We start from the raw sequence: 55652 nt of genomic DNA on the forward strand, positions 1-55652 counted from the left end.
AACACACCCCAACCCCACCCACCGCCACCAGCCACACACCCACCGCAACCACCCGCCACCCCGCCACCCACGCCCTGGCGTCCCACCGCACACCACACCAACCACTCCACGCCATGGCAATGTCGCGTCGGGTGAACGCCTCCCGGCTGCCAGCCCAGCGGCAACAGAGCGATCCTCATGCCCTGGCCATCCTCGACTCCGGCCGCCACGCACCCCGAACCGCCCACCCTCTTGATCGATCTTCCAGTCGAGCCCTGGGTCGGCTCCGCCCGGAAGGAGTGATGCGCAAACCCGTCCCAGTGCCGCGGATCCGCCCGCCACAAGGCGGCCGCCCGCCCAAACGCGGCGGCGAGCTCGTCTCCGGCCACCCCGAGACCAGCAGCGAGGCCACCGCGGTGACCGACACCGGCACCGGCCGATACGGCACCGCGCAGGCACGGCATCGACAGCACCCCCGGCTCACCCGGTGGGCTGCATAGTTCGACCATCACGGACCGTTCCCCGTCACCAAAGGCACCCCGAACCGGCTGACGGTCACGAAACAACCCAGCAGCCGAGTGCACAAGCCCGCCTGGCTGTGCGCTGGCCGGGAACGAGCGCTGGCCCCACCCGCGTCGACCTGTGCCGGCAGGCATTCCTCCACCGCTTCGAACGGGAGCACACCTTCCGGCTCCTCAAGCAGACCCCCGGCCGGACCGAGCCGAAGCTGCGGAACTCGGCGGCCGCAGACCGCCGCACCTGACTCAGCCCGGCCGCACACACTCAGCCCCGTCTCGCCCGCACACCCGCTCAGGACCTACGCCGACCATGGGAGCGGTCGGCGCAACCGAACAGGCCAACCCCTGCCCGGGACCGTCCCGGGTCCAGAAACCCGAGGGCGAAGGCGGACACACCGGCCGGTGCACCGAAAATCCCACCAAGCCCAGCCCCGGCTGTCCCCAGGGCTCGAACAACCGACGGCCCGCCATCCGCCACGACGTCCGGCGAGTGCTGCACCCGACCGCACAAATCTGAGTGCACAAGTCGGCAACCTGTCAGGCGTCCTTTCCCCTGCTCGATACCTGGAGCACCTGCCGTCGCTGGCTGACGATCTGCCACCCGGAGCCCGGGAATTCGCCACTGCTCCAGAGCACTACGACTTCTCCAGCAAGCGGTGTGTGAAGGATCTGGAGGTCCAGCACATCCGCGGCGTCGGAGCTGACGACCAGCGGATGGAGATCCGGTTCCGGCACAACTGCTGGAAGCACGACGAAGACCTGTTCATCCGCTACACAGGTGTCTCCAGCTTCGACGGCGGAAGCATCGAGGACAACGACCGGACGACCGTCGGGACGGTCATCCTCGACGAGATCCTGCCCCACCAGAACGGCTGCAGCCACGAGATCGCGTTCTGGAACGGCTCCCTCACCGTCGTCTGCCGCGACCTCGCCGCGACCTGGATCCCGGCTCCCTGCCCCGACAATCCATAAACCCGCAGGCCCCACGCTCACCGAGGCCAAACGGCAAGCTCAGCATGTCCTCATCTTCCGTCCGCGGCATGGGGCAGGGACAGACGGTTCCAGACGGCATCCGACCGGCCGACAACCCTTCGAATTTCGCTGGAACTTGTTCCCCCCATACATAGTCGTGCCGCACATCCCGCACCGGCCGGTGCACGCAGTCCCTCCACATGCCCACAGCCGCGCGGACAGCACCTGGCTGCAGACAATTCCGGGTGCCGTCAAGACGGCTGATCTCAGATAATGCACACGAAGCGAGGCCGTTGATAACGGGCTTTGTAACCGAGGTCCGACGGCTTCCGGGAGCGCCGACACGGACCCGTCCCGGCCCTCTACGCGCCACGGACCCTTCGGTACGTCCCCATGCCCGGCGTACCGACATCGACGCGATCCGGGTGAGGCGCAACCAGCAAACCGACATGCCCAACCTCGGCACGGCCGCGGGCATCCCCCTGGCCCCAGGCCGTTGCCGAACCGCCGTCTACCGGTGCTGCACGAGGTGCCACCGTTGCAGCCAGCCGCCCCCGGGACGCTGCCGATCCGGTAACGTCACACAGGGCCGCACCGCGGAAGCCCGGCAGCGCCCCGGCCGATGGCGCACCAGTGCCACCCGTGCCCGACACCATCTCCAGGCCCGCGCTGGCCGACTGCATCACCGCTCTCGGGGCCCTGCGCGCCGGCGCCGACTCGAACCCCGAGCCAACGATCGAGGTCGGGGAGGGCTGCAACCGATTCCCGCCCTCCCCTGACCTCGCCCGGTAGCTCTCCGCGCTGCTCGACCGTTTCATCCGCGACGGAACCCTCTCCGCCTATGCAGACCGCCGACCTGCAGACAGCCGAGAGGCCATGGCCGAACTCCTCAGCCGATACCTGAATATGCACCCAAGGGCTGTCCCGCAAAGCCTCAGGTGCCCCAGCTGACGCTTTGCAAGGCAGCTCGGGACATGATGGCCCCTGTGACAAACAGCCTGCAGACACCTCCGGCTCGGATCCCCGGCTATGACGGCGGTCCCTTCCGCCACCAGCCCGACCTTCTGGACGAGCACCTGTTCTGGGTGGGCCACCTGCACAACTACTACTCCGAAAGCGAGGAGGCCGAGGACCTCGTACGAGACACCGACGAGCAGGCCGCCGGAGACCTGCAGTCCCAACTGCTGGCAGGCGAAACCTGGCCCGTCTTCACGGTGCCACTGCACGGCAACCACCACCTGTACGTGGTGTATCGCGCCTTCGAGGAGGACGAAGGCATCGACTACCTACTGCACCACCCTGACTGGGATGCGGCCGAGCGTCTGGCACAGGACGAAGGCCACTTCATGGGCCCTGGCCTGTCCTGGGCCGAGCTGACCGCCGCAGCGGACAACGCCCTGCCCGGCGGCAGCACCACCGATCCCCACGCCCGGCTGCTGCTTCTGCTACCCGCATTCGGCGACGACAACGTGCCCGACGGCGCTGTTGAACGCCTGGCCGCGGCGTTGCGCGCCCGCACCCGCATCGAGGCGCCAGAACGGCTTGCCGCGGCACTCCTTGGGGATCAGGGCCCGTGCGGCCCGACGCGCTGGGCAACAGCCGAGGGCGGCTACCCGGTCAACGATGGTGGCTACTCCTTCCGCAACCCCACCAACAGTTTTGCCTGGCCGGCCTCACGTCTGGCCCGGGTTGGCAGGGCACTGGCTCCCTAGCCGCGGTCGAGGAGTGCAGAGACAATCAACACGCGTCGCAACCGGTCGTGCGTGCGTGCGTGGAATGATCAGGCTGTTGGTGGCGTGATCACGGCGTCGGAGTCGTCCTGGACAGGCACGTTCTCCCGCCTGATCCCGTAGCGGTTCGGCAAGCTTGTGACGGTGCCGCGGCACAAAGACGCGGACGCTGTCCGCCGGGGTCGTCCATGGAGCTTCCCGTTGGAGGACCGGGCGCTGCTGGTCGCGGCGTACTGGCGCACCAACCTGACGATGCAACAGCTCGCATCGCCGTTCGGGGTGTCGAAGTCAGCATCGGCCCGCATCATCGATCAACTCGGGCCGATGCTCGCGATCCGGCCCCGCAAGCGGTTCGCCAAGGACACCGTGCTCATCGTTGACGGCACCCTGGTGCCCACCCGCGACCACACCATTGCCGCACAGTCCGAGATCTACCGGTACTCCACCCACCACCAGGTCATGAGTCGGGTGCTGGTGCGGATGGAACTGTCATGCCCTGGGCTCACGCCTCCGGCTCGGCTGCCACAGTACCCGGCAGCCCAGGAAACCGCTGCCCAATGTCGGCCCGTCGCAAGCCGGCCATCCGCCTGTCGCCCCGGTCGACCTGCCAGATCAACCCAGCCTCGCGCAGTGCACGAAAGTGGTGGGTAACGGTCGCCTTGGAGACCGGTAGACCGAAAGAGCTGCACGTCCGCGCCGCGCCGTCGGGTTCGGCTTCCAGCTCATTCCCCACTCGGCACCGCAGCGGATCTGCTAGAGCGGCGAGTACCGGGCCGAACTCGATCTCTTCGACGCTCGACTGGCCTTCACCGTAAGGCATTTGAAACATCTCCCCTTAGGTACGGATTGCATCGTACCTACAAGTTCGGTAACGTCCAGAAGGTACGAGATACACCGTACCTATCAAGGAGAGAATCCTTCATGCCCCAGCCCTTCGCACTCGTCGGCACCGCCCATCCCAAGCCGGAACGCGCCGAGGAGTTGAAGCAGCTCCTACTCTCGTTCGTCGAGCCGACCCGGCAGGAGTCCGGCTGCCTCGAATATCACTTCCACGAAGATCGCAACGACCCCCGAGTCTTCGTTTTCTACGAGGCCTGGCGCTCCCAGGCCGATCTCGACGCCCACCTGGCCCTCCCTCACATGCAAGCGTTCTGGGAGCGGCGCATGGACTACTTGGAAACCGACCTCGACGTCCGGTTTCTCACCATGCACAGCCCCTACCGGTCGACCCGCCGAAGTGGAGTACAGCTTCTGGCACCCCAGTGACGCCGCGTCGACCTTGAACCTCACGACCGACCTACCCGGCTCCTCCCGCCGAACGTGGGCACAGATCGGGCCGGACGCGCCGGAAGGCCCGCTGCCCTCGCCTACCCAGCAGTGCGTCCGCAGCAGCCGTGCGCCGCGTCGAACCGCCTTGGCCCGGACATCGGTGACAAGGGCCGCCGTGCTGAGCTGTCGGCGCCACATCCTGGTCACCGGAAATCGCGTACAGAACAATCCCCATGACCTCGCCGTCCTCAGGGGGAGCGACAGCGACTCGCTCAAGGTGATCGAGGCATGCACCGTCCGGTCCCCGGACAATCCGCTGTCCCGGCTCATCCCCGAGCGACGGCGCCGGCAGGACCCGATCCTCCTCAGGGGCCCGAATCGCCGGTCAGAGCGGCCGCGGTCAAGGTGAGGTGCCGGACCAGGAGCGCGGTTGCAGTGTCGGCGTCGCGGGCCAGCGCCGCCTCCTCCAGCCTGCGGTGTTCCCCGGCGCCGTCCCGGCCGGGGTTGCGGTGCGCCGACCAACGGCGGGCCAGCTCACTCGCGGTCCACAACCGGTCGAAGGTCTCCAGCAGCGCGCTGTTGCCACACCCCTCCAGCAGGGTGCGGTGGAAGGCCCTGTGAGCCTCGGCCCAGGCGCTCGTGTAGTACTCGCTCTCCTGCGTCACGTACGCCGGAGTCCGCGCCAGACGATGGTGGGCGGCCCGCACGCGGGCCTCCCAGTCGACGTCGCCGCGTTCGATGGACATGCGCAGCACGACCGGTTCGACGGTCCGGCGGGCTTCCGCGATCTCCTGCCAGCGGCGGTCCGAGAACGACGGTCGGGGCGGCTCTCCGGCAGCCGGGTGCAGACGGCTGCCGCGTTCGTTTCCGCCCGGGCCGGCGAGTCGGCCAGGAGGAAGAGGCCCAGCACCGGTTCCGAAGGCGCGTGACCGTGAACGCTGATGTGCTCGACGCCCCCCTCGGGACGGGCACACCCCTAGACGAGAGCACGTAGATCGGATGGTAGTTCGCCGCCCTGGGCCGGTGGCTCTAAGAACTCCTAACGGAATGACCCGCTTGGCGTCTTCACGGGCCCACTGATGGGTGATGCATGTGGTTGCTACTGTCCGAGCGTGACCCTGACTGACCTCAGCAACGGTTTCCGTGACGACGAACAGAGACGGCGTGTCCGGGCGGTCGTTCATGATCGCCTGGCAGACGACCGTGACCCGCAGGAGTGTCGCTACCTCATGCGGTTCTGGTGGCAGCTGAGCATGCCGTACCAAGAGGTGTCGATGGAGGATCTGAGGCTGAACGTCCACCCGCCGAAGCTTGACGTGGTGGAGGAACTGATCAACGCCATCAGGTCGTCCCATGCGCAGATCGATGCCTGGGCTGCGGGCGCCGAGCGGGCCTTCCCGGTTGTTGAAGATCGTGGCTTTCGGGGTTCCTCAGGCAGCGAGAGCTAGGACGTCGGCAGCCTCCTCAATCGTCGCCAGCAGATGAGACTGCAGGCGAGGCTGAGGAAGGCTTCATGGATGTCGTCGCGGATCTCCCAGCGGATCCGCAGCCGGCGGAACCAGTGCAGGTGGGCGAACGCGCGTTCCACGACCCACCGCTGGGTGCCGAGGCCGGAGCCGTGCTGGGTACCGCGGCGGGCAATCAGCGGTTTCACTCCAAGGCCCCAGACCAGGCGGCGGTACTTGTCGTGATCGTAGCCACGGTCGGCCAGCACCACGTCCGGGCGGCGCCGGGGCCGGCCGCGCTTGCCCCGCACCGGCGGCACGGCCTCAAGGAGCGGAATCAGCTGGGTGACGTCGTTGCGGTTACCGCCGGTCAAAGTGGCGGCGAGCGGAATGCCGGTGGCGTCGGTGATCAGGTGATGTTTGCTGCCCGTCCTGCCCCGGTCAACAGGGCTTCGTCCTGTCTTGGAGCCCCCTTTAACGCCCGTATGTGAGAGCCGTCGACCGCCGCCAGAGAGAAGTCCAGAGCGTTCACACCGCGCAACTTGGCAAGGAGCACCTTGTGCAGCCGGGGCCACACACCGGCTTCGGTCCACTCGGCCAGGCGGCGCCAGCAGGTCATGCCCGAACCGAAGCCGAGTTCCTGCGGCAGGTGTTCCCAGGCGATCCCGGTGTGCAGAACGAACAGGATCCCCTGGAACACCAGCCGGTCAGGGTGACGCTTGCGTCCAGGATGCCGGGCCCGACGCTCGACCTTCGGCAACAGCGGCTCGACCACCGCCCACAGTTCGTCGTCGACTTCCCACGGCTTCGGCCGTACCACCCCGCACCCCCGGATCATCAGTTGCGGAGTGATCCAACCACCTTGAAGATCATTTCGTTAGGAGTTCTAAGCGCGTGTGTACGAGGCACACGACCCCTTCCTTCTGCCGTCCCACTGCGGGCATATCATGATCTTTTAGCGACCGCCGGTCCCGCGCACGCACGACCGAACTCCGGCACGTTCACTCACCGAACCCTGCTCCTGAAGGAAATCGCACATGTCTGCACTCCGTCCGCGCACCGCCCGCATATCGGGGTTACTCGTCACCACCACCGCGATTGCCGCGGGCCTCGTTCCCGCGGGCACCGCCCAGGCCGTCTCCGGCCCCGAGGCGGCGGCCGGCCTGCACGCCTCCGCTGTCAGGCTGGATATCGGCGACGATGCCAGCAGCCGCGCCTGCACCGCCGTCCTGATCAACCCGCGCTGGGTCCTGACGGCCGCCAGCTGCCTCGCTGTCAAGCCCGGCGACCACGTCCCGACGGGGAAGCCCGCTCTGAAGACCACCGCCACGCTCAGCAACGGGCGGACCCGTGAGGTCATGGAGGTCTCAGCGAGCGCCACTGACCGCGACCTGGTCCTGGCCCGCCTCGCGACCCCCGTCACCGACATCGCCCCCGTGAAGCGCGCCACCACCGCTCCCGCAGCCGGCGCCACCGTGACCGCGGTCGGCTTCGGACGGACCAAGACCGAATGGGTGCCCGACAAGCTCCACACCGGCACGTTCACCACCAACTCCGTGAGCGCCACCACCGTCAGCATCACCGGCAAGGGCACCGACGCCATCTGCAAGGGCGACACCGGCGGCCCCCTCCTCAACGCCACCGGCGAGCTCATCGGTATCAACAGCCGCTCCTGGCAAGGGGGCTGCCTCGGTGCCGACGCTGCCGAAACCCGCACCGGTGCCATCTCCGTCCGCACCGACGACCTCGGCAAGTGGATCGACGACCACACCAAGACTCCTGCGGCGGTTGGTGTGCACCGTCCGGCTGATGCGGCGTTCTACACGGCGGACCGGAGCGGGACGCTGTTGGGGAAGGCGTTCTTCGGTGTTCAGGACGACGTGCCGTTGACAGGTGACTGGAACCGGGACGGAAAGGACACGTTCGGCGTGTACCGGCCCAGCGAGCAGGCCTTCTACCTGTCCAACGACAACTCGTCGGTCGCCGTGTCGCGAAAGTTCGGCAACCCCGGTGACGTGCCGCTGGTCGGCGACTGGGACGGTGACGGCGTCGACACCATCGGCGTGTACCGCCCGTCGGACCAGGCGTTCTACCTGTCCGACGACAACGTCTCGGCCGCCCACGCTGTCAGGATGGGGATCGAGGGCGACACCCCGATGGTGGGTGACTGGAACGGCGACGGCAAGGACACGGTCGGTGTCTACCGCTCCTCGGACACGACCTTCTACCTCACCGATTCACAGACCTCCGCCCCTGTCGATCACAAGGTGACGTTCGGGAACCCGGGCGACGTCCCGATCAAGGGCGACTGGAACGGCGACGGTAGCGACAAGATCGGTATCTACCGCCCGGCGGAATCCGGCTTCTACGGCGCCGCCAAGGACTCCGACACGGTGATCTACAGCGTCCGGTTCGGCGACCCCACCGACACCCCCGTCATCGGGCGCTGGTAGCCGCCCTACGCTGTGACGCAGGCCTGGTGCGGCCAAGGCTTCCACAGTCGGCCGCACCGGGCCTGCGCTCGTGGCAGCGCGGGCAGGGCCAAGGCCGCAGCGGCTTCTCAGGAGGCGCTTGATCTAGACGAGTAAGTCCGAAGTCTTCGAGTGCATGAAACGAGGGTCTCGTTGGTTCGTTTGTGACGACAAACCTGGAGACCCTCGCGACAGCACTGTACGTGAGGATCGATGACTCTCTGGCAGGAACGCGGCGGTCGGGCCGTCCACCGAAACTGACGGATGCCGAACTGTTGACGCTTGCGGTGATGCAGGCCGTGCTCGGTTTCGTCTCCGAGGCGCGCTGGCTGCGGTTCGCCCGCTGCCACCTGGCCGCCGAGTTCCCCTACCTGCCCGGGCAGTCCGGCTACAACAAGCGGCTACGGGCCGCGAACACGCTGATCAGCCGGTTCATCCGCACGCTGGCCCGGGACACCGACCTGTGGCACGACGACGTGTGGATCGTGGACTCCACCCCCGTGGAATGCGCTCGCTCACGCCCGACGGTCAAACGCTCAGACCTGGCCGGCTGGGCCGCCTATTCCTACTGCCCCTCGCACTCCCGGTTCTTCTGGGGGCTACGTCTGCACCTGCTCTGCACACCGGGCGGGCTGCCGGTCGCCTGGGCCCTGGCCAACCCGAAAGTGGACGAACGCGAAGTGCTGGCCGACATGCTCACGGGCGACCCCGGCTTGCTGCCCGCCCACCCAGGGCAGACGGTCATCGGCGACAAGGGCTACGTCTCCAAGCACCTCGACACCTTCATGGCCGGCTACGGCTTGGCGCTGCTGCGGCCCAGCTACCGCAACCGCCGGCCACGGCCGGGCGAGCACCTGCTCAAGCCGATCCGGCAACTGATCGAGTCGGTCAACGACACCCTCAAAGGCCAGCTCGACCTCGAACGCCACGGAGCCAGGACCCCAGCCGGAGTCCTGGCCCGCGTCGGGCAACGGATCCTTGCCCTGACCGCGGCAATCTGGCACAACCGGGCCAACGGAACACCGTTGACCAGGTCACTCATCGCCTACGACCACTGACGAGCTTCGGACTTACTCGTCTAGGGCACCCATGCCCAGTGGAACTTCATCGAGCCGTACCTGTACCCGGAGTGGTTGCGGGAGCAGTTCGAGGGTGCGATCGGGCGGTTACGGTCCAGTGCCCAGCGGCGGGAGGAGTCTGCCGAGTTCGGCCCCTGGCCCACCGTCCGACGAACGCGAGCAGCCGGCAGCGGCTGTCGGCGGCGAGGTGGATCTTTGTGGTCGGTCCGCCCCGGGAGCGTCCGAGGGCATGGTCGGCCGGCCAGCCCGGGGCCATTGCCTCGGCGTCATTGCCGAGTTCCTCCTCCCGGCCGGTAAGGCGTTTCTGGGCGGCGCGGCGGAACTCGTCGGAGATGGCCACCACCAGGCGGTAGGCCATCACCGCTGTCTGCGCCGCCTCCCCGAGCACTTCGGCGAACGGCTCGGGCAGAGGCGGGTATCCGGACGTCATCAGCAGGATGGCGGCCTCCGCGCAGATGACGCGCGAGGGCCGCCAACGTTTCGGTGCGGCTAGGGTGTGAGGTGCATCGGGCCGCCGGGCTGCCCGTGATCGCCGTTGCGGAAGGCGGTCTCCAGCTCTTCGGCCGTCATGTCTCCAGGGGCGGGGGGAGCCTCATGGCGCTCGACGGTGGGGCTGGGCGGCTCGGCCATCGCTGTGGCGGCGGCGACGCCTGCCGCGACCAGGACGAACGTGGTTGCCAGGACGCGGGTCCGCTTGCTCAATGCCATGAGGGTCTCCGGTTTCGGGCGGGTCCCGGCCAGGGCCGCTCGGGCGGCCCCGGGCGGCGGCTTGTCTACCGTACGGCGTTGTAGACGGCCACAGCCTGCGATCCGTGCTCCGAAGAGAACATCCGGTTGTCCAGCCAGCCGCCGCTGTTGTTCGTGTAGCGGTGGCTGTTCACCCCGACGATCTGAGCGTTGCCCGTGAAGTTCTTCACCATGGGGCCGCCGGACGCTCCGCCGCCCATGTCGCAGTTCATCTGCAAGCGCTGATCGAGCGGGTTGAAGTTGGACGCGTCGACCGTGGGGCCGGTGCAGTACCGCATCTTGTCGTCGGCAAAGTCCGAGTCAGGCCGGTTGTAACCGTTGGCCGGATAGCCGATGGCGAAGACGAACGAGTTCTCGGGCGAGTTGCTACGGAACTCATAGCCGTACGCCCCGACGACGTTCTGGATCCTCGCGCCGTTGTCGGCCGGCTTGAGGGTGATGGCCGCCATGTCGGAGTACCGCACGTCAGTGTCCTTGATCCAGGACGTGGGCACGTACGAGGCGGCCTTCTCCCAGACACCGAACGGGATGTTCGTGCCGTCGTAGCCAGGGACGAAAACCATCTGCTTGTGGTAGCCGTTCCCGGTCTTGCCGGTGTGCACGCAGTGCGCGGCCGTCCAGAGCGTCGCCTTGTTGTTGTGGTTGATGACGGCAGCCGTGCACCGGTAGGTCCCCCCGTTGGCGTGCTCGTAGAGCAGAAATCCGGTGGCCTGCCACGGCCACTGTCCGGGGGCGGGGGACGTCAGGGATCGCGATGCGTCCGTCACCGCCGACGGCCCGAAGCCTGTCTGCCGGGCCGGTCCTACGGGGAGGGCGGAGTCGCCCGAGATGGAGACGTCCGGGCCGATCGGCTTCTTGGCGGCCTGCGGGGCGAGGTCGGCCGGCTGGGGAGCGCCCATGTCCGCGGGACGGGACATGACCTCCCGGATGCGCTTCGGAGTCCAGAACGCCTTCGCCTCGCCCGGCTTCGCGGTGGAGCGCTCCACGGCGACGCCAGGGAGGGACGGGCTTGAGGGGGCCGACGGGGATGCTTGCGCGGCGCTGCCAGCCGCGATCGTCGCGAGAGAGAACGTGAGTGCCGCAACTACCTTGATTCGCAAGGGAATTCGCATGCAGCCACTGGAACATCCGGGACTGCGTTCATCGCCGATGGCTGGTGCGGTGTGTCCTATTCCGCTCGCATCTTGTCCCGAACGGCGCCTGGACGGAGCCGCTCCGGACCCCAGGGCGGTGAGGCCGCCACGGCGGGACGGAAGCGGTCGCGGGCACCGCTTTCCGTCCCGGCGCGGCAGTGACGGGATCCCGTACCGGCCCTTCTGCGCGTTCCTCCCTTTGCACGCGGAGCGCTTGCGCCGGCGGCTGCCACGGGGTGTTGGATATGGCCGACATGGTGGCGCACCCTGCGTGCCCGGGTACCAGCCTCGGCTGATCGGCCCCGAACCGCGTGGCTACAGCACGCCGCCCGCAGTTCCGCCCCGGCCCTCAACAGATCAGCCACCACGCCATCCCGCAGGCGATGGCGTGCCGACTGATCCTGGCGGCCTCAGGCGTCGGCCAGTCTGTCCTGCGGGTGGAACTCCCTGACCCTGGCCGCGCCGGGATCCGGGGCGCCTTCTCCGCACCTGCCGCCTTCCCTGGGGTGGCGGCAGGTGGTTCGCCTGAGTTTCTGGGAACTCCTGCCCCTCCAGATATCTGAGCATCGAACCGCCAGGGCATCGAATGAGCACGGATCATTCCTTGCAAAGAACAGACCGTTTCCCCGAGAGGGGACTCCTGAACGGATTCCCCGCCTCCCTGCACGTCCGCGATCCGGGCCGCCCCGCCCCCTCGCTACAGGGGATTGAGCTTCTCCTCGATGCACTTCACCGCGCGAAGACGCCAGGAAGGTGACGTCGGCCGAGCCCATCGCAACGAGCGCGGTCGCGTCGAGGTGACGGGTGACTACGAAGGCGAGGAGGGCACCGAGCGTCCCGGACAGGACGGCGATGAGGATCACGATCGCCATGGCCTTGACGGTCTTCGCCGGTCCGTCCGGGGTGGGTCCGCAGTGCTCTCCCGGACCCGGCACCCACACACCAGGCATACACGGCACGACCCGCGCACCCCATAAAGCGGTGCGCCCTTGTCCCGGTTGCCTAAGGGCTGTCCCGTAAAGGCTGGTTGAGTCACGTAGCCGAGACTCCGGATATCGGCGGGACTCCGGACGGGCAGCTGTGGCAGCCTGCGGACATGTCAGAGTTGCGAGAGCACGCGGGCCGTCACTACGCCATCCGGTCCCTCTACGCCGGGCCCGACGACGCCTGGACCATAGAGCTGAGCGAGGCCGTACCCGCGCCGGCCGCGTGGGCCGAGATCCCGAACACCATGAGTCACCGACCCGGGGTGGCCTTCCTCGCGGCGTTCGTCCCCGACGAGGATCCGACACTGGAGCCGACCGTCCACATCCACAGCCATGACGAGCACGTCATCCCCTACGAGATCATGCGCTGGTTCATGGAGCAGGTCACCGAGCAGGTAGAACGCTGCCGGGCTGCCTACGCGCAGCAGAAGCTTGAAGCAGTGGAATGATCTTGGCATGGCTGGTGTGATCACGGCGTCGGAGCCTTCCTGGATAGCCCCGTTCACCGGTCTGCGCGTGCGGGACTTCCGAAATCTGGTGACGGCCATGCGCCGCGAGGGCGCCGACACGGTGCGGCCGGGCCGGCCGTGGAGCCTGCCGCTGGAGGACCGGGTGCTTCTGGTCGCTGCCTACTGGCGAACCAACCTGACGCTACGGCAGCTCGCCCCGCTGTTCGGTGTGTACAAGTCGGCGGCCGACCGGATCATCGACCACATCGGCCCGCTGCTCGCGCTCAGGCCCCGCCGTCGGTTTCGTAAGGACGCTGTGCTGATCGTGGACGGCACTCTGGTCCCCACCCGCGACCACACCATCGCCGCGCAGTCCAAGAACTACAGGTACTCCACCAACCACCAGGTCGTCATCGATGCCCACACCCGCCTGGTCGTCGCGGTCGGCAAACCCGTCCCGGGCAACCGCAACGACTGCAAAGCATGGGCCGAGTCGGGCGCCGCAGCCGCCGTCGGGAAGACCACCACGATCGCTGACGGCGGCTACCCGGGCACCGGCCTGGTGATGCCGCATCGGCGACCCAAGGGCGGCGACCTCACCGAGTGGCAGGCCGAGCACAACCGCGAGCACAAGCGGGTTCGCGCCCGCGTCGAGCATGTCTTCGCCCGGATGAAGACCTGGAAGATCCTTCGCGACTGCCGCCTAAAGGGCGACGGCGTCCACCACGCCATGCTCGGCGTCGCCCGCCTGCACAACCTCTTCCAGGCAGCGTAGCCGAGCGCAACCGGCGATCATCCGACCCTGCCCCCAACGCTCAAAGATCGATTACGGGACAGCCCTTAGCCGATGAGAGCCTCAGTGATCTGACGGGTGGTCTGCGCGGCGACCCGGGGGTTGACGGCGGCGTAGTAGGTGTAGGCGTTCAGGGCGGTCGCCAGAGCCCAGCCGCGGCCCCGGACCCAGGTGGCGTCGTCAACGCCGAGCGCGGCGCGGAAAGCGGCCCGGCTCCCGGCCGACATCAGGGTGAAGGCGATCATCAGGTCACAGGCAGGGTCGCCGATGCCAAGCCCGCCGAAGTCGATGACCGCGCTAAGGCGGCCATCGACGGTCAGCAAGTTGCCGTTGTGGAAGTCGCCGTGGAACCAGACCGGCGGGCCGTCCCAATCGGGGGCTCTCAGCGCCGCCTCCCACAGCTCGGTCATGGCCGCAGCGTCGAACGCACCGTCAACCTCTGCGATGGCAGCCCGCGTCGCCCGGTCCCGTGCGACCAGCGGCCGGACGGTGAGGTCCCCGCGGGCGCCCTGGGCCGGGATCTCCCCGGGCTCGAACCCTTGGAGAGCGGTCAGGAACCCGGCCAATTCGACGGCGGCCTCGGACGAATCGGCCAATGCCTCGACCGTCGCCACCTCGCCATCCAGCCAGCGCGAGACCGCCCATGGCCACGGATAACCGAAGTCGGGCTCCCCCACCCCCACTGGCACGGGGACGGCCAGTGGCAGGTGCGGAGCGAGCCGCGGTAGCCACTCGGCCTCCTTCCGGGCCTGCCCGATGGCGTCGGCATGGCGGGGCAGCCGGACGGACAGCGCCTCGCCCAACCGGTAGATCACGTGGTCCGAGCCAGCCGGGTCGAGCAACTCCAGGGGCAACTCGGCCCACTGCGGGAACTGCGTATCGACCAGGCGCCTGACCAGCGCGGCATCAATCGCGGGACGGACGTCTGCGATTCTCTCGGTTGGCAAGAGCAGCTCCTGGAGTCGGCCCGCGCCGTGCGGCAGGCAGTTGAGGCCATCACAGTGCGTCGCAGGTCGCCTGTCGACCGGATTTCCCACCGGCGCGACCGCTCATGCCCTGGGTTTTATGAACTGGCCGACTGGGGCATCGCAGCCCCTGAAGGAAGACGAATGGCTTCGTCGGGAGCAAGGCGGGCGAGCAGGCAGTGATGCAGCTGCCCCAGCATGCGGTTGAACAGGTGCCGTAGAGCCTGCACACACCCGTCCCCTCCGGCCCGGCGGCGCCGGCAGTGGGTGTCTGCGCCCAATGAACGTGAGAGAGGCGAAGGCCCACAGGTGGCCGACGTGGCGCCGGTTCCCCTTGACGAACCGGCGCCCGACGTTAGCGGCGTCTACCGAGGCCCTCGTGATCGGAGCCGAGCCGACGTACGCCTTCAATCCTTCGGCCGTGGCGAACCGGCTCCTGCCATAACTCGGCGGAGTCCGCAGCGGGCGGCCGCTGAGACTTCACAGAGCGCCGATAACGCAAGAAGTGCCGCAGCACGGGGTCAGCCACGATGCTTCTTGCGATCGGAACGCGGTCGCCCCCGTCGTGCACCAGTTCCAAAACACGAACCACCCCCGCACTCCAACTGACCTGCACAGGGCCGACATCCGATAAGCTGCACACTGAACACGTTCAAGAAATAACGGCCGGGGGGCACGTGAGTACGTCGGAGAAGCGTCTGCTGGTGCCGCTGCGCACCCGAGCCTTCAGGGTGGCGGAGAACGCCGTCCTGGTCTTCGTGGGGGGACTCTTCCTGTGGGTCGCGTGGCTGTCCCTGCCCATCGTCTGGGCCGTCGGAGGGGTATTCCTGGCTGTGTTCCAGGATGACTACGGGGTGCCCTGCAAGGACGCCTTCGCCTACCTGCCGGCGCGAATCCCCGATGGAGCGACGCACCTGCGGTGCCGGTCGCAGGGAATAATGGACGCAAATTTCCAGGCCACCTTCCGCATGCCCCAGGCCGACCTCGACTCCTGGGTGGCCGAGTCCTTCCCCGACCGGAGACCGCCGGACAAGAATCCCTTCCTCCTCGGCCCCTGCGAAGCCGACCTCTGCGTGGGCGTGATGCGAGACCGCATGGACCGCTCCAACAGGGGCGCCACGGACATCGCCCTGACAGCACGTCAGAGAGGTGACGGCACTACGCAGGTCTACTTCGACGCCGGCTAAGGACTCGGGAGTGCGGCTCACTGGATCAGGTCGGTGTGCGGGTGTTCCGGGGATGCTGGGCAGACGTAGATCTGCATGTTGTCCGTGCTGCCGACTTCGACACCGGCCGGCTGGGTCCACTCCGAGGCCTGGTCTTCGCACGGGACCCAGCCGCACGTGCCGTTGCCCCATCCGTAGGGGGCGATAGCCAGCAGGGGGACCATCCGGGTTTCACAGATGGCGCAGGACCGGGGGTACGGGTCGGAGCGACCCCGCGGGGGCCGGCCGCCGGCCTTCCAGTCACGGGCGCTGGCCGGCACCGCGCCGCCGAAGCCCCGCGGGCGGTACGCGCATCCGGCGTCCAGGCCGACGCCGGCCGCTCGCCATCTGCCGGCGTCGCGCACCGCCAGTCGGAGCTCCGGGCCGAGGCCGAGGCCGTCGGGGTACTCGGCGATCGCTTCCGGGACCGGCAGGCACTGCCCCGGCATCTATCCCCCCGGTCCCCCTCGAACGGTTCCGGGGGCACGGCAAGGACGTCACGGACCTCGGACCCGGTGCCCCGGAACAGCGCAGTCGACGGCCTGGGGCTCGGGGCATCTCCGGGCACCGGCCGTTCACCCGCCGCGCCATCGGAGGTCCGCTTCGACGGGATCCGCTTTCAGGCCGACCACGCGAGCTCTGGACAGTATGTCCAGACTGGACGTACAGTACAGCCATGAGTGGAACAGAAGCGGTCCGCGACCCTCGTCTTCGGATGTGGGGACCGGTGTGCAAGGCCGTCGCCCTGCTGCTCGGCCCGTACGCCGAGGTGGTCCTGCACGATCCGGAAACCGACCGGGTACTGGGGATCTGGAACCCGATGACCACCCGCCGCCCGGGAGATCCCTCGCTGCTCGGCGAGCTGGACGTGCTCGCCCAGTCGGCTCAGGACGTGTACGGACCGTACGAGAAGATGCTGGTGGACGGCCGTCGCCTGTCTTCGGTCAGCGCGGTTCTGCGCGATGCTCAAGACCGGCCTTCGGTGGTCCTGTGCATCAATCTCGACCGCACTCCGCTGGAACAGGCCGCGGCGGTCCTGTCCGCCTTCGGCGCGCCGGTCGTGCAGCGCCCCGAGCCGCTGTTCGAAGAGGACTGGTCCGAGCGCATCCAGCACGTGATCGGCTCCTACGTCCGGGAGACGGGCCGCCCCGTCGAACGCATGACCCGCCAGGACCGCCTGGCCGTCCTCGGCCGCCTCGACGAGGCCCGGGTGTTCGCGGTGCGCCGCGCAGCCCCGGTCGTCGCCGGGGCGCTGCGGGTGTCCCGGTCCACCGTCTACGGCCTGCTGGCCGAGCTCAGAGCACCCAGCGCAAAGGACTGATGCACCATGACCCGTCTGCCCGATTTCCGCCTGGAGACGTACTTCTCGCGGTGGGAGTTCACCGCCCGCCATCACCTGACCGCCTCCGACGTGCAGACGATGACGCTCGGCGAGCTCCTCGCCCTGGCCGATGACAAGGACCGGGACGCCTTCGAGAACCTGTCCCTGGGTTACACCGAGACGTTCGGCGACCCGGCACTGCGGGAAGTGATCGCGCAGACGTACGAGCGCGCCAGTGCCGACGATGTCATCTGTTTCGCGGGTGCCGAGGAAGCCCTCTACCTGGCGATGAACGTCCTGCTCGGCGCGGGCGACCATGCGGTGGTGGTGACCCCGAACTACCAGGCCGCCGAGACTGTGCCGCTGGCGCTGTGCGAGGTGACCGGGGTGGCCCTGGACCCGGACCGGGACTGGGCCCTGGATCTCGACGAGGTGGCGGCGGCGATACGGCCGAACACCCGGGTCGTCTCGGTGAACTTCCCCAACAATCCCACCGGCAAGGTCATCGATGCGGACGACTTCGCCGTGCTGGCCCGGATGTGCGACGAGCGGGACATCCACCTGTTCAGCGACGAGGTCTACCGAGGTCTCGAGCACGACCCGGCCCGTATCCTGCCGCAGGCCGCCGACCTCTCCGAACGCGCCCTCTCCCTGAACGTGACCTCCAAGTCCCTGGGGCTGCCCGGACTCCGGATCGGCTGGATCACCTGCCGCGACCGCGGGCTGCGCTCACGTCTGGAACGCGCCAAGCACTACACGACCATCTGCAACTCCGCGCCCAGCGAGGTCCTGGCCCGCATCGCGCTGAAGGCCCGCACCACGCTCCTGGACCGCAACCGGGGACGGATCGCGGCCAACCTGCCCGCGTTCGAGGCGTTCTTCGCCGAGTTCGCGGACGACTTCGAGTGGCGGGCGCCGGACGGCGGATGCGTTGCCTATCCCCGCTATCTCGGCGCCGACGGGGTGGAGGAGTTCTGCACCCGCCTCGTGGAGGAAGCCGGAGTACTGCTGCTGCCCGCAAGCATCTACCACTCGGAACTCACCGCCACCCCCGCCGACCGGTTCCGTATCGGGATCGGCCGACGCAACCCGGAAGAAGGCCTGGCCGCCTTCGCCTCGTGGATGCGAGCCCGCCGGTGACCCTCCCCGTCTTCGGCCTGGTCGCCATCGAACGGACGGTCACCTCACGGCTGGTCCTGGACACCGTCCAGGACGGACTGATCGCCCACGCCGAAGGCCGCACCACAGTACCGGCCCCGCTGCACATGGCATTCCCCGAAGCCGACGGCGACTGCCACGTGAAAGCCGGCTGGATCACCGGCGCCGCCAACTTCACCGTCAAGATCGCGACCGGCTTCTACAGCAACTCCGCCCTCGGCGTCCCCTCCAACCACGGCCTGGTCTGTGTCGTCAGCGCCCGCACCGGACAAATGCGCGCGGTCCTCGACGACCGCGGCCGGCTCACGGCCTGGCGCACCGCGGCAGCGGGCGCGCTGATCACCCACGCCATGTCCCGCCCCGACGCCTCGACCCTGGCCGTCTTCGGCACCGGCGAACAAGCCCTGCTCCAGGCCACCTGGCTGGCCGAACTCCGCACCGTCAGCGCCGTACTCGTCCACGGCCGCACCCTGAACAGAGCCGACGCCCTGTGTACCCAGCTCCGCGCACACGGGCTGAACGCCCGGCCCGCTGCCGCTCAGGACGCCGCCGGCGCAGACATGATCATCACTACGACCGCGGCCACCACCCCCGTGCTGGACGCCACCCACGTACGCGAAGGCGCACACGTGACGGGCATCGGAACGGACATGCCCCACAAGAACGAGCTCCCGCCCGCACTCTTCCGCCGCGCACAGATCATCGCGACGGACGACCACGCCCAGTGCATCGACCACGGAGACTTCGGCCATGCCGTCCGCGCCGGAGCCACCGCCCAGGACAGCGACATCCCGGCGGGCGAACTCCTCAAAGCGCACCCGGACCGCCGCGAAACAGCAATCACGGTCGCCGACCTCACCGGGGTGGGCGCGCTCGACGCGGCACTCGCCTCCGCCGTCCTCGACCAGCTCCTGCGGTAACCGCCCAGATCTGCACAAGTCGGGATCCGCCCACACCTCTCACACCCGACCGGCAGGACCCTGCCATGGACGCCACCCCCCACACCGAAGCAGCCCCCTCCCCCACCGTGCCCCCACAGCCCATAACCCGCACACGGGCCAAGACACACTGCACCCGGTGGCTGCCGCACTGCCCCGAGTCAGCCAGCACCGCCCGCCGCATCGCCAGCACCGTCCTCCACGCATGGAACGTGGACGACGACACCATTGACCATGCACTGCTCGTCGTCTCCGAACTCGTCACCAACGCCCTCGAACACGCCCTGCCACCAGTCACCCTCCATCTGCAGCAGACCGAACACGACGGCACCCTGCGCATCGAAGTCGACGACGGCGGCCCCACCGACAACGAGGGCACCTGGACCACGAGCTGCGCACCCGAAGAACACGGCCGCGGCGTGGCCATCATCACCCTGCTCGCCAGCGCCCACGGCACCCGCATCCTCGCTCACACAGTCACCTACTGGGCAATCCTTCCGGCAGCCAAGTGAAAACTGAACGCGGGCCGGCCGCTGCTCGGCTGAAGGCGTGACGGGCGTCCTCCAGCGCCTTCGCCCAGTCCCGCTCGAAGGCCGGCACTCACTGCTCGGCGCGCCGGTCCGCGCGGAGCCGGGCGAGGAGTTCGGCCGGCGCGCCGGGAGCGGGCGCGAACGGGACGGCGAGGGCGGGTGTGTGGTCGGGCTGGCCGCTCATCGGCTCCTCCTGCGACGGGTGCTACCGGCCACCGTGGAACGGCATGGCACAGGCCCTGACGGTTCCGGCGCAGCAGTCGACCGGAGCGTCCACGATCAGGAAGGCCAACGCCGCACAGCACCGCCCCGGGGGCTGCCCGGGACCCGTGCTGCGCCGACCCGTTCCACGTCCGGCGATCCGCCCTCTTCCGGACCGCGGCCGCCACGAATCCCGGCCGACGTCCGCGGTCACATGACCAGCGGCTCAGCCATGAGTACGACTCGGTCGGCCTCGACACCGAAACCGAGCACCGGACGGCCGTAGCCGCCCTCCGGATCCATCAGGACCGGCTTGCCCAAGCATCGCCCGATCTCCCACAAGAAGCCGCAGAACACATCGAGCCGCTCCTGACCCTGCAACCCCCACAGGTCAACGTCGAAATCGATGACCCCGTCGTCACGGAAACGGAAGATCGCCAGAACATCGGCAACCGGCCAGACCCGCAGGTCCGCACACTCAGCGTCAACCGGCCGGGACAGCACACTCTCCGCCCGGGGCACCGGCAGCACGGTCTCGCCCTCCGAGTACTGACAGCTCCAGCCCCCCGCCTCAACAAGATCGAGGACCGCCTACCAGTCCCCCACCGAGGCACCCGGCACACGGACATCCGGCAGTGACCCCACGAGATCCGGATCGAAGAAACAGCTCACGTCATCCCACAGCAGATCAGCCACACCCCCATGCTGCCCGGCTCCACGCCCCGACACAGCCCCGTTTCCCTCGGCCAAGAGACAGGGGCGCCCCCCTTCGACACTTCCATCATCCCGCCCCGGCCGGAACAGGCTGGACTGACGGGAGGCGAGCATCAGGTCCTCCGGGAGCAGGCGGGCGTCGGCCTGCCCGCGGCGGGAGCGCACGACGCTGCTGCAGCCGCCGGCCGGAGCGCGGGTGCCGGCCTGATTCCCCCCGGCGATGGTGCGGTGCGCGTCGGCTTGAAGCCGGACAACGTCCGCCCGCTCATCCCGTGGCGTGGCGGTGGACCGACGGTTCGGGTCCCGGACGCCAGAGTGTGAGCCCAGTAGTGCGGGCCGCCTCCCGACAAGGAGGGGCGCCCCGCACGCCGCCGCCGCCCGCTTCCGCAGGCACCAGGAGTCGGCATCCGGCGGACACTATGCCACGCACACCCGCTCAATTGGCGATGAACCTAGAGCCCGAGAGGCCCGTCACGCAGTTCTTTCCAAACCTCTTCCCAAATCGGCCAACCGCGGGGAACGTTCCTCTTCTTCAGGACACCGGCAAGAAATCCTGTAAATCCGCCATCGAATATCTCAATCTCAGGACATTGACGGTAGGACACTGCAACATCCCAGTCCTGCAGATCCTCCGAAGGGACGAGCAGGCAAACATCACCATCCCAGTTATGATACGCCCAGGGAATCATTCGATCCCGATGCTCGACGACACGCGGGGGAATGTCATCCAAGAATTCCAATCCACTAAGGAAATACCGTCGCTCCTCTTCGATGAATTCAGCCAACCGACTTCCGTCATCAGGATGCGGAATGAATAGGTGATCGAGGAGAATGGCCCCTCCGTAGCAATCCACGAAGGCGCGGAAATCCGCAGGAGTCGGCGCGCCAGCTGCGGCATCGATCTCCTGCCAGGCATCCGGTCCAGCGGGCCGAGACCTCCGCACACCACCCATCAACTGGTGCAAGAAGGGACGAAGGAGCTCACCACTTGGATTCTCACTCATACTTCTTCACCAAACACCTCTTCCCGGAGCATCCCCCGCGGGCGCAGGGTCGACACTTTCTGAGCTCGGACTCTATCGCCTCAGATAGCCGCGGCTGCGCAGGTAAGAGCTGAGCGCGTTTGTTGACGAGCTCGGAGCACGGTTGCCGGCTGGCGGGCCGACGAAATTGGCCGAGAAACGAGAGCACCGTGGCGTGTCGGGCGTGTTCGCGGCTGTGTCAGTGGCCTCCGCCTGCATTGCCCTGTGACCGTCTATGAATTGATCGCGCAGCCACTTGCCCCTGAGATCGCCCGCGCCCGCCCGGAGCCGATCGTTCAGTCGGCCCGAGCCTCGGAAATGCTGAACACCCCGCCGGTATGCACACCGCCCCGCCTGCCCGTCCACACGGCCGGCCCCGACGATGGCCGTGCCGACGAGGGCGGCGTGCACACGCTCCCACCAGGCTTGCCCAAGCCCCCCACTCAGTGCTCAGGCAGTGTCGAAGCCCATCGCGAAGGTGATGCTGGCACCGACAGCGCATCGCGCGATGTCCATTCGGTCGGTCAGCTCGCGGACCAGCCACAGCCCGCGACTGCCAGGATCGTCCAATGAGGGCAGTGCAAGTGGGATCATGTTCTCGTCGAAACCGGGACCCTTGTCGTTGACCTGGCAGCACAGGCTGTTCGCAGTTCGGAAGAGCCTGAGAGTTCCCTCACCTCCACCATGTCGTACGGCGTTGCACATCACCTCGTGGACGGCCAGGACGAACTCGGCGCGGCGCGGCTCGGCGAGGGTGGTCCGTGACGTGTGCAGGTCGACCTGGATCCGCATCCTCGCCAGGTCCGCGGCGCAGAAGCGCGATTCCAGAAGCAGTTCTCCCTCTTCCTGCGCCGAGATCGTCTGTGCGGTCATCGCGCAGCTCCTTCACTCTCGATCAGGACCACGGCCTCCACCTGAGCGGCTCCGAGGCGACGGAGCAGCTGCGCATGGAACGGGGAACAGTGAACCTCCACACGCTCCCGCCGGCCGCACTGTTGGACCTGTCGGAGTACCTCGGCCGCGCAGGTGACAGAGAGGAAGGTCACGGGCGTGAGGTCGATCATCAGCGTCTGGTCAAAGCCGGAGCGGGCGAGTGCGGTCCGGAAAGCTACGCTCCACTGCTTACGGGTTGCCCAGTCCGCTTCCCCGACCAGTCGGAGCCCGTGGTTGAGATGGGAAGCGCCCAGTTGTCCCGGCTGCTCCAGCAGGGCGACGGGGTGCCCCACGCGCATGGCCTCCACCGTCTCAGGTGTGAAGCGACGGCGGTCGTAGGTGCAGATCTCGGCGTAGAGGCGGTCCTCGAAGAGGGATTCCGCATGGGTCTCGCGGTGCATCACGCCCTCGATGTCCATCGCCAGGTCCTGGACCCAGGCCATGTCGATGATCGACCGCAGCCCGGCAAATCCCTCGGCGATCGCCTGCTCGGTCTCTTCCCGCAGGCGCCCCATCTGTCTCTCCGCGGTGAAACGTCGTTGGGGGTGGATCAGCTCGCGCATGCTCGTGAACTCCAGCTGCCCGCGTTCCCGCGCCGCTTCGTACAACTCCGCGTGAGGAAAGAGCTGCTGGAACACTTGATCGTCCGGCACAGCAGGATCGGCCAGCACGATGATCTTCTCACCACGCGCCAATCCGAGCTGCGCGAAGACTCCCAGCACACCCCAGCGCGTCGCATCGTCCGCGTAATGCGCAAAAGCATGATCCCCCAGCCGCATCTGCTCCACAGCCAGAGTGTGAGCATCCACTTCAACGGCCACAGCCACCCCCTCCGCCCGATCGGGCGTCACCGGCTCGATGAAGAGCCGGCACAGCTTCTAGATGGGCAGTGACGGTATAGCCCGGTTTCCCCGGGAGAGGCGACAGGACCGCAACCGACCGAAGCCGACAAAGAAACACCTGATCCCGACGCAAAAGCGCCGCCCTCGCCCGCGAGCGCCGCAGAAGCGCCGGCCGGGAGCCCCCGCGGCAAGTCACAAGCCCGCCCTGTCCGCGCGATCCGGCTCCCGGTCTGTGACGTAACCGTGCGGGCGCTCCCCCGGCCCGCTGCATCCGGCACTCCCCCGCATCCGGAAGCATCGGTGTCCGGGATGCGCCGCCGGAGGGCCGGCGGCGGCGGGAGAGGAAGGCCGTGCGGTGATCAGTGTGGAGAGGGTTCTCGTAGTGGGCCTGCCCCTGCCCGAGCTCGTGGCGTACTTGGAGGACTTCGCCCACACCGAGGAATGGGATCCCGGGACGATGTCGTGCGTACGGCTCGACGACGGGCCGGTCCGGATGGGTTCCCGCTGGCGCAACACGTCGGTCTTCCGGGGCCGTACGACCGACCTGGAGTACCGGCTCGACGTCCGCGAGCCCGCGCGGCTGGTGTTCGTCGGGGAGAACAGGACGGTGACCGCGGTCGACGATCTCCGCTTCGGCATCGAAGGGACCGGCACGCGGCTGACCTATCAGGCCTCGCTGAGGTTCAAGGGCCTCGCGAAGCTGGCGGCGCCGTTCCTGCGGTCGGAGTTCGAGCGGCTGGCCGACGGGGTGTCCACCCGGTTGCCGGCCGCCGTGGCGGGGCGCAGCTGACCGGGTGCCCCTTTGTGTCTCGCCCCTTTCCCGGCTCGCCTGGTCATTGGCGTGTCCGAAGCAGTACGCGGGATCACGACGGTCGCGGTAGACCGTTGTGATGGGCCTTCGTTCACCAGCCGATGATGCGGACGACGAAGAAGGCGGCCACCATCACCGCCCCGAAGGCGATGAGGCCCAGAAAGGCCCAGGGATGCTCCCACAGCCCCCCATCCGGACGCTCCTGGTGAGCAGAGGCTATGGAGCCCTCCGCCTCCGGTGTTTCTTCCGGCGGTACTTTCGGTGTGGACATGATTCCTCCCGTGCTTTCGGTTCAGTCGGGTCGATCGGACGGCGCCGCGGCTTCCACCCGCTGTAGGGCGGCCGCGATCCGACGTGCCGAGGGATCCTCGAGGTGCCCGAGAAGATCGTCGACGAGCTCGTGCACTTCGAGGGCGGGGTCGGCTCCCTGTTGAAGGGGTGGCGGGCTGCCCACTACGGCGCGGGAAGCGAAACCGGTGTCCATATGCGGAAGCCGGGCGTCCACTACGGCGACGTGCCGCCTGCGAACCTCTCGCGCCAGGACGCCGAGCCAGCATGCCAGGGCCGACTTCGAAGCCGCGTAGTCCGCGGTTCCGGCCAGTGGGGCGTTGACGATCGCCCCGCTCACGGCCGCCAGGAAGCCGCCATCGCGGACCGTGGATACGGCACCCCTCAGGACGGCCATCGGGCACAGGGCGTTGACGGTCATCAAATGCTCGGCGGCGGCGTTCGGAACCTCGGCGGCCGGCCCGAAGCCCGCGACCCCGACGGTCACGAGGACACCGTCGAGGCGGTCGAGCGCGGACAGCGCCCAAGCGCCCGCTTCGGCGCAGGCATCCAGGTCATAGGCGTCCAGCACGCGGGTGGGGCAGCCCGTCAGCCTGGCCAGCTCCGAAAGGCTCCGCTCATTTCGCCCGGCGAGCGCGAGGCGGGCGCCACGGCCGTGCAGCTCCGAGGCCGCCAGTCTGCCCACGTCCCCGGTCGCGCCGACCACCAGCAGCCGCGCCTCAGACTCAGCAGTGGTCATCTCGGTGCTCCAGAAGTCGAACGGGCCCGAATGTGAGGCATCGATCTGAGGGTGGGAGACAGTCGGTCGCCTCTCGTGCGGCCCGCTCCGGATGGCCTCGCCACCAGTGGAGGCTGTCGTGAGCCGACTCGCCTCTGTGACACGGCCGACACGGCCGTACGTTCCGGAGGCCGCGACCAGCAGGCCCACAGGAAGCCGAGACGCGCGGTCAACTCGTGGCGTCGGGGCACGAGCCCTGGTCCGGCTCCGAGGTAATCAGCTTGACCACGACCGACCGGCACGACAAGTTGCAGTGTTTATGCATCGAATTATCCGTTTCGTGAAGCCGTGTGGGGATCGCAGCGCCCCGGTTCGGCGCGGCGGAGGCCGATGGGGGGGCGCAGGCGTGGCTGGACGGCTGACGGCGCACCGCGCTGTCGATGGTCGCCGAGCACGGACGCGTCCATGCGGTCCGTACACCCGACGACGCGCAGGCCGTGATGGTGGACGTGTGGGGCGAGACCGTCGCCCGCCTGGAGGGCCCTACGCCTCCGCCAAACACGCCCTCGAGGGCCTCATCGAAGGCCACGAGTCCGGGGGGAAACCCTTGGGTCTGCGACAACTCGATCACCGGCGCCGACACCCCCGCACCACCGGCTACGAACCCATGGCGGGCATCACCGACCAGATCCGCGCCAACACCCCACAGGAAACCGAGTACGCCAACTTCCTGCGCGCCTCCGGCATGGGCAACCTTCTCGACCGAGTGCCCCGCCCCGGAACGCTCCCGCAACCGGCCACGCGTCCGCCGCGGCGGACGTGAGCCGGGCCTGCGTACGGAGAAGCCCGCGAGCCCCGGACGCGTCGGTCCGGGGCTGTTACTGATTCCCATTGATGGTCGTCAAGCAGCGGAACGTAGGCTGCGACTCATGGAATCGTTGATCGCTGCCGTCCGTGAGCAGGAAGAAGCTGCCCGCTTTCTCGCTTGGCCGGGTGACTTCGACCTTGACCGAGGCGATCATGTCGAGGAAGTACACCTCGCCTCGGGTGCCGCGCTTGAGGGGTTCGCGGGAGATGGTGCCGGCGGCACGTTCTTCTTCTGCGGTGAAGGCGGGGAGGAACGTCCGATCCTCTACGCCGACTCCGAAGGAGGTGCGGGGCTGGTCGCCATCGGCCTGCACGAGCTGGTGCGGCTGCTGCTGGTCGTCCCTTGGTGGCAAGGCTGCCAGACGTTCACGGACGACGAGAGCCGCAACCTTGAGGCCGAGTACCTGGAGGACATGCCGGACCTCGCGGCCAGGAGGGACCGTGCTGCCGCAGCCCTTGGCCTCGATCTTCCGGGTCAGGCCGAGGCCCTGGATCGCTTGAGGGAGGTGGCCACTCGGCTGGGGGAAGACTTCGTTCTGATCTACACGCCGGAGGGACACCCCTACGAGCCGCTCTTCACGGTCTGAGGCTCAGGCCGCGGCGATAGCACGCTGGGGAGGCTGAGCCTCGGAGGTGCGCTGATCGCGTATGGGGCCCATAGGACGTCGAGGCGTCGCCGAGCGAGGGCGAGGATCGCCTGTTGATGACTCATTCCGCCATGTACCGGTGTGCCGCATGGTCGTCGAGCAGCCTCTGCATCCGGTCCACTGCGGGCGCAGGCGTGGGCGCGGGGATGGTCATGCTCAGCAATTGTCACCGGCGGCGCCGGACGACGTGGCGAACGGGATCGAACGAAGCAGCGTGCTTGTGACCGATGAGGCACGCGGAGTGTCATAAATGCTCATTCAGCAGCCTTCCTGTCACCGGTCCCGTGGCCGGCGGCTGGAGGGGTGCGCAGCCGGGGACGTTCTCCTTGGGGCCCGAACATGATCAGATACTCGACCGGTCCGGCGGATCCGGCGTTCGCGACTCCGTGGGGGGTGCGGGTGTCGAACTCGATGATCTCCCCGGCGGTCAGGACGAGGTCCTGGTTGCCAAGTGCGAGCCGCAACCGCCCGTACAGGACGCACAGCCATTCGTAGCCCTCGTGGGACACCTGTCGGGGCCGTCCGGGCGCCTCTGCGACGGCAGGCAGTACGTGCTTGTGGGCGTGCAGGCCGCCGACGTACGGGGTCAGCGGCAATACCGCCTTGTCGTCGCCGAAGCTGTGCGGCGCCGTGTGGTGGGGCTCGGCAACTGGGGCGGGTGCGGTGCCGGCCAGCTCGTCCAGCGCGACTGCGTATTCCTTCGCCAGGTGCAGCACCACCTCGAGGGTGGGCTTGCGCCGGCCCGTCTCGATCCGCGACAGCGTGCTGGGCGAGATGCCGGTCGCGCGGCTGACGTCGGCGAGTGTGACGCCGCGGCGCTCGCGCACGACCCGCAGCCGTGGACCCATCGCCGCCAACATCTGTGGCACATCTTCGCCTGACACCGTCCCGGTCCTTCCCGTCGTGCCACTTCACCGCCCTGTCCTGCAACCTTGCCAGAATGGCAACGCTGATCGCGCCGAGCGGCCACTGCGCCGCATGATCGACGGGTTCCCGCCGACCGCCCGCGAACCGAGGAGAACTCCCCCATGCGATCCGAGCCGACCCCCGCACTGCGCCACCGCACCGTCGAGGCCCCGGCCGGGCGCCTGCACCTGGTAGAGCAGGGCACCGGCCCGTTGGTCCTCCTCGTGCACGGCTTCCCCGAGTCCTGGTACTCCTGGCGCCGCCAACTCCCGGCCCTCGCCGCGGCCGGGTACCGGGCAGCGGCGATCGACGTACGCGGCTACGGCCGCTCCTCCAGGCCCGCCGCAACCGACGCCTACCGCATGCTCGACCTGGTGGAGGACAACGTCGCCGCCGTGCACGCCCTCGGCGAGGAGAACGCGGTGATCGTCGGCCACGACTGGGGCTCCAACATCGCCGCCACCTCCGCCCTGCTCCACCCCGGAATCTTCCGGGCCGTCGCCCTGCTGAGCGTCCCCTACGCACCGCCCGGCGGCCCCCGCCCCACCGAAATCTTCCGCCGGATCGGCGGCCCCGAGCAGGAGTTCTACGTCTCCTACTTCCAGGAGCCCGGCCGCGCCGAGGCGGAGATCGAGCCCGACGTCCGAAGCTGGCTCGCCGGCTTCTACGCGGCCCTGTCCGCCGACACCATGCCCGCCGAGGACGAGCCCGACCCGCACTTCGTCGCCCGCGGCGGCCGGCTGCGCGACCGATTCCCCGCCGGGACGCTCCCGGCATGGTTGACCGAGGACGACCTCGACGTCTACGCCGGGGAGTTCGAGCGCACCGGACTTACCGGGGCCCTCAACCGCTACCGCAACATGGACCGCGACTGGGAAGATCTCGCCCCGCACCGCGGAGCCCCGATCGAACAACCGTCCCTGTTCATCAGCGGCACCCTGGACGCCTCCACCACCTGGATGTCCGACGCCATCGACGCCTACCCCACCACCCTCCCCGGCCTGTCGGCCTCCCACCTCCTGGAAGGCTGCGGCCACTGGATCCAGCAGGAACGCCCCGACGACGTCAACAGCCTGCTGACCGACTGGCTCGCCACGATCCGGAGCTGAGACGGGCGGGCCACCGGAGCAGCCTGGCAGAGCGTTTCGGGCGGGCCACGCCAAGTGACACATGCCGGTCTGCTCGGTGATCGTCCTGTCGCAGTGCAGCCGGTACATAGGGACTCATCGACCTTCATGAATGCCGGGTAGTTCGAGACTGCCGATGGCCGCCGGTCTCAAACAGTCTGGCTTTCGCGGAAGTCCCGCTCGCCGTGTAAGCGGAAGTCCTGGCGATCGTCGGCCCCGTGACGACATTCGTACAAGGCCGGGGGCCGGCAGCCCGGGCATCCTCCGGGCATGGGTATGTACGAGGACAAGCATGTGCACGGGATGCATGTGTGCACGACGGCTCGCGGGAGGCGCCGCCGCTGGTGCTCATCCAGGAATCGGGGGCCTCGGGCAGCTCCGCTTGAACGTCTCCATGCCGATGCTCTTCCCACGCTTCGAACTGTCCTCTGCCCCTCGGCCTTCCTCCGGCTGCTCCCCTTCCGGCCCCTGGGGGTCTTCCAGTTCTGATGGCTCGGGCTCGGTGCTGGTCCGAACCCCTCTCGTATGACGGACTTCATAGCAATGGACCCCGACTACCCCCTGGGGTCTCGTCTCTGAATCGGGTTCAGTTCTACTGTCCAGCGCGCACGCTTCGTGGGGGCCTCTCTTCACGTCCGTTCTCGTACCGACGGCGCAGGGTCATCGAGGTCGTGCTGGATCGCGGGCATGAAGCCCTTGCCACTGTGCGGCCGAGGCAGGCGGTCCTAGTCAAGGTCGTCGGGATCCCACTGGCCGAAGCCCCACAGGTCGGCCGCGGCGGCATCCAGCAGGTCCCAGACCGTTTACTCGGCGTGCTCGGGGAGTGCGGCGAGGACTTTCGCGGCCGGTGCCGAGAGGCGGACCGCGTACGGGGCGGGCTCACCGGCGCCTGCGGCCTCGGACCTCGGCCATGTCCACGAACCCCGTCTCGTCCTGGCCGGACGCCACGAAGGCGTCGACCGCGGGCGCGGAGGCGAGTCGGGCCTGCCAGACGTGGACGACCTCGTAGAGGGTGGTCAGGGAGAACGTCCGGCGCGACTCCTCCAGTGCGGCCGCCCACTCCCGCTCGAAGGCCGGCACCCACCGCTCCGCGCGCCCGTCCGCGCGGAGCCGGGCGAGGAGTTCGGCCGGCGCACCGGGCGCGGGCGCGTACGGGGCGGCGGGTGTGTGGTCGGGCTGGGCGCTCATCGGCTCCTCCTCGGCGGGGTGCTACCGCCACCGTAGAACGACGGGAGCCGAGCCGTGGCGGTTCGGGCAGACGCAGGAGCCCGGGAGAGCCCCTGACGTGGCAGTCCAGCCGCTCGAGACGCAGGGCTCATCGGTGGTGTCTCTCCGCAACCGGCAGGCAGCCCGACCTGGGCCCGCGCGCTGCGGCCCGGCAGGCACCGTGTTCGCCGCCACCGCCGCGAGTATCCGGGGGCGGTAGCGGAAGTCGTTGGAGGCGGTGACGACTCCGGCCGGATCCCACCCCAAGGCGGCGGGGGGTCGCAGCCCGGCTTCCCATGCGCGGGTCCTCCGGAATACCGGGTTCAGGCTGCTGGCGACGGTACGGACCAGTACTTCGCCGACTCCTGGAGTGGGCTGGGGAATCTCCCGGACGGACAGGACTTCGGACCCGCCGTGACGAGCGATCTGGATCGCGTACATGGCGACCTCCCATGCGAGGCGAGTGGACGGGGAATCAGGTGATCGAAGCTTCGTGTTCGGCGTCCTTCGCCGACGTCCGTGTCCGGGGCAGGACGAGATAGGTCAGGGCCAGTCCGATCAGGCTCAGGAGCGCGCCCGCCAGGCCGGTCCACCGCAGAGCGCCGTCGGCGACGATCGCGCCGCCGATGACCGAGCCGGCTGCGGCCCCGAGGTTGAAGGCGCCCACGTTGACGGAGACCGCCACATTGGGGGCGGCGCCCGCGTGGTGCAGGACCAGTCCCTGCAGCGGGGCGATGGTCGCGGTGGCGAGCAGGCCGAGTACCAGGACTGCTGCCACGGCGGTGGGCTGCCACACCACGGCGAACGGGACGAGCAGGAGCGTCCCGGCCAGCCCGCCGAATACCCCGCGTACGGTGGCGCTCATCGACTTGTCGGTCAGCTTTCCGGCGGTGAGGTTGCCGAGGAAGCTGCCCGCGCCGTAGGCGAGCAGCAGACCGGAGACCGCCGTGGCGGAAAAGCCGGAGACCCGGGTCAGCAGCGGGGCGATGTAGGTGAACACCGTGGCGACGCCGGAGAAGCCCACCGCGGTGGTGGCGATGGCGAGCATGACCGGCCGACGTGCCACCACGCGTATCTCGTCGCGCAGTCGCGTGGACGGTGCCTCCTGCCGGGGCAGTACGGCGGCAAGCAGCACGGTGCCCACCAAGGAGAGAACGGTCAGCGCGGCGAACGGAGCCCGCCATCCGGCGCCCTGCCCGAGCAGTGCCCCCAGGGGCACTCCGAGGAGCGTGGCCACGGTGAAGCCGGAGGCCACGGTGGCGATGGCCGAGCCCGTCTTCTCGGCCGGGACCACCCGGGTCGCCGTCACCAGCGCCAGGGCCAGGAAGGCGGCGTGACTGAGCGAGGAGACCACGCGGCCCAACAGGAGCAGACCGAACGACGGCGCCACGGAGCTGATCGCACTGCCCGACGCGAACAGCAGCATCAGCCCGATGGCGAGCCCCTTGCACCGCAGACGCGAGGTCAGCAGGGCCATGAGCGGCCCTCCGATCACGACTCCGAGCGCGTATGCGGTCACCGCTTGTCCGGCGGTTCCCACAGAGACGTCCAGATCAGTGCCGACCTGGGGCAACAGCCCGGCGATCAGGTACTCCGAAGTACCCACGACGAAGACGCTCGCGCACAACGCGGCGAGCGTCGCGAAACCCTTGTTCACCTTCATGCCGCAGACGCTAAAGTCTCATATCGATATGAGAGTCAAGTCGAACGGGCAATGTCCGCGCGACTGTCAGGAGGTCCATGTGCGCATCGGCGAGCTGTCCCGGCGGACCGGTGTGGCCGTGCACCTGCTGCGCTACTACGAGGAACAGGGTCTGCTCCACCCGCAGCGGCGCCCCAGCGGATACCGGGAATACGTCGAGGAGGACGTTGCCGTTGTCCGTCGCATCCGCAGCCTGCTGGCCGCCGGCCTGAACACCTCGACGATCGCCACGGTCCTGCCGTGCCTGCGGGACACCGGCGACCGTCTCGTCCCCACCTGCTCGGACCTGCTTGCCGACCTCCACCAGGAGCGCGACCGCATCGCCCAGGCCATCAGCGACCTTCAGGCTTCCATGGACGCACTCGATGACGTCATCGCTGCGGCCCCGGCCGACGTCACTCGCAGGGCACTGGCTTCACTCGAAGTGTGAGCGAATCAGCTCTTGGGCCGCCTCTTTCGGATCTCGTCTGCCGGGCGAACCGGTGGACGTGACCGCTTCTGCAGCGGGTGGGCCAGCGCTGTCAGCGGTCGCAGCCATGTTCGTCGGCAGGGGCTTTTCAACTTCGGGAAGGGGTGCCATGTCTGACGGGAGCAAGTGGCTGGCGACGTCGGACATCCTCTGGAGGGTGCGGTCTTCGCGCGCGGCATATCCGCTGACGAACTGGCTGTGCGTTTTGGGCGGGATCCCGGGCGAGGCAACGGAGCCCATCACTGACGGCGAGGTGGAGCACCCGGGCATGAGAGGGCGCGGCGACGGCGTCGTACGGGTCGGAGAGGACGCGGGGTGGGCTTTCGCCGCGGAGTACTGGGACTCCACCGGTGCGGACCGCCTGGAAGAGATCGCCTCCGGCAGGGTCGATGCCGTCCACTTCCTGCCGATGGGCGCACGCCCGCCTGCCAGGTTCCACTACGCCAAGAACGGCGCGCTGACCTGCGGTTTCGACATCGGCGAGGAGCACCGGCGCCGGGGCGTGGAGCTCGCGTGCCGTCCTCGGCGAGGCCCGCTTGCCCGCCTATGCCGTCCGCGGCGCCCCTACCTTGCACACCGGGCCGGAGCCCGACGACCGGCAGATCAAGGCATGGGCTGCCGCTCTCGGTCTCACCCGGAACGACGCAGGCGGTCGCGTCCCTTCGCACGTTCGTGAAGCCTGTAGCCGGGAGCATCCCCGCGGACGCGGGGATGGTCCGGCACCCGGGTGCGCCTCATGGACGTGATCCCTCGCGCGCTGCACGTCCCGGTCCATCCACGGCGCGCCGGTGCGGAACTTCAACGCGATCGTCTCGATCGCCCCTCCCGGTGATCACGCCCCTGCCCACCCTCGTCGGCATCCGGTCCGGCAGCAACGGCTCGATCAGCGCCTGCTGCGCATCAGCCAACGGCGCATATCAACCAGTGATCGGACAATCCGAGAGAAACGGCCTAGCTCTGGCTGTTGATGAAGCCGATCAGGGCGGACCCCCACCAGCCGACCTGGCTGAGAGTGGCGGCGAGGCCGGACTGGAGGAGGAGCCGTCGCGGGACGGCGGGGAGGCCCTTGTTCCGGTAGGGAGTCAGACGCTGGCCGAGGCCGTGCGCGTAGAGCCCGTTGAGGGTCACGGCCAGCACCAGACCCAGCTTGACCAGGGTCAGGGGGTTGTCCAGGTCGGGCCGGAGGAGCGCGCCGGTGACGGTGAGGCCCGCCAGGCCAACCCAAATCGGGGTTGCCAGCGCGTTGGAGGCGTCCAGGATGTGGGTCAGCCGACGGCGCCCGGCCAGCCACAGGATGCCGATCCAGTCCACGGCGAGGACCGCGCCGAACCCGATGACCAGGGCCGCGATGTGCAGGAACCGGGCCGCCATCTGCAGGGTGGCGTCGGCGTGCAGGTGGCCGGCGGTCCAGCACAGTGCCGCCTCGGCTCCACAGGCCAGTACTCCGAGGACGCCGAGCACCAGCACCGGGGTGACTTTGGCCTCGGTGGAACCTGCGGCGTCGGACGGCGCGAGGGCGGTTTCGGCTGCGAGCGCGGTCATCAATCAGGCCTCGCGGGTCGGCGCCACGGCCGTGCCGGCCGTGCGGTGGGTACGTCTAGACATGCGGAATCCTTTATTCCGATACGGTGATCCGTCAGTAAGGTAAGGCGAACCTAAAGATCTGTCCATACGATGTTGAACGATCTCGCACCTCGGACGGCGAGATCAGCGTTCCGCCCCTTCGTCCTCCTGGGCGGGGATTCGCAGCACGCGACCTGTCCGACTCTCCGCCGCGGCTTCTGCCCCGCCTGCGGCACGCGTCTGGTGTGCCTGTGGCCGACGGCTCCTGCACGGTCATGGTGACCGGCTTCAGCCTCGCCGACCTGAGCGGCACCGACCCACTCGGCCACTCCTACCGCGAGAACGCCGCACCCTGGATGAACATCACCCTCGCGCCCGGTCCGACCGTCCTGATGTCCGACCCCCGCGTGGCGGCCATCCCCGCCGCCGACTGCGGCGAGCCGCTCATCGACGTCCGCGGAACCCTGCTGGTCGACGATCGCAGAGCCGACGCGACCGGCTCGAACCGGGCCCTGCCGGCCGACGTCCTGTCCACCACCGGGTTGATCGACTAAGGCACGGAGTGGTGGCACTGGAGCTACGGCGACCGGTACCGGGCCCTGATGACCAACCAACCGACGGCCCTGTACGGGCCCCGCGCCCTTCGCCGACCGGGTTTCGGACGAGGCCTCGCTGCATCCCCCGTCGGTGGGGCCTCCTCGTTCACACACCTGCAGTCGAAGACCGTGCCGCCGACCCGGCCGCGCTACCGGATGCCGGCCGAGACCTGCCCGATGTACACCTCCAGGGGCTCGAACCCCCACGCGGCGCGCAGCGCCTCGAGCTCGTCCGGGCTTCGGACGGGGTGCGGGACGAGCGTCCCGTCCGGGCCCTGCGTCAGCTGGGTACCGAAGACCTGCTGCTGACCCTGGGCGAGCAGCACCCGGTCCTCCAGCAGAGCGCCGTGCTGCGGATCGGCGTCGCCTGCCGTCACTGCGGCCGTGAGCAGTTCCAGGCACTCCCGCTGGAAGTCGGGCCTCCGGTCGGCGTGTTGCGCGAGTAGCCAGGCAGCCCCGGCGGCCCGCGGCCCGACGAGCGCTTCGCCCGGCCACCCGCGCACGGCGATCAGCTCGCCCAGCCACGCGGTATTCGCCTCGTCGACGGCCCTCCACCGCTCCATCAGCTCCGGCGTCCGCTCTGCCACCGGCACCAGCCGGACCGCCTGATCCTCCTCCTGGCGCCGGAGCAACTCCGCGCCCAGGACCTCGTCGACCGCCGGCCGGGGCCGCAGAGCCGCCGCACGGTCGATCACCCCGAACAGCTCCGCGGCCAACAGCCGCGTGTCCTCGGGAAGGTCGAGCCGGTCCAGCGCACTGCGCTTCACCCAGTGGGACGTGTGCTCGGGCGTACCGTGCACAGCGAACGGACGGTCGACGACACCGACGACGATGTGGTCCCGGTGCACATGCCGCCGATCGCAGCGGCTGTCCGCGGCGGCCGGCATTGACACCACATGCCACACCGACGGCGCCGCCGAGTGCGGGTACCCCTCCGGAAGCGGCGGCGGCAACAGGCGGACCCGGTGCCCCGTCTCCTCGAGCACCTCGCGCACTGCCGCCGTGAGTGCGTCCTCACGGTCCTCGACGTGCCCTCCCGGGACGAGTTCACCCCCGAGACGCGGATGCTCAATCACGCACAGCCGCCACTCCCGACCGAACCGCGCGAAGGCATAGCAACTCGCCGTCTCATGTACCACCGAATCACCCATGCACCCGATTCTCCGACCAGCCGGCCTCAGACGATCGGCTTCCGGGCAAATCGGCGGGTGCCGTCGGCTTGGAGCTGATGCACCACGTCCACGCCACGTAACCGAGGTCCTCCAGCGGGGAGCCGGGGCTGCGGTGTCGACGTCGATGAGAGCCGTCGAAGCCCCTGGAGCGCAGCAGACCGAGGAGGGCTGCGACGAAGGAGGAGGCCGTCATAGAAGGGCGCCGGACTGTGACACCGTCACGGACGATGCCCGTCGTCATGCGCCCGCCGGTCAACGCCACGGCGCCCGGCACGGGGAGCGTCGGCGGTGCACTGGTGGTCGGGCGGCCCGGCCGGTCGGTGTGGTGGACGGTGCCCTCGGCAATCAGCAGCGGGGCGAGCCCGCCGGCGTAGAGGGGTAGGTGCGCGTCGGCGGTAAGGAGCGGTACCCAGGCGGCTTCGACGATGTCCTCGTCCCCGGCGGCGGCCGGCTCTCCGTGGACGTAGGTCGCGCGGAAGACCGCGAAGAGGTCGTGGGACGCTGGCGATGCGTTCGCCGACGTGGACCAAGGGCCGACGTCCACGACCACGCCTGCCTCCTCCAAGGTTTCGCGGGCGGCGGCCTCTTGGAATACGGCCGGTATCGGTTCTTCCCTTCGTCGGGGCTGTTCCACCGTGGGCGTGGCCTCGCGGGGGAAGTCAAGGCCTGGGTGAGGTGGCCGGCGACGGTGAAGGCGCCCTTCGGGTCGGCGAGAAGGCCGGCCGGTTCGACCGGGCGGCGGCTGACTACGCCACGGGGACGGTGAGGCTACCCGCGCGGATGGCGTCCAGCAGCGCGTCCTTGACCTGGGGCGGCATCAGGTTCAGTGCCTCGACGGCTTCAACGGTGAGCGGGACCTCCTGGAGCAGGTACTCGCCGCGGTCGTCGCGAGCGAATTCCGGGCCGGTGCGGTCGTCGAAGTTCCAGACGACGGCGTGGGCGAGGTAGAAGTGCTCGGTCTCGCCCTTGTCGTTCTCCAGCTGGCAGAACGGGTGCAGGTCGACGGCTTTTCCGGCGATTTCCTCGCGGACCTCCCTTAGCACTGCGGCTTCCAGGTCGGCGTCCTCGGGCTCGACGCCGCCGCCGACGAGGACCTGGTACGGGGGGATGCCGGGGCGGATGCGGTTGATGACGAGCATGGTGCCGGCAGTGGTGAGCAGGATGGCGCGGACGCGCTCCTTCATGGGCTTCTCCCTGTGGTCGTTCCGCAGCTGTGTATGTGATTGCCGTGAATCGCCTCGTGGTACCCCGGGAGGCAGGACCGGCACCGCGTCCGGCGGCGCGGCCGCCGGCACCTTGGGAGTCACCCGCTCGGCGACGTCCCGGATCAAGCCGCCCGGTGTCTACGAGAACCGGGCACCAATGTGCGCCCGGCGGCCTCGGAAGGGGGCCCGCGGTGCGAAGTAGCCCATGCTAGTCCATGCCCTGATCAAGCAGTCTGAAAAGATCGAAGCTGGTCTCCCGTGGCGCCGGCGGTGCATCGTCGCTGGGGAAGTAGTGCCAGCACCCGCTCGTCAAGGCCTTGCTGCGGTCTGTGTTCAGGCGGGACTTGTCGATGGTGGTGAAGGCGGCACCGATCCTCGAGGTCTGGCGCACCGCGTCGTGCAGCAACTCGGGGTACTCCTCCCCCAGCCGGCCCAGACCCAGGCTGCGGGGATCCGAAGGATTTCCCACCCGATCTCTTCCCGGGGTAGCTGGGTTGCCGCCCTCTTGAGGGTCTGGCGGACGGTGGTGTGGGTGAACGCAGTGTCGTCGTCCTTGTTCTTCACCTCGACGGGCACGCGGGCCCGGTTGCCGGGAACTTGACAACGACGTCAAACTCTTCCCCCTTTGTGCCTTTTGATTTGTTTCGCGTCACGGTGGCGGGCACGTGCAAGAGGGCCGACAGCACGTCCCCCTCGTACAACGCGGAGGCGATGTCGTTGGTGCGGGCGTGATCGAGGAAGTCCTGGAACCAGGAGAAGCTCTGGAACTCGTAGACCCGTCGTGCCAGCTCGCGTCTGCGATGAGCGGGCAGAACCCACCGCAGATCCTGCCCGCTGCGCGTATCGGCCTGTGCGAACCTCTTCGCCACCCACTCGGGCCCGAAGAAGGTTTCCAGCATGGCCTCCGCCAGGATGTCGGTCACCATCCCGGGGCGGCCCTGCGTGAACGGATCCCCCAGCATCGTCTGGACTCGTTCAGAGACGATCTGGTCGTAGGCCGCCCACTGGGCGTCCGCGTTGGTGTCTTCCGGGTGCAGGTGAGACCGGCGCGACGTCACGAAGTCGTTGAAGCTGGGGATCGGCGTCATACGGCGTCCCCGTCCGACAAAGCCCCCACCCTGCCCCTGCCTCTCGGTCCCACGTCGGACAGGAACGTAGCGGTCGTTCAACTTCCTTGGCGATCAGGCCATGTCAGGGCGTGCGAGGGTTGGTGGCCGGCAACGCGAACCGCCTTGGCGACACGCTGCCCGGTCGCTTCGCTCGAACCGCGGTGCCACCTCCCCCGCTGCGCCGCACTGCCGTCCTCACGCGCCTGGGCCCGCGCCTGTCGATCCGGCCGCCAGCCGCGCCTACGTCCGGATCCTGGCCGCGCCCGAACAGGCCCGCAGGCTTTTCGACTGGGGCGAAGCTGTCGCCGAGCAGCTCGCCGCACTCCACCAGGTCCGCTCCCGGCTCGGCGTCACCCGAGCCGCCCGACAGTCCGTCACCGAACCGGCAAATGACGTTCTGACCATCTGACAGCCCGCGCTTGCGCCTGCTGCGGCAGCCGAAGGGTGGCGGGGCGCATGTGCGCTGTGTCCCCGATCGTGAGGTCAGAGCGCGCGGGTCAGCCTCGTCCGTCCAGCGGTGCCGCCTACTGAGGCTTTCCCGGACACGACTGGCTCGCCACCATCCGCCTCCCGCCCTGCGCACCCGACCTGACTCCCGTCGAGGCCGTCAGGTCACTCGTCCGCAGGGCGATGGCCAACACCGCCTTCGGCACACCGGACGACCTCGACCGTGTCCTCCAGCGCGAGTTACGCAGAATCCGACTCCGGCCTCACCTGATCGACGGCTGCCTCACCGCCATCGGCCTGACCCTCAGCACCACCGACCCCACCCTGAAAACCTCAGTGACGATGAATCTCGGGCTCGGGTCACCAGGTGCGCCGCGCCTCGCGTCCGTGTCGCGAGCCCGGCGAGTGCCGCATCATGGCGTGCCTGGACTTCCGCACGTTGAGGTTCGCGTGCGTGAGCCGGGAAGCCGGGAGATGTCCTCGTCCCGGATCTCGTGGCCCTCGGCGCGGAGCCGGGCGAGCGGCCAGCCGGCTCGGCGGAACCTGCGACAACCGCACAACCTTTATCTGTGTCAACTCATGACAGTGGTTCCTCGCGGTCGGGCTCGGCGGCGTAGGACGTGAGGCGATCGGCGAACGCGATGACGAGGTCGCGGAGTTCATCGGGGCGCTCGATGACGAACGGCCGGTCGAGTGAGGCGAGTACCGGGGGCAACCAGTCGAGCCGCTCCGCCCGCAGCTCGACGCGCAGCCAGCGCTCGGTGGTGCGGTCCTCACCGACCGCGGACTCGTGCTCCTCCAGGCTCGCGACGCTCGCCGGAAGGCGGGTGCGGATCTGCTCGACTGTCCCGTGGATCCGCAAGGTCACCTCGTGCTGGTACTCGGCCGTGGCGAACCCTGACAACACGCGCTGTTCCGGACCGGGACCCACTGGCGCTTCGAATGAGCCGGGCAGGGTCCGCGCGTCTGTGATGCGATCGAGCCGGAAGGTTCGGTCCTCGCCGATCCGGGCGTCCTTGCCCGTGACGTACCACCGGCCCGAATGGGCGACGATCCCGTACGCGTGCAGCGTGCGTTCGGTGCGCCGTCCGTCACGGTCGGTGTAGCGGATCGAGACCGGTCGGTGGTGGCGCACCGCATCGGCGATCGTGAGCAGGACCCCGGCGTCCGGGGTGTCGAACTCGCCGGGCTGCTCCGTGAAGGCGAGAGCTTCCAGGAGTGTGTCGAGCCGGCGGGCGATGTGCTTGGGCAGCACCCGCCGGATCTTCGCCGATGCCGTCTCGCCTGCCGTGCGCACCGTCGTCGTCAACCCTGCTCGGCGGCCCGCGACCAGGCCGAGCACCACGGCCAGCGCCTCGTCGTCGCTGAGCATGAGCGGAGGCAGGCGGTACCCGGGCCCCATCCGGTACCCGCCGTAGCGGCCGCGCACCGATTCCACGGGCACGTCGAGGTCGATCAGTTGGTCCACGTACCGGCGCACGGTGCGCCCTTCGACGCCGAGCCGGTCGGCGAGTTCGGCCACCGTCCGGGTGCCGCCCGACTGCAGCAGCTCCAGGAGTGTCAGCACGCGGCCGGTCGGTCTAGGCATGTTGGCAGCCTATGCGAATACAGGACCGATTCTGTCCACTATTTCTCCTAGCCTGCGACGAGCGAGCACGCCTCCAGCACAGCCAAGGAGATTCCCATGGACTTCGTCTCGATCCGCATCATCACCAGCGACGTCGCACGCCTCGTCGACTTCTACGAGCGAGCCACAGGGGCGCGGGCGGCGTGGGCCACCGAGGACTTCGCCGAACTCCGGACCGCGGGCGCCACCCTCGCGATCGCCGGCACCCGCACCGTCCCGCTGTTCGCCCCGGGATCTGCCCGCCCTGCGGACAATCACAGCGTGATCACCGAGTTCCTCGTCGACGACGTGGACCGCGTTCACCAGAACCTGACCGGCTTCGTCACCGATTTCGTCACCGAGCCCACCACAATGCCCTGGGGCAACCGGTCGCTGCTGTTCCGCGACCCCGACGGCAACCTCGTCAACTTCTTCACCCCCGTCACCCCGGCGGCCATAGAGAAGTTCACACGCTGACGCCACGCACAGCCGCACACTCGGGAGCCCTGGTATTCCGGGGCTCCCGGTGAACGCGGCCGCCGAGTAGAGGAGCGCCACCAGCAGGTGACGTCGGAACGCACCGCTGACCCCCGAAGGACGTCTGCGCTCGTGTCTGCGGGTCGACGCCGGGCGTCCGATCGCGCACGTCGCTGCGGGAGGCGGGATCTCCCGCCGCTGCCTGGCGAAGTGGTACGCCCGCTGGTACACGCGGAAAGCGCGGGTCCACTCGACCAGAAGGGCGATCTCCTGCTGCAGGCCGGCCGGCCCGGCCCGGTTGAGGTGTCTCCACTCCACGTCCATGGAAATGGCGCTGCGGGCGGCGGCGATCAAGGCCCTCGGCCTGGCGGCCGGCGCCGCACGCCGCGTACCAGGCGCGGATGTACGCGTCGGAAGGCAGGGCCAGAGTGTTCCCGATCCGGGAGGTCTTCGCCGGGTGCCAGCCGCACACGAGGGACAGCTGGTGACCGGCCAGGCCCGCGTCCAGGCACGGGTGCCGCAGGCACCTGGCGAGCGCGCTGCGGGCGGCTTGGGCACGACGCGCTTTCACACGGCCGTGCAGGCCGAGGCGCACAGCACGGCGGCGGGCCGGATCGCCGGACATCCCACCGCCGGTTCAGGGGCCTGTCAAAGCTGTTGTGAAGCGCGTGAGGAAGCAGGGCTCATTTCTTGCAGGGGAACGTCACCTGCTCACTGCGGACGCTCTTCTTCTGGTCCGGCAGGTGGAGCGTGACGTACCCGGTGACCACCTTGGCGTTCCTGGGCGCCGGCATGTCCACGACCTGAAGGGCGACCTTGGTGGACGTGCCCGCGCCGAAGGCGAAGGATCCCGGGGAGACCTGGGCGCGGCCGGCGTTCACGGTCCAGTGGTAGCGGACCGTGCCCGGCCCGGTCGCCGTGACCTTCCCGTCGAAGGCCATGGCCACGGGAGTGCCGTTGCACTCGACGGTCTCCCCCGGCTTCAGCAGGGTGACCACTTCGACTTTGGTGACCTTCACCGGCTGCTTGACCCCGCTCGTCCCGGCGGCTGCGGCCTGCGCCACGTGGGCGGGGGCGAGGGCCACCGAGGAGGCGAGGAGCGGGGCTGCGAGGAGCATGAGGTGTCGACGCCGCATCGTGCTGCCTTACGAGTGAGGAAAGCCCCCGATCTCGGTCCCAGGATATCGGCGACCCGCCCGGGCGGCCCGGCAGCCGACAGTCAGCCCCGCGAAGGAATCGCCGCTCTCGACACGGGTGCCTCACCGCGCTCCACGCCACCGACACGCCACAGCAAGAAGTCGAGGGCGACACCGAATCGCCGAAGTCCGGTAGGTGCCGGTGAGCGCCCCGCTGGAGGTGCTGTCCTCGAGCCGCGCCTCCAGCAGGAGACTCTCACCGCCGGAAGGGACAGCACCGACCTGGGAAAGCCGTCGGAGTCCCGCGGCCGACGAGCCTGCACGGATGATGATCGACGTGGGGTGCTCGCGACCCCCACCGGCCCCTCGCCCCGGTCGGCGAGCTGCTGGAGCGTGCGAAGGGCTATCGGGTTGCCCGGGTGATCCAGTCCAGGTACTCGGCAGGCCGACGTCGATCGTGAACGCGATGACCTCTGGCGAGTCGTACGGATGGTTGTCCACCAGGTGCTTCTCCTGTACCTCGCGCCGGTCACCGGTCGTGCGGAACGCCACCTGATACTCAGTGCCCTCGCAGGCCTGCCCGAGGTGCCGGTACGTCGTCTCGATGGGCACGTCTCCTGCCCGGAAGCAGCCAGGCCAGCCTCCACCGCCGAGCGCGACAGCTTCCGGGCAGCGTCTGTTTGTCCACGGTCGTGATCACGACCAAGAAGTCAGCCATGACCGGGAAGACGGTCGTCCGGTGGCCGTCGACGAAGGCGGCCGGTTCGTGGGGGTGGGCGCCGTCGCGCCGGTGATGTCCAGGAAATCGGAGGCGCCACTGCCCGCGCGTCCCATACCCTCGGCCCGCACCGACCCGTCGGACATCATCAAGGACTTTGTGAATCACTTCGATCTTCTCGCCAAGGCCCCCTCGATCGCGGCCGGCATGGCCGCCGCCGATCACAGCCCGGACAGCCAGCTGTCCCAGACCCGCCACCGCGCCGCTCTCGTGGCGAGCTGGCACATCGCACCCGGCTCAACCGTCCTCGAGCTGGGCTGCGGCCAGGGCGACATGACCGCCGTCCTCGCAGAAGCGGTGGGACCCGAGGGACGCGTGGTGGCCGTTGACGTCGCCGCAGCCTCCTACGGAGCGCCGGTCACGCTCGGAGAATCGGCAGCCCGGCTCGCCGCGGGCCCACTCGGGCCACGCATCGACTTCCGCTTCGGCACCGACGTACTCGACCCGTCGGTCGACTTCCCCGAAAGCACCTTCGACCACGTGGTGCTAGCCCATTGCTCCTGGTACTTCGCCTCGCTCGGACAACTACGTGACACGCTGGCCCGGGTACGGCCGTGGGCGCGGCGACTGTGGTTCACCGAGTGGGACCTGACCCCTACCTCCGACGACCAGCTGGCGCACCTGCTCGCCGTTCTGATCCAGGGGCAGACCGAGGCTGCGGGATTGCACGGCGAGGGCAACGTCCGCACACCTTTCTCCCGTGACGGCCTGCTGCGGCTCCTGCCCGAGGCCGGCTGGGCAGTCGACGGCAGCGAGCCGGTCGATACCGGAGAGCTGCAGGACGGCGACTGGGAAATCGCAGCCTGCCTCGACCTGGTGGGAAGCGACGGGCCTCTGGCCGCGCTGCCCGCGCCGGTGCGACAGCTCGTCCTGAGTCAGGCCGACGTTCTCCGGGCCGTTGCCAAGCCACGCGGCAACCGCGCGCTCCCCGCGTATTCAGTCACCGCGCACTGACGGACGACCCCAGCAGCCGACCCGGTCAGAGTCCATCGAGATCAGCCAACCTTCACCCGCCCCCAAGCCGGGAACGTGGAGGTGCCGGGCGAACCCTTGGCCAAACGGAGGTGCTGTAATCAAGGTCCGGCCGAGCGTGTACGACCTCACTGTCTCCATCGGTGACATGGGACAAGAGGATGGGTAAGGGGCGTCAGCCGTCGGTCGGCGCCGGTTTCCTCGGACAGCTGGGGGTGGCCCTCTACCGAGTGAGACACCTTCTCATCACGCCGGTCCGCATGGAGCTGGGCGAGGAATTCGGCCGGGGCACCGGGTGAGAAAGACCCCACCCCGCCCCGGGGCCCGAGCGGTCCCGGGGCACAGGGCGAGATAGCGGTCGGCTGACAGCCTGGCGCACTCCGGCAGCGGGCGTACTGATCGTCCACGCCATGTCCCGCCCCGACGCCTCGACCCTGGCCGTCTTCGGCACCGGCGAACAAGCCCGTCCCCAGGCCACCCAATCGGCCGAACTCCGTGCCCGCCGCAGCACCGCTTCCTGATCCACACGACAGGATGCAGGTCCGGCGGGTGGGCGCCCGGTTCCAAGACCGGGGCGACCAGGCGTACGGCACGGCGGGACGCGGCCCGGCCGACCGAGGCCCGGCCGGGCAACTCATCGGCCCACTGGTCGCCGAGAAGTGATGCCGGACAACGCGGGTGTCGCGAATGAATGGCTCAATGAGCATGCGTAAATGGCTAGTTGAGGTCCATGTGGTCATGTCTTGGATCACATATGTTGCGTGGTCATGACATTCTTGTGACCGTCCTCCTAGGCTCTGTGCCACATCGACACACCCCTGGGGGAAACATGAACAAGTTGCGTGCGGTCCTGACAACTCTGGCGGTCGCCGCCGGTCTGCTGGTCCTGTCGCCGACGGCTCCGGCTCAGGCTGCGGCGATGGTTTCAGGCTCTTCTGTGTGCAGCGGAAGCCTTGTCGACTACCAGCAGATGGGCACCTACCACAAGGTTGAGGTCTACTGGAACAGCTCGACCCAGAAGAACTGTGCCGTCCTGCTCTCGAGCTACGGCACCAAGCACTCGATGCACGTCTCCATCCAGCGCTGCAAGGAGACCAACCCCTCGACGTACTGCACGCCCGACCTTGCTGCGGGCGCGTACGCCGAGAACGCCGGCAACTTCGGCGAGTACGCCGGGCCCGTCACCGTATACACCGGGAACAAGTGCATCCGCGTCTTCGCATACGCCACGATCGGCAGCAACAGCTGGGGAGCCGACTCCGGCAGCATGCGGGGCGGCAAGCAGGCGGCGTTCTGCTAATAGCCGTACGGTTTGAGTGAGGGGGGCCGGTTTACCCGGCCCCCCCTTTTTTGATCTGCTGCGGGGCATCGGGGCGATGACACGGGATGGTCCGGCCCTTGATGATTCTGTGCGCGGTGCTTCGGACGATCACCTGTGCCTGGGCACTGAAAGCGGACAGCGGGCACACACGCCGCTCCCGGCGCACGAGGGCTTCGGCCCAGCAACACCGCACGGCAGCATGCCCGCGACAACTTGGGGGGCAAGGCTTTCGTGCAGGCGAGGCCCGGAAGACGTAGTCGAGACCGCATGACCGCTGTCCGGCGAACGCGCAGGAGGCGACGACAGCAGCCCAGGACTTCGTGACAACCGGAGACAGCGCCCAGGATCCGGACGAGGGCGGCCACTCCGATCCCGGGTCCGGGCGGAGGATGCAGGCGCGTTTCTGCGGTGAACCCGCGAACCCGCTCCCCCAGCGGGGTGAGGCGCCTCGACCCGGCCTGCCCGCGGCGGACCCACTTGTGGGCATTGGGCCTCGATGTGCCCATCTCGGCCGCCACATGTGCGACCGGGCGGCCCGTGAGGACTCGTTCGAGCAGGATCCGCCTGGCGTGCACGGTCAGGCGGGCATGACGCCGTGACACGAAGACCTCCGGCGCCGTGCAGTCCTGGACACCTCCACCGCGCCGGAGGTCTTCGCCATGATCAAGACCTGGATCCGTCAGCAACGCTCGCGATCAATACATCCAGGCCGTCCCTTTCGGATCGGCCGGCTGGACTCGCGGACGGAGACGGCCCCGGCCCGGCTCCGGACGTGTCCGGCCGTCGGGCCTCCGTGGTGAGGGTGAAGGAGCCGAAGGTGCCCTTCCCGCGAAGAACGACGGACTCCGGGCACACCCGCTGCGACGCACCTGGCACCGCCCGCGCGGACCGGCGCGGCCCGGCCGCCGTGCCGTTCGCCGCAGCCGTGACGGCCACTCACCATCTGCACGGCCGAGCGCCGTTGTCAGTGGTGACGGCTATGTTCGCAGTGTTGCAAGGGGCCGTTTCCGACAGGAGTGGATGATGTCCGAGAGCAGTGTTCAGCCCACGCTGAGGGTGGTGCTGGCCGACGTGAACGAGCACGTGGTGCAGGCGTGGCGGGCGGCGTTCGCGGACACCCCCGGCATCCAGATCCGCAGAGGCTCGATCCTCGACGAGGACGTCGACGCCTGGGTCACCCCCACGAACTCCCGGGGCCGGATGGACGGCGGCGTCGACGCCGCCATCAAGCGCCACCTCGGATCCGGCATCCAGGTACGGGTACAGCGCGCGATCCGAGACCGGTTCGCCGGAGTCCTCCCGGTGGGCAGCGCGGTCTGCGTCCCATCGGGCGCGACCGTCCCCCGGTACCTGATATCGACGCCGACCATGGTGCAGTCCTCGCAGAACGTGAGCGCCACCATGAACGTGGCACTGGCCTGCGCCGCCGCGTTCCAGGCCGTTCACCGGCAGAACCGGCTGGTGCCGGGCAGTATCCGCTCCGTGGCCCTGGTCGGGATGGGAGCGCAGACCGGCCGGGTCCCGGCCCGGGTGTGCGCCAACCTCATGTGGACCGGCTACACCCTCTTCCACGAGCACTGGTTCCAGGACGACGACGAGTTGCGCGCCACGATCCTCGCGCAGCTGAACGGCATCGAGAACGCTCCCGTCGAGGAGCGGGTACGCATCGTGCCGCCGAAGCCCGACGAGCCCGTCCCTGCCGGCTGCCCGGCCGGCCACCTCCCTTCCCCCACCAAGACGAACGAGAGCTCCTCTCCTGTGACCGACGCGAACGACCCCCTGGCCCTCACCGAACTCTTCGACGGCGGCGGCGATCCCTGGCTTCCGCTCCTGAAGCCGGTCATCGAGGCGCTGCCGGACGCCCCCCGGTTCATCGGGAAGGGCCGCAGCCCCGAGGTCGTCCCGGTGCGCGAGCTGACCTTCCAGGCGCTCAAGCCCAACCCGCCGCACAAGTGGAAGGTTGTCGCCTTCGGCCAGAATCCCTACCCGCGGCCGGAGAGCGCGACCGGCATAGCCATGTTCGACAACACCTTCAGTGACTGGAAGGACAGCCAGTTCGGCCGGGTCGTCAGCATCCGCTGCCTCATCAAGGCGGCGGCGATGTGGAAGTACGGCATAGCCAAGAAGACGCCCATCTCCGAGGTGCGCGCGTTGTTGAAGGAGCGGGACACCGTCCAGCCGCCGGAGTGGTTCCAGGCGATGCTCACGCAGGGCGTGCTGCTGCTGAACGCCTCCCTCACCGCCAGCGGCGACGGGGCGATGGGTGCCGACCAGCACACGGCGTTCTGGCGGCCCGTCGCCGAACGCATCGTCGAGGAGATCCTCAAGGCCAAGCAGGAGGCCGACGAGGAGGACCGCGGGATCGTGTTCGCCTGGTGGGGGGCGCACGCCCGCAACCTCAAGCGGGTCGTCCTGCGACTGCAGGAGAAGTACCCGGACGTCGAGGTCCGGCACATCGACCACGCGAACCCGGCGGCGCAGGGCGACATCTTCTGCGAGGGCGACCACTTCGCCCTGGTGAACGAAGCCCTCGCGTCGCTGGGCGCCGACCCGGTCGACTGGCTGCCGAGCAAGGGGTGGGATCAGGGGACGGCCGGCGCGGACGCGGGAGTCGCCGCACGCATGGGCGCCTTCATCGAGTCGACGATGAACCTGCACCAGCTGTACCTGGAGCGGCTCACCAGCGTCAAGGACGAGGGCCTGGTCCTCCCCGCGATCACCGGCGTGTTCGACACCCAGCTGATGGATTTCCAGGAAGCCGTCGCACCCGTCGCCCGGACGCTGGTCGGGCTCGCCGGACACATCGACCGCTCACACGAGTTCGGCAAGCGGCGAGCGGACGAGACGTCCGCCGGCCTGTCAGCCGACGCGATCGCCGCGCTCCACCTCTACACCTGCGAGTCCGCCTTCTACCGCGAGATCAACGCCGTCCTGCGCTCCCCGGACCGCACCAGGATCACGCCCTACCTCCCGTACCTGCGGCTGCTGTTCTCGGCGGTCTCCGGGCTGCCCGCGCACACGCAGCCACTGTGGCGCGGCGTGTCGCTGGACCTGCGGGCGCAGTACCCGGTGGGCCGGACGGTCACCTGGTGGGGCGTCTCCTCGTGCACCTCCCAGCTGCAGGTGGCTCGGTCCTTCCTGGGCAGCCGCGGCAAGCGCACGCTCTTCGAGGTGACCCCCGCCAGGGCGGTCGGGATCAAGAGGTTCTCCGCGTTCACGGGAGAGGAGGAGTACATCCTCGCGCCGGGCACGCAGCTCAAGGTGACGGACGTCAGGAGCGAGCGCAGCGGTCTGCACACGGTCAGTCTGACCGAGGTCGACGAAGCTCCCATGGTGTCCTGACCCCCGCTCCGGACGAGCCGGTCAACGGCCGTCCGGTGTGGTCGCAGGGGCGTGGCGCACGGCCGGGCGGGGCAGCTCGGTAGTTCCGGCTTCCGGGGTCGCGTCCGGCCCCGACGGGGTCGGGGCTGCCCGGCTGGGCCGGGGTGGTGCTGGCACCACCCCCGATACGGGCACTGGGGGGATCGTCCGGTGGGCCGGGTTCTCGGAGGATCGGGGTGTACGAATCGCTCCGACCGGGGGACAACTCACATGCACCTCTTCAAGAAGCCCGCACGGTGGGCGACGGCCGCCGCGTGCGGGCTGCTCGCTTTCGCCGCCCTGCCCGCCCCGCCGGCGAGCGCCGCCGGGGCGAAGGGCGGCGCGCCGGCCGTGCCCGCACGGTACGCGCAGCAGCGACTCGACTGGCAGCCGTGCCAGTCCGGTGCGCTGGAGTGCGCCTCCATGACGGTGCCGCGCGACTGGTACCACCCGGGCACGGGGGCGGACCTGACCGTCGCGGTGTCCCGGCACCGGGCCGCGGACCCCGCCGCGCGGCGGGGCACGCTGATGATGGCGGCCGGCGGTCCGGGCGCCTCGGGGCTGGGCCGGCCGGCGGGGCTGGCTGCGTACTCGCCCAAGCTGGCGGCCGCGTACGACGTCGTCGGCTTCGACCAGCGCGGGGTCGGGGCCAGCACACAGGTGCTCTGCTCCGACCAGGACGCGGTGGACGCCCTGTTCACCAGCGGCGACCTGCGCGACCGCTCTCGCCGGGCGGTGGACGCCACCGTGGACCGGGCGCGGAACTTCGTACGGGACTGCGAGCGGCGGTCGGGCGATCTGCTCCCGTACATCACCACCGACCAGGCCGTGCACGACATGGACCTGTTCCGGGCGCTGCTCGGCGAGTCGAAGGTGTCCTACTACGGACCTTCGTACGCCACCTTTCTCGGCGCCTACTACGCAACCGAGTTCCCGCGCCGGGTCGACCGGGTGGTGCTCGACAGCAACGTAGGTTTCACGGGCAGTTGGGAGAAGTTCCTGACGGGCCAGCCGATGAGCTTCCAACGCCGGTTCGAACAGGACTTCCTGCCCTGGCTCGCCGCGAACGACGCGACGTACCACCGGGGCCGGACCGCCGAGGAGGCCAAGGCCTCGTACGAGCGGCTGCGGCGCGCGCTGGGCGAGCACCCGCTGGACCTGGAGGGGACGACGGTCACCCCCAACCACCTCGACGCCGCCGCCACTTCCATCATCTACAGCGGCGACCGCTTCCCCGATCTGGCGATGCTGCTCGATGTCCTGGAACACCCGGAGGCGGCTCCGCCGGCCGCCCGCAAGACCCTGGCCGAAAAGCTGAAGCATCCGCTGGGGGCGCAGTTCGCGGCGGACTTCTTCTCCGTCGTCTGCCAGGACACCCCGTGGAACCACGACAGCGACTTCTGGGTCCGCCGCAGCGCGGCCGACAGCGCCGCGTACCCGATGATCGGGGCCCGTGAGCTGACCTTCGCCTCGGTCTGCGCCGCCTGGCCGCGCTCCCGGGCACCCAGGGTGCAGGTCACCGGGCGGGGGCTACCGCCGATCATGATGCTCAACTCGCTCCACGACCCGGCCACTTACTACGAGGGCGCGCTGCGGGCCCACCAGGGGACGGCCGGATCCCGGCTGATCACCGTCGGCGGCGGCGACCACGGCGTCTACCAGTCGCACAACCCCTGCGTGGACGCGTACGTCGAGGGCTTCCTCGTCGACGGCCGGATGCCGACCGAAGATGCCTCGTGCGAGGGCAAGCCGCTTCCCGACCCGGCCTCCGGCCGGTAGGTCGTCTCTTTCGGATCTTGCCGGTCAAGCCCGCGTCGTCCGGTGCCGTGCATCGGTGCGGTCACGCGGTGTCAGCGGATTGGGGCGCGCACGGAGGCGTGTGAGGATCCGCCCGTGGAATGCGATGTGTGTGGACAGGCGATGTGTCGGCTTCCTGGATTCCGCACAGCGCCCTGTCAAAGATGCCGAAGGCATGGGATATAAAACTGCCGGACGTTGGTTACACATGGGTCTCCGAATCGACGGAGGTCTGTCATGCCCCCTTCGCTGCAACAGCAGCAGGACCGTCAGGCCCAGCATCGCCTGGCGGTCCTGCGACACGCCGAGGAAGTCACCGGGAACGTCGCGTTGACCTACCGCTATTACGGCATCAGCCGTACCTGCTTCTACAAGTGGCTGCACCGATACCAGGACGAGGGCCCCGAGGGGTTGCGGGATCGCTCCAGCAAGCCCCACCACTGCCCCCACGCCACCGAGGCGGACATCGTCAACAAGATCGTCTACCTTCGGCAGCGCTATCACTTCGGCCCGATGAAGATCAAGATGTATCTCAAGCGGTAACACGACATCGACATCGCCTGCTCCGCCGTCTACCGCATCCTCAAGAAGCTCGGGCTGAGCCGGCTGCCGGCCTCCCAGCGCTACAAACGGCACGGGACACGCTACACCCGCTATGAGAAACAGCAGCCCGGCAACCGCGTCCAGATCGACGTAAAATTCATCGAACCGATCGGCCTCCCGCAACAGGCCTCAGCCGCGGCGCCGGTCCCCACAACCCTGCGCATGCGCCGGCGGCGCGCGAAGTACTACCAGTTCACCGCCATCGACGACTGCACCCGGCGTCGGGTCCTGCGGATCTATCCACGATGTGACCAGAAGACCGCCGTGCAGTTCCTCGACTACGTCCTGGAGCGCCTGCCGTTCCGCGTCGAGGTGATCCAGACCGACAACGGAGCGGAGTTCCAGTCCGCCTTCCACTGGAACGTCCTCGACAAGGGCATCGCCCACACCTACATCAAACCGGCATCACCGCAGCTCAACGGCAAGGTCGAACGCTCCCACCGCATCGATGCCGAGGAGTTCTACCGCATGCTCGACGGCATCGTCATCGAATCGGTAGTGCTGTCCGTACGCCGTCGGGGCAGGCCGCCGCAGGTGGTCACTTACATCTGATCGCCGCCCGAGCGAGGAGATGGTCACGCCGCCCTGTCCCGGTGGGCAGCGGGACGGGGCTCGCTCGTGGCCCCCAGACCTACACCGATCGCTGCGAACCCGGGCCCGTTGGGGAACGCACCCAGCTGCGGATCGCTCTGGACCAGGTACTGACAGGACGTGCGGACGGACCTCTCGTTTCGGCGTTCGAGCACATCAGCCCGGATCTGGGTGAGTACGGAGGTCAGCTGCACCAGGTTCGGGCCTACGACAGGTTCATCGCTCTGATACGGGCGGAGATTCCGAGAGGGCCCCGGGACACGCACGGCTGGACGGCTGCGCGAGGAGTGTTCGGCGCGGAGCCCGATTCCGCGGGTGCCCGCTGAACCTCGGGGGCTCGGGCGAGGCTGCCGGACGTCGTCCGGCTTGGCCGGTGCGGCTAGCGGATGTGAGGCGTCGGGTCGGGCGCGGTGCTGCGGAGGTGGGCGAGCGCCTCGCTCGGCGTGAGATTGCTGCGGTCCTTGTCCGCGTCCCAGAGGCGCATGGTCTCGGCCGCGGCATGAGCGAGGTGCGGTGGTAGATGAGCCGCTTCCAGCGTTTCGGCGACTTCGCGCATCTCCGGGCCCCAGCGCCAGGCCCGGGCGGCCACGCTGGGAATGTATTCGCGGTCGGCGAGGATGGCTCCGGGCATGGTGCGGGCCTCGTCGGTCAGCAGATCGCCGACGCCATGGTCGTCCGCCAGGGCGTGGGCGACGGCCGCCAGGGTGCGGGCCGCCTTCTGATAGCCGCCGAAGGCCATCTTCAGGGCCGAGGCGGCCCCGGCGCGGGGGCCCGCGTTGCGGACCTTCACCGCGGTGCCGTCGAAGATGCCGCGCACGAGCTCCTGGTGTTCTTCGGCGCCGGCCAGGTAGAACCGGGCCTCTTCCCCGTTCGCAGGGGGCGGTCCGATGATCGCGCCGTCCAGGACGAAGCTGGGGCCGAGCAGCGAGCTGATGGCGTCCAGGCGTGCGGGGCTGATGGCGTTGGCCTCGATGTAGAGGCCTGCGTATCCGTGCGCGGCGACGGAGCGGGCCACGTCTTCGGCGGCATGTGGCGGGCAGACCGACAGGACGATCTCGCTCTCACCCAGTGCGCCCACGAGGTCGGGGTATTCGGTCAGGCCGGCCTTGGCGGCGCGCTCGTGGGTCGCGGGGCTGCGGCCCTCCGATACCCACAGGACCGTGTGATCGTTGGCGACGGCCCAGGAGGCAAGTGGTGCTCCCATCGATCCCGGGTGCAGCAGCGTGATGGTCGTCAACGGGTTCCTCCGTGCGGCAGGGACAGTGAGTCGTGCTGATGGTGGTCGGCGAGGGCTTCGCGCAGGCCGATGCCGGTGGGGCTCGTGGCTGCCGGGTGTGCGCTGCAGGTGGCCCAGGCGCTTGCGGACACTCTCCGTGCCGCGTCGGGCGTGGACTTGGGGGATGTCGTGGACCTGGTACGCGGCACCTTCCACGTCTCCGCGGCCGAGGCGGGCCAGGGACAGGTCGAGGCGGGCGAGGGACATCTCCCCGAGGCGGCGCTGCTCGGGGGGCGCGCTCTCGAACAGTTCGACGGCTTCGTCGGCTGCGGCTTCGGCGTCGCTGAGGTGCTCATTGCCTCCGAGCCACAGGTGGGTGCTGCTGGCGTAGAAGAGCTGCTTCTCCCGAGGGAAGCCCATCATGCCGCCGGGGAGGTCATCCGCGTCCCTGAGCCGCTCGCGCATGGCGTCGGCTTCCAGCAGGGCTGCCAGTGCGACGGTGGGCTGGTTGAGCTGGCCGAGCGCGCGGGCCCTGATGCTGGCGAGGCGGATGTGGGCGTCCCTTCCTCGGGGACCAGCCCGCGGCCGGCCTCCGCCAGGCGGACGGCGTCTGCGGGACGGCCGTCCCAGTACGCGATCAGGGCCTGCAGTCCACGGACCCAGACGCGCAGGCCGTTGTGACCGGCGAGTTCGCCGCACATGTGGGCGGTGCGGGCCTGGGTCTCCGCGGCCGAGTACCTGCCCGGATCGAAGCTGGCGTTGGCCAGGACCCCGCAGAAGACACCCGCCGCCATGTAAAGGTCGCGGGTCTGGCTGGGGGTCTGTCGGCCCTCCAGCTTCTCGAAGACCCGGTCGCGCAGGGCCCGTACCTCTTCGACCAAGGGGCCTACGGGCCGGTTGGGGTAGGTGGTGACGATCCGCCGGAGGTCGGCCTCCAGCTGTTCCATGGTGTGAGGTCCGACGTTGCTGGCCTCGACACGGGCCGCGAAGTCGGCGGATTCCTCGGCTGCTGCCGTCACGGCGTCCTCCATCGCGGCCGGTTGTTCCGGACCGCATTCTCCAGTACGGACTGCTGCGGCGGCTTCTTCGGCTGCTCCGGCCGGCGCGAAGAGCATCTCCACACCGAAGGGCCTGAAGAGGTGGGCCAGCACTCGCCGCGCCTCACGACGGGGCAGAGTTCGCACATCGTTGTGGGCCCACCGCACGAACTGGCGCTTCTCGATGGTGACCGTGGCCAGGGCTGTCGGCCCCTCCAGCGCGTCGCCGCCTGTTCGAAGCGGGGCAGGAACCGGTCGTAGTCCTGCCAACCGCGTTCGGCGATCAGCTTTTGAAACAGCGTCCGCTCGGAATCGTCCCGCCCACCTCTTCCGGCCGGCCCGGCATCTGCCGGACACCATCACGCTAGGCCAGCAACTCGGCTTTCAGACAGCCCCTTTGGCCTCGGACTCACCCAGGCGACCAACATGACACGGCCGTGTCCGAACACGACCCGACATGACATCGCTAGGGCACTCGTTACGTCACACCGCGGACGCCAGACTTCGGGCCCAGCACTTCTCCCGCTCGCCGTCGAACCTGTCCAAGGTGGCATGCCAGCCGGGACAGCGCCCTGGCTTTCCCCAGCCTCCACCTCCAACATGCCCGTGGGAGTCAACGTCATGGCAGCATCCCCGCACCACCCGGCACCTCGCGGAGGCGACCCGCGCGGACTGCGCCCCCTGCCGTACAAGGGCACCCCGTCCTTAGAAGGTGCGGCATGACCGCGACCCTCCCCTCCGTCCCGCCGGTGACCGCGGACCAGGACGACGAGGCATGGCGCCGGACCCTGCACGCTCGGGTCCGGGCCTACCTGGAGCCGATTCCGGTCAGGCTGGGACAGCCGGACACCTTCGACTTGGTGGTCACGCCCTGGGTGCCCGAGTCGGAGCTGCTGCGTCAGGCGGTGCACGCGATGCAGCAACCGCACGGATGTGGCCCGATCCTGGCCGACCCCGACCACGCCCAGCTCTACTGGGCTGTCCCGCCTGGCACCGCCGCCACCTGGGCGTACCCGTTCACGGCACGCCACGGACAAGGCACCGTGCACCTCCCCGCACCTGCTTGTCACCAGGGTCCGGGCCTTCACTGGCTCTCGCCGTGGAAGCGCACCCACCTGGTGGCACCCCGCGTACTGATGGCGGCCCTCGCCGACCTGCCCCGCGCCGTCGCCGTGCACGCCGCCGAGGCCGCTCAGGCCGCCGCCAGAGCTGCCTCCGTTCCCGCGCCAAGCCAGACGGCGACATCGCCGCCTTCTTTCGGCCGGCACGCCACACAGCGGCCGACGGTCCGGCCGATCCCCTGGGGGACACGGGGAGTGCGCCGGACCAATCCCCGCTCCGCCCGCCCGCCTCCCCGCGACGGGATCACGGAGCGCCGGCAGGGCCCTCCGCACCGCGCCCCACTCCTCCCCCAGGTGCGTAGGCACCTGCCGCCAAGTACTCGGTGGAACCCACGCGCGCCCGCAGCCGGAGGCCGTTGCCCGCAGGCAGCCCGATCCTGAAAGCTGCCGCCTCGGCGCCGCTGCATCGAGCGTGGCGCCGAGGCGGTCACCACACTTCCCGGCCCAACAGGAACTCCAGGCAGATCCGGTGGGCCCGGTCCCACACGGAGCGAACCGGTGCGGGCCTGATGTCGGAGAGGAGTACGACATGACCGTGCGAACGGAAGCGCGTACGACGCACGCCGCTGGTCCGAGTGCCCGGCACAGGCGCCCGGCAGCGGCTGAGAAGAACTCCCCTGCCGGCGCCCGACAGCTCGCCAAGGCTGTTGTCGACCTGCGCCGTCATGTCCACCCCCGAAGGGCACAGGTCGGGCGCGTTCGCAGATCGCTCGCTGATCAGTAGAGGGCACAAGCACCTGCCTGTATGCCTCCGCCGGGCCTCCGCCGACCACCACCACCGACCAGGACCTTCGATGACCACGAACACCTTCTTGCCCGCCGCGGAGCTGCCGCCAACCCCGACGGACCACAGCGGAATCCGCGCACCCTACGAGATGCGGTCGCTGACCAGTGACGCCGACCGCGCGGCGGCCGCCGCGCTCGTCGAGGATCGCGCCCGCACTCTCGCCGAGCGCGGCATCACGGTTCCCCGGTACCACGCGGCCGCATTCCGGAGCCCCCAGTCGGACGCCGTCGGCCTGTACGAGGACACCGCCGGGGGCGAGGAGACCCGCCTCGCCTGCTTGCTCCTGCACCGCACGCCGGCCCCATCCCGCGGCAAGCGGACGGGCGGGCCGCGATTGGACCTCGCTCCTCTACACCGCCCCTGACCGCAAGGACAGGCTCGGCTGGCTGATCACCTTGTGGATCTCCGACTTTGCCGCGAGGGCGGGAGCGACCGGTGTGTCCGCGGAGGCGCCCTCGCAGTACAAGGGCGACGACACCGGCGGACGGCAGCTGAACCACCTCAGCTCCCTCGGCTGGCTCGTGACTGGTCGCGGGCTCAGCCGGGACGGCGAACGAGTCGCCCGCCTGCACCTGGGTGTCCAAGACCGCGAGGGCCTGGTAGCGCTCATCCACTGC

The 55652-nt window shown here is 69.0% G+C and carries 53 protein-coding genes and 8 pseudogenes (1 of these 61 running past the window's edge); 32 read left to right on the forward strand and 29 right to left on the reverse strand.

Going from position 1 to position 55652, the window contains the following annotated elements:
• The first annotated feature begins 1157 nt into the window (after positions 1-1157).
• The 4 genes and pseudogenes from ACXNSR_RS00005 to ACXNSR_RS00020 form a co-directional block, all read left to right on the forward strand.
• The gene (locus ACXNSR_RS00005) at positions 1158-1469 is read left to right on the forward strand and encodes a hypothetical protein (protein ID WP_458640046.1); all 312 of its coding nucleotides are present in this window, start codon (positions 1158-1160) and stop codon (positions 1467-1469) included.
• 642 nt (positions 1470-2111) lie between these two features.
• Entirely contained in the window at positions 2112-2261 is a 150-nt protein-coding gene (locus ACXNSR_RS00010; protein ID WP_458640047.1) for a hypothetical protein, read from the forward strand.
• Between the two features lie 194 nt (positions 2262-2455).
• Positions 2456-3181 (forward strand): hypothetical protein, encoded by a 726-nt coding sequence (locus tag ACXNSR_RS00015; RefSeq protein WP_458640048.1) that lies wholly within the window; start codon positions 2456-2458, stop codon positions 3179-3181.
• Positions 3182-3232: 51 nt separating this feature from the next.
• A pseudogene (locus ACXNSR_RS00020) lies at positions 3233-3661 on the forward strand (helix-turn-helix domain-containing protein); the annotation flags it as partial.
• Positions 3662-3701: 40 nt separating this feature from the next.
• Here the strand turns inward: ACXNSR_RS00020 and ACXNSR_RS00025 are convergent.
• Complete coding sequence (locus ACXNSR_RS00025; protein ID WP_458640049.1) at positions 3702-4028, reverse strand: ArsR/SmtB family transcription factor; 327 nt, start codon at positions 4026-4028, stop codon at positions 3702-3704.
• A gap of 92 nt (positions 4029-4120) precedes the next feature.
• Between ACXNSR_RS00025 and ACXNSR_RS00030 the strand changes: the two genes are divergently transcribed.
• On the forward strand, positions 4121-4465 hold the full coding sequence (locus ACXNSR_RS00030; protein ID WP_458640050.1) for a putative quinol monooxygenase: 345 nt from the start codon (positions 4121-4123) through the stop codon (positions 4463-4465).
• Positions 4466-4833: 368 nt separating this feature from the next.
• Here the strand turns inward: ACXNSR_RS00030 and ACXNSR_RS00035 are convergent.
• A pseudogene (locus ACXNSR_RS00035) lies at positions 4834-5286 on the reverse strand (GntR family transcriptional regulator); the annotation flags it as partial.
• Between the two features lie 294 nt (positions 5287-5580).
• On the opposite strand from ACXNSR_RS00035, the gene ACXNSR_RS00040 reads away from it, so the two are divergent.
• Positions 5581-5916, forward strand: coding sequence for a hypothetical protein (locus ACXNSR_RS00040; RefSeq protein ID WP_362832581.1), 336 nt, complete (start codon positions 5581-5583; stop codon positions 5914-5916).
• Here ACXNSR_RS00040 and ACXNSR_RS00045 read toward each other — a convergent pair.
• Positions 5913-6751, reverse strand: a protein-coding gene (locus ACXNSR_RS00045; protein WP_458640051.1) for an IS5 family transposase whose coding sequence is annotated in 2 segments (ribosomal slippage) — positions 5913-6388 and positions 6388-6751 — 840 coding nt in all. Because the reading frame shifts where the segments join, the coding sequence is not laid out codon by codon here. The genes ACXNSR_RS00040 and ACXNSR_RS00045 overlap by 4 nt on opposite strands.
• 199 nt (positions 6752-6950) lie before the next feature.
• Here ACXNSR_RS00045 and ACXNSR_RS00050 point away from each other — a divergent pair.
• The 3 genes and pseudogenes from ACXNSR_RS00050 to ACXNSR_RS00060 all read left to right on the forward strand — a co-directional run.
• The gene (locus tag ACXNSR_RS00050; protein WP_458640052.1) at positions 6951-8366 is read left to right on the forward strand and encodes a S1 family peptidase; all 1416 of its coding nucleotides are present in this window, start codon (positions 6951-6953) and stop codon (positions 8364-8366) included.
• 182 nt (positions 8367-8548) lie between these two features.
• The gene (locus ACXNSR_RS00055; protein WP_458640053.1) at positions 8549-9442 is read left to right on the forward strand and encodes an IS982 family transposase; all 894 of its coding nucleotides are present in this window, start codon (positions 8549-8551) and stop codon (positions 9440-9442) included.
• 48 nt (positions 9443-9490) lie between these two features.
• Positions 9491-9694: pseudogene (locus ACXNSR_RS00060) on the forward strand (hypothetical protein); the annotation flags it as partial.
• A 258-nt stretch (positions 9695-9952) separates the two neighbouring features.
• Here ACXNSR_RS00060 and ACXNSR_RS00065 read toward each other — a convergent pair.
• The gene (locus tag ACXNSR_RS00065; protein ID WP_458640054.1) at positions 9953-10171 is read right to left on the reverse strand and encodes a hypothetical protein; all 219 of its coding nucleotides are present in this window, start codon (positions 10169-10171) and stop codon (positions 9953-9955) included.
• A gap of 65 nt (positions 10172-10236) precedes the next feature.
• Entirely contained in the window at positions 10237-11196 is a 960-nt protein-coding gene (locus tag ACXNSR_RS00070; protein ID WP_458640055.1) for a trypsin-like serine peptidase, read from the reverse strand.
• Positions 11197-12439: 1243 nt separating this feature from the next.
• On the opposite strand from ACXNSR_RS00070, the gene ACXNSR_RS00075 reads away from it, so the two are divergent.
• Positions 12440-12778, forward strand: coding sequence for a hypothetical protein (locus ACXNSR_RS00075; protein ID WP_385363849.1), 339 nt, complete (start codon positions 12440-12442; stop codon positions 12776-12778).
• Positions 12779-12785: 7 nt separating this feature from the next.
• On the forward strand, positions 12786-13553 hold the full coding sequence (locus ACXNSR_RS00080) for a transposase (RefSeq protein ID WP_458640056.1): 768 nt from the start codon (positions 12786-12788) through the stop codon (positions 13551-13553).
• Between the two features lie 65 nt (positions 13554-13618).
• On the opposite strand, the gene ACXNSR_RS00085 is transcribed toward ACXNSR_RS00080, so the two are convergent.
• Positions 13619-14518 (reverse strand): aminoglycoside phosphotransferase family protein, encoded by a 900-nt coding sequence (locus ACXNSR_RS00085; RefSeq protein ID WP_458640057.1) that lies wholly within the window; start codon positions 14516-14518, stop codon positions 13619-13621.
• 116 nt (positions 14519-14634) lie between these two features.
• Positions 14635-14974: pseudogene (locus ACXNSR_RS00090) on the reverse strand (IS110 family transposase); the annotation flags it as partial.
• 239 nt (positions 14975-15213) lie between these two features.
• Here ACXNSR_RS00090 and ACXNSR_RS00095 point away from each other — a divergent pair.
• On the forward strand, positions 15214-15723 hold the full coding sequence (locus ACXNSR_RS00095; protein WP_458640058.1) for a hypothetical protein: 510 nt from the start codon (positions 15214-15216) through the stop codon (positions 15721-15723).
• Positions 15724-15740: 17 nt separating this feature from the next.
• Here the strand turns inward: ACXNSR_RS00095 and ACXNSR_RS00100 are convergent, their stop codons facing one another.
• A complete protein-coding gene (locus ACXNSR_RS00100) occupies positions 15741-16190 on the reverse strand; it encodes a hypothetical protein (protein WP_458640059.1) in 450 nt (149 codons plus the stop codon).
• Positions 16191-16417: 227 nt separating this feature from the next.
• Here ACXNSR_RS00100 and ACXNSR_RS00105 point away from each other — a divergent pair, with 227 nt between their 5' ends.
• The 4 genes from ACXNSR_RS00105 (at position 16418) to ACXNSR_RS00120 (ending at position 19670) form a co-directional block, all read left to right on the forward strand.
• Complete coding sequence (locus tag ACXNSR_RS00105; protein WP_458640060.1) at positions 16418-17062, forward strand: helix-turn-helix transcriptional regulator; 645 nt, start codon at positions 16418-16420, stop codon at positions 17060-17062.
• 6 nt (positions 17063-17068) lie between these two features.
• Entirely contained in the window at positions 17069-18202 is a 1134-nt protein-coding gene (locus ACXNSR_RS00110; protein WP_458640061.1) for an aminotransferase class I/II-fold pyridoxal phosphate-dependent enzyme, read from the forward strand.
• Complete coding sequence (locus ACXNSR_RS00115; protein WP_458640062.1) at positions 18199-19140, forward strand: ornithine cyclodeaminase family protein; 942 nt, start codon at positions 18199-18201, stop codon at positions 19138-19140. The genes ACXNSR_RS00110 and ACXNSR_RS00115 overlap by 4 nt, the downstream gene beginning before the upstream one ends.
• Positions 19141-19205: 65 nt before the next feature.
• Positions 19206-19670, forward strand: a complete 465-nt coding sequence (locus tag ACXNSR_RS00120; RefSeq protein ID WP_458640063.1) for an ATP-binding protein — start codon at positions 19206-19208, stop codon at positions 19668-19670.
• Between the two features lie 429 nt (positions 19671-20099).
• Here the strand turns inward: ACXNSR_RS00120 and ACXNSR_RS00125 are convergent.
• The 4 genes and pseudogenes from ACXNSR_RS00125 to ACXNSR_RS00140 all read right to left on the reverse strand — a co-directional run bounded on the left by ACXNSR_RS00125 (position 20100) and on the right by ACXNSR_RS00140 (position 23337).
• Positions 20100-20585: pseudogene (locus ACXNSR_RS00125) on the reverse strand (hypothetical protein).
• A gap of 470 nt (positions 20586-21055) precedes the next feature.
• Positions 21056-21607, reverse strand: a complete 552-nt coding sequence (locus ACXNSR_RS00130) for a hypothetical protein (protein WP_458640064.1) — start codon at positions 21605-21607, stop codon at positions 21056-21058.
• A gap of 468 nt (positions 21608-22075) precedes the next feature.
• On the reverse strand, positions 22076-22498 hold the full coding sequence (locus ACXNSR_RS00135) for an ATP-binding protein (RefSeq protein ID WP_458640065.1): 423 nt from the start codon (positions 22496-22498) through the stop codon (positions 22076-22078).
• Positions 22495-23337, reverse strand: coding sequence for an MEDS domain-containing protein (locus tag ACXNSR_RS00140; RefSeq protein ID WP_458643509.1), 843 nt, complete (start codon positions 23335-23337; stop codon positions 22495-22497). The genes ACXNSR_RS00135 and ACXNSR_RS00140 overlap by 4 nt, the downstream gene beginning before the upstream one ends.
• A gap of 418 nt (positions 23338-23755) precedes the next feature.
• On the opposite strand from ACXNSR_RS00140, the gene ACXNSR_RS00145 reads away from it, so the two are divergent.
• A complete protein-coding gene (locus ACXNSR_RS00145; RefSeq protein ID WP_458640066.1) occupies positions 23756-24190 on the forward strand; it encodes an SRPBCC family protein in 435 nt (144 codons plus the stop codon).
• 112 nt (positions 24191-24302) lie between these two features.
• Here ACXNSR_RS00145 and ACXNSR_RS00150 read toward each other — a convergent pair whose 3' ends face one another.
• The gene (locus ACXNSR_RS00150; protein ID WP_458643510.1) at positions 24303-24485 is read right to left on the reverse strand and encodes a DUF6480 family protein; all 183 of its coding nucleotides are present in this window, start codon (positions 24483-24485) and stop codon (positions 24303-24305) included.
• An 18-nt stretch (positions 24486-24503) separates the two neighbouring features.
• On the reverse strand, positions 24504-25238 hold the full coding sequence (locus ACXNSR_RS00155; RefSeq protein ID WP_458640067.1) for an SDR family NAD(P)-dependent oxidoreductase: 735 nt from the start codon (positions 25236-25238) through the stop codon (positions 24504-24506).
• A 586-nt stretch (positions 25239-25824) separates the two neighbouring features.
• Between ACXNSR_RS00155 and ACXNSR_RS00160 the strand changes: the two genes are divergently transcribed.
• Together ACXNSR_RS00160 and ACXNSR_RS00165 are read left to right on the forward strand one after the other, a co-directional pair.
• Positions 25825-26040 carry a hypothetical protein gene (locus ACXNSR_RS00160; RefSeq protein ID WP_458640068.1) on the forward strand — a complete coding sequence of 72 codons (216 nt, stop codon included), beginning with the start codon at positions 25825-25827 and terminating at the stop codon, positions 26038-26040.
• 106 nt (positions 26041-26146) lie between these two features.
• Positions 26147-26671, forward strand: a complete 525-nt coding sequence (locus ACXNSR_RS00165) for a hypothetical protein (protein WP_458640069.1) — start codon at positions 26147-26149, stop codon at positions 26669-26671.
• Positions 26672-26985: 314 nt separating this feature from the next.
• On the opposite strand, the gene ACXNSR_RS00170 is transcribed toward ACXNSR_RS00165, so the two are convergent.
• Positions 26986-27579, reverse strand: coding sequence for a helix-turn-helix domain-containing protein (locus tag ACXNSR_RS00170; protein ID WP_458640070.1), 594 nt, complete (start codon positions 27577-27579; stop codon positions 26986-26988).
• A 180-nt stretch (positions 27580-27759) separates the two neighbouring features.
• Here ACXNSR_RS00170 and ACXNSR_RS00175 point away from each other — a divergent pair, with 180 nt between their 5' ends.
• Complete coding sequence (locus tag ACXNSR_RS00175; protein WP_458640071.1) at positions 27760-28746, forward strand: alpha/beta hydrolase; 987 nt, start codon at positions 27760-27762, stop codon at positions 28744-28746.
• Between the two features lie 897 nt (positions 28747-29643).
• Here the strand turns inward: ACXNSR_RS00175 and ACXNSR_RS00180 are convergent.
• Both ACXNSR_RS00180 and ACXNSR_RS00185 read right to left on the reverse strand, forming a co-directional pair.
• Positions 29644-29952, reverse strand: a complete 309-nt coding sequence (locus tag ACXNSR_RS00180) for a DUF6247 family protein (protein WP_458640072.1) — start codon at positions 29950-29952, stop codon at positions 29644-29646.
• Between the two features lie 493 nt (positions 29953-30445).
• Positions 30446-31633 (reverse strand): MFS transporter, encoded by a 1188-nt coding sequence (locus tag ACXNSR_RS00185; RefSeq protein ID WP_458640073.1) that lies wholly within the window; start codon positions 31631-31633, stop codon positions 30446-30448.
• Positions 31634-31712: 79 nt separating this feature from the next.
• Here ACXNSR_RS00185 and ACXNSR_RS00190 point away from each other — a divergent pair, with 79 nt between their 5' ends.
• Positions 31713-32102, forward strand: a complete 390-nt coding sequence (locus ACXNSR_RS00190) for a MerR family transcriptional regulator (RefSeq protein ID WP_458640074.1) — start codon at positions 31713-31715, stop codon at positions 32100-32102.
• A 990-nt stretch (positions 32103-33092) separates the two neighbouring features.
• On the opposite strand, the gene ACXNSR_RS00195 is transcribed toward ACXNSR_RS00190, so the two are convergent.
• Positions 33093-33683, reverse strand: coding sequence for a hypothetical protein (locus ACXNSR_RS00195; protein ID WP_458640075.1), 591 nt, complete (start codon positions 33681-33683; stop codon positions 33093-33095).
• Positions 33684-33949: 266 nt separating this feature from the next.
• On the opposite strand from ACXNSR_RS00195, the gene ACXNSR_RS00200 reads away from it, so the two are divergent.
• Positions 33950-34258 carry a hypothetical protein gene (locus ACXNSR_RS00200; protein ID WP_458640076.1) on the forward strand — a complete coding sequence of 103 codons (309 nt, stop codon included), beginning with the start codon at positions 33950-33952 and terminating at the stop codon, positions 34256-34258.
• A gap of 191 nt (positions 34259-34449) precedes the next feature.
• On the opposite strand, the gene ACXNSR_RS00205 is transcribed toward ACXNSR_RS00200, so the two are convergent.
• From ACXNSR_RS00205 to ACXNSR_RS00225, 5 genes are all read right to left on the reverse strand, one after another.
• Positions 34450-35451, reverse strand: coding sequence for a DUF6624 domain-containing protein (locus tag ACXNSR_RS00205; RefSeq protein ID WP_458640077.1), 1002 nt, complete (start codon positions 35449-35451; stop codon positions 34450-34452).
• Positions 35444-36106 (reverse strand): NUDIX hydrolase, encoded by a 663-nt coding sequence (locus ACXNSR_RS00210; RefSeq protein WP_458640078.1) that lies wholly within the window; start codon positions 36104-36106, stop codon positions 35444-35446. Before ACXNSR_RS00210 ends, ACXNSR_RS00205 begins: the two co-directional genes overlap by 8 nt.
• Before the next feature lie 112 nt (positions 36107-36218).
• The gene (locus ACXNSR_RS00215; protein ID WP_458640079.1) at positions 36219-36656 is read right to left on the reverse strand and encodes an NUDIX hydrolase; all 438 of its coding nucleotides are present in this window, start codon (positions 36654-36656) and stop codon (positions 36219-36221) included.
• A gap of 229 nt (positions 36657-36885) precedes the next feature.
• Positions 36886-37083 carry a hypothetical protein gene (locus ACXNSR_RS00220; protein WP_458640080.1) on the reverse strand — a complete coding sequence of 66 codons (198 nt, stop codon included), beginning with the start codon at positions 37081-37083 and terminating at the stop codon, positions 36886-36888.
• Positions 37084-37237: 154 nt separating this feature from the next.
• Positions 37238-37765: a hypothetical protein gene (locus ACXNSR_RS00225; RefSeq protein WP_458640081.1), complete on the reverse strand. Its 528-nt coding sequence runs from the start codon at positions 37763-37765 to the stop codon at positions 37238-37240.
• Between the two features lie 564 nt (positions 37766-38329).
• On the opposite strand from ACXNSR_RS00225, the pseudogene ACXNSR_RS00230 reads away from it, so the two are divergent.
• Positions 38330-38561: pseudogene (locus tag ACXNSR_RS00230) on the forward strand (IS630 family transposase); the annotation flags it as partial.
• 249 nt (positions 38562-38810) lie between these two features.
• Here ACXNSR_RS00230 and ACXNSR_RS00235 read toward each other — a convergent pair.
• Positions 38811-39821 (reverse strand): helix-turn-helix transcriptional regulator, encoded by a 1011-nt coding sequence (locus ACXNSR_RS00235; protein ID WP_458640082.1) that lies wholly within the window; start codon positions 39819-39821, stop codon positions 38811-38813.
• Between the two features lie 96 nt (positions 39822-39917).
• On the opposite strand from ACXNSR_RS00235, the gene ACXNSR_RS00240 reads away from it, so the two are divergent.
• Entirely contained in the window at positions 39918-40316 is a 399-nt protein-coding gene (locus ACXNSR_RS00240; protein WP_458640083.1) for a VOC family protein, read from the forward strand.
• 683 nt (positions 40317-40999) lie between these two features.
• Here ACXNSR_RS00240 and ACXNSR_RS00245 read toward each other — a convergent pair.
• A complete protein-coding gene (locus ACXNSR_RS00245) occupies positions 41000-41452 on the reverse strand; it encodes a hypothetical protein (RefSeq protein ID WP_458640084.1) in 453 nt (150 codons plus the stop codon).
• A 123-nt stretch (positions 41453-41575) separates the two neighbouring features.
• The gene (cutA, locus tag ACXNSR_RS00250) at positions 41576-42064 is read right to left on the reverse strand and encodes a divalent cation tolerance protein CutA (protein ID WP_458640085.1); all 489 of its coding nucleotides are present in this window, start codon (positions 42062-42064) and stop codon (positions 41576-41578) included.
• Between the two features lie 265 nt (positions 42065-42329).
• Here cutA and ACXNSR_RS00255 point away from each other — a divergent pair, with 265 nt between their 5' ends.
• The 3 genes from ACXNSR_RS00255 to ACXNSR_RS00265 all read left to right on the forward strand — a co-directional run bounded on the left by ACXNSR_RS00255 (position 42330) and on the right by ACXNSR_RS00265 (position 44502).
• Positions 42330-43184 carry a class I SAM-dependent methyltransferase gene (locus tag ACXNSR_RS00255; protein ID WP_458643511.1) on the forward strand — a complete coding sequence of 285 codons (855 nt, stop codon included), beginning with the start codon at positions 42330-42332 and terminating at the stop codon, positions 43182-43184.
• Positions 43185-43564: 380 nt separating this feature from the next.
• A complete protein-coding gene (locus tag ACXNSR_RS00260; protein ID WP_458643512.1) occupies positions 43565-43723 on the forward strand; it encodes a hypothetical protein in 159 nt (52 codons plus the stop codon).
• 308 nt (positions 43724-44031) lie between these two features.
• On the forward strand, positions 44032-44502 hold the full coding sequence (locus ACXNSR_RS00265; protein ID WP_458640086.1) for a hypothetical protein: 471 nt from the start codon (positions 44032-44034) through the stop codon (positions 44500-44502).
• Between the two features lie 467 nt (positions 44503-44969).
• On the opposite strand, the pseudogene ACXNSR_RS00270 reads toward ACXNSR_RS00265, so the two are convergent.
• Positions 44970-45125 (reverse strand): annotated as a pseudogene (locus ACXNSR_RS00270) (IS481 family transposase); the annotation flags it as partial.
• Positions 45126-45546: 421 nt separating this feature from the next.
• On the opposite strand from ACXNSR_RS00270, the gene ACXNSR_RS00275 reads away from it, so the two are divergent.
• From ACXNSR_RS00275 to ACXNSR_RS00285, 3 genes and pseudogenes are all read left to right on the forward strand, one after another.
• Positions 45547-47865 (forward strand): ADP-ribosyltransferase domain-containing protein, encoded by a 2319-nt coding sequence (locus ACXNSR_RS00275; RefSeq protein WP_458640087.1) that lies wholly within the window; start codon positions 45547-45549, stop codon positions 47863-47865.
• 249 nt (positions 47866-48114) lie between these two features.
• Positions 48115-49662, forward strand: a complete 1548-nt coding sequence (locus tag ACXNSR_RS00280) for an alpha/beta hydrolase (RefSeq protein ID WP_458640088.1) — start codon at positions 48115-48117, stop codon at positions 49660-49662.
• A 255-nt stretch (positions 49663-49917) separates the two neighbouring features.
• Positions 49918-50775, forward strand: a pseudogene (locus ACXNSR_RS00285) (helix-turn-helix domain-containing protein); the annotation flags it as partial.
• Between the two features lie 478 nt (positions 50776-51253).
• Here the strand turns inward: ACXNSR_RS00285 and ACXNSR_RS00290 are convergent.
• Complete coding sequence (locus ACXNSR_RS00290) at positions 51254-52555, reverse strand: NAD(P)-dependent oxidoreductase (protein WP_458640089.1); 1302 nt, start codon at positions 52553-52555, stop codon at positions 51254-51256.
• Entirely contained in the window at positions 52510-53109 is a 600-nt protein-coding gene (locus ACXNSR_RS00295) for a hypothetical protein (RefSeq protein ID WP_458640090.1), read from the reverse strand. The genes ACXNSR_RS00290 and ACXNSR_RS00295 overlap by 46 nt, the downstream gene beginning before the upstream one ends.
• Positions 53110-55042: 1933 nt before the next feature.
• On the opposite strand from ACXNSR_RS00295, the gene ACXNSR_RS00300 reads away from it, so the two are divergent.
• Positions 55043-55399 (forward strand): hypothetical protein, encoded by a 357-nt coding sequence (locus tag ACXNSR_RS00300; protein WP_458640091.1) that lies wholly within the window; start codon positions 55043-55045, stop codon positions 55397-55399.
• 73 nt (positions 55400-55472) lie between these two features.
• Positions 55473-55652, forward strand: the 5' portion of a protein-coding gene (locus tag ACXNSR_RS00305; RefSeq protein WP_458640092.1) for a hypothetical protein. The gene runs 39 nt beyond the window's last position; the window shows 180 of its 219 coding nt (coding positions 1-180); its start codon is at positions 55473-55475; its stop codon lies beyond the right edge, outside the window.

The sequence above is a fragment of the Streptomyces sp. NC-S4 genome (genome assembly GCF_054353315.1).

What these genes read in the sequence shown, in the direction of transcription:
- ACXNSR_RS00025 (WP_458640049.1), bottom strand. Translation starts at nt 4,028, where the DNA reads ATGTTTCAAATGCCTTACGGTGAAGGCCAGTCGAGCGTCGAAGAGATC.
- ACXNSR_RS00030 (WP_458640050.1), top strand. Translation starts at nt 4,121, where the DNA reads ATGCCCCAGCCCTTCGCACTCGTCGGCACCGCCCATCCCAAGCCGGAA.
- ACXNSR_RS00050 (WP_458640052.1), top strand. Translation starts at nt 6,951, where the DNA reads ATGTCTGCACTCCGTCCGCGCACCGCCCGCATATCGGGGTTACTCGTC.
- ACXNSR_RS00065 (WP_458640054.1), bottom strand. Translation starts at nt 10,171, where the DNA reads ATGGCATTGAGCAAGCGGACCCGCGTCCTGGCAACCACGTTCGTCCTG.
- ACXNSR_RS00075 (WP_385363849.1), top strand. Translation starts at nt 12,440, where the DNA reads ATGTCAGAGTTGCGAGAGCACGCGGGCCGTCACTACGCCATCCGGTCC.
- ACXNSR_RS00080 (WP_458640056.1), top strand. Translation starts at nt 12,786, where the DNA reads ATGGCTGGTGTGATCACGGCGTCGGAGCCTTCCTGGATAGCCCCGTTC.
- ACXNSR_RS00100 (WP_458640059.1), bottom strand. Translation starts at nt 16,190, where the DNA reads ATGCCGGGGCAGTGCCTGCCGGTCCCGGAAGCGATCGCCGAGTACCCC.
- ACXNSR_RS00105 (WP_458640060.1), top strand. Translation starts at nt 16,418, where the DNA reads ATGAGTGGAACAGAAGCGGTCCGCGACCCTCGTCTTCGGATGTGGGGA.
- ACXNSR_RS00110 (WP_458640061.1), top strand. Translation starts at nt 17,069, where the DNA reads ATGACCCGTCTGCCCGATTTCCGCCTGGAGACGTACTTCTCGCGGTGG.
- ACXNSR_RS00120 (WP_458640063.1), top strand. Translation starts at nt 19,206, where the DNA reads ATGGACGCCACCCCCCACACCGAAGCAGCCCCCTCCCCCACCGTGCCC.
- ACXNSR_RS00130 (WP_458640064.1), bottom strand. Translation starts at nt 21,607, where the DNA reads ATGAGTGAGAATCCAAGTGGTGAGCTCCTTCGTCCCTTCTTGCACCAG.
- ACXNSR_RS00135 (WP_458640065.1), bottom strand. Translation starts at nt 22,498, where the DNA reads ATGACCGCACAGACGATCTCGGCGCAGGAAGAGGGAGAACTGCTTCTG.
- ACXNSR_RS00140 (WP_458643509.1), bottom strand. Translation starts at nt 23,337, where the DNA reads ATGCGGCTGGGGGATCATGCTTTTGCGCATTACGCGGACGATGCGACG.
- ACXNSR_RS00155 (WP_458640067.1), bottom strand. Translation starts at nt 25,238, where the DNA reads ATGACCACTGCTGAGTCTGAGGCGCGGCTGCTGGTGGTCGGCGCGACC.
- ACXNSR_RS00165 (WP_458640069.1), top strand. Translation starts at nt 26,147, where the DNA reads ATGGAATCGTTGATCGCTGCCGTCCGTGAGCAGGAAGAAGCTGCCCGC.
- ACXNSR_RS00170 (WP_458640070.1), bottom strand. Translation starts at nt 27,579, where the DNA reads ATGGGTCCACGGCTGCGGGTCGTGCGCGAGCGCCGCGGCGTCACACTC.
- ACXNSR_RS00175 (WP_458640071.1), top strand. Translation starts at nt 27,760, where the DNA reads ATGCGATCCGAGCCGACCCCCGCACTGCGCCACCGCACCGTCGAGGCC.
- ACXNSR_RS00180 (WP_458640072.1), bottom strand. Translation starts at nt 29,952, where the DNA reads ATGAGCGCCCAGCCCGACCACACACCCGCCGCCCCGTACGCGCCCGCG.
- ACXNSR_RS00185 (WP_458640073.1), bottom strand. Translation starts at nt 31,633, where the DNA reads ATGAAGGTGAACAAGGGTTTCGCGACGCTCGCCGCGTTGTGCGCGAGC.
- ACXNSR_RS00195 (WP_458640075.1), bottom strand. Translation starts at nt 33,683, where the DNA reads ATGACCGCGCTCGCAGCCGAAACCGCCCTCGCGCCGTCCGACGCCGCA.
- ACXNSR_RS00205 (WP_458640077.1), bottom strand. Translation starts at nt 35,451, where the DNA reads ATGGGTGATTCGGTGGTACATGAGACGGCGAGTTGCTATGCCTTCGCG.
- ACXNSR_RS00215 (WP_458640079.1), bottom strand. Translation starts at nt 36,656, where the DNA reads ATGAAGGAGCGCGTCCGCGCCATCCTGCTCACCACTGCCGGCACCATG.
- ACXNSR_RS00225 (WP_458640081.1), bottom strand. Translation starts at nt 37,765, where the DNA reads ATGACGCCGATCCCCAGCTTCAACGACTTCGTGACGTCGCGCCGGTCT.
- ACXNSR_RS00235 (WP_458640082.1), bottom strand. Translation starts at nt 39,821, where the DNA reads ATGCCTAGACCGACCGGCCGCGTGCTGACACTCCTGGAGCTGCTGCAG.
- ACXNSR_RS00240 (WP_458640083.1), top strand. Translation starts at nt 39,918, where the DNA reads ATGGACTTCGTCTCGATCCGCATCATCACCAGCGACGTCGCACGCCTC.
- ACXNSR_RS00245 (WP_458640084.1), bottom strand. Translation starts at nt 41,452, where the DNA reads ATGCGGCGTCGACACCTCATGCTCCTCGCAGCCCCGCTCCTCGCCTCC.
- ACXNSR_RS00265 (WP_458640086.1), top strand. Translation starts at nt 44,032, where the DNA reads ATGAACAAGTTGCGTGCGGTCCTGACAACTCTGGCGGTCGCCGCCGGT.
- ACXNSR_RS00275 (WP_458640087.1), top strand. Translation starts at nt 45,547, where the DNA reads ATGTCCGAGAGCAGTGTTCAGCCCACGCTGAGGGTGGTGCTGGCCGAC.
- ACXNSR_RS00280 (WP_458640088.1), top strand. Translation starts at nt 48,115, where the DNA reads ATGCACCTCTTCAAGAAGCCCGCACGGTGGGCGACGGCCGCCGCGTGC.
- ACXNSR_RS00290 (WP_458640089.1), bottom strand. Translation starts at nt 52,555, where the DNA reads ATGCGCGAGCGGCTCAGGGACGCGGATGACCTCCCCGGCGGCATGATG.
- ACXNSR_RS00300 (WP_458640091.1), top strand. Translation starts at nt 55,043, where the DNA reads ATGACCACGAACACCTTCTTGCCCGCCGCGGAGCTGCCGCCAACCCCG.